39 protein-coding genes and 1 pseudogene (1 of these 40 running past the window's edge) are annotated in these 57,671 nt (G+C 42.9%); 2 read left to right on the top strand and 38 right to left on the bottom strand.

Annotation, left to right across the window (positions count from 1 at the left end):
- From tccC to EAE91_RS13725, 13 genes and pseudogenes are all read right to left on the bottom strand, one after another.
- Window positions 1-1,679, bottom strand: the 5' portion of a protein-coding gene (tccC, locus tag EAE91_RS13785; protein WP_214089001.1) for an insecticidal toxin complex protein TccC. It extends 1,453 nt beyond the left edge of the window; only the first 1,679 of its 3,132 coding nucleotides appear in the window; it begins with the start codon at window positions 1,677-1,679; its stop codon lies off the left edge, out of view.
- A gap of 133 nt (window positions 1,680-1,812) precedes the next feature.
- Window positions 1,813-6,543 (bottom strand): insecticidal toxin complex protein TccB, encoded by a 4,731-nt coding sequence (gene tccB, locus EAE91_RS13780; RefSeq protein WP_214089000.1) that lies wholly within the window; start codon window positions 6,541-6,543, stop codon window positions 1,813-1,815.
- Between the two features lie 96 nt (window positions 6,544-6,639).
- Window positions 6,640-9,540 carry an insecticidal toxin complex protein TccA gene (tccA, locus tag EAE91_RS13775; RefSeq protein WP_214088999.1) on the bottom strand — a complete coding sequence of 967 codons (2,901 nt, stop codon included), beginning with the start codon at window positions 9,538-9,540 and terminating at the stop codon, window positions 6,640-6,642.
- A gap of 437 nt (window positions 9,541-9,977) precedes the next feature.
- The gene (locus tag EAE91_RS13770; protein ID WP_214054841.1) at window positions 9,978-10,436 is read right to left on the bottom strand and encodes a DUF6392 family protein; all 459 of its coding nucleotides are present in this window, start codon (window positions 10,434-10,436) and stop codon (window positions 9,978-9,980) included.
- A 109-nt stretch (window positions 10,437-10,545) separates the two neighbouring features.
- Entirely contained in the window at window positions 10,546-11,010 is a 465-nt protein-coding gene (locus tag EAE91_RS13765; RefSeq protein WP_214088998.1) for a DUF6392 family protein, read from the bottom strand.
- 109 nt (window positions 11,011-11,119) lie between these two features.
- A complete protein-coding gene (locus EAE91_RS13760) occupies window positions 11,120-11,587 on the bottom strand; it encodes a DUF6392 family protein (protein ID WP_214088997.1) in 468 nt (155 codons plus the stop codon).
- Window positions 11,588-11,695: 108 nt separating this feature from the next.
- Window positions 11,696-12,154: pseudogene (locus tag EAE91_RS13755) on the bottom strand (DUF6392 family protein).
- Between the two features lie 91 nt (window positions 12,155-12,245).
- Entirely contained in the window at window positions 12,246-12,713 is a 468-nt protein-coding gene (locus EAE91_RS13750) for a DUF6392 family protein (RefSeq protein ID WP_214088996.1), read from the bottom strand.
- Entirely contained in the window at window positions 12,713-14,380 is a 1,668-nt protein-coding gene (locus tag EAE91_RS13745) for an S-type pyocin domain-containing protein (protein WP_214088995.1), read from the bottom strand. The genes EAE91_RS13750 and EAE91_RS13745 overlap by 1 nt, the downstream gene beginning before the upstream one ends.
- A 411-nt stretch (window positions 14,381-14,791) precedes the next feature.
- The gene (locus tag EAE91_RS13740) at window positions 14,792-15,715 is read right to left on the bottom strand and encodes a GNAT family N-acetyltransferase (RefSeq protein ID WP_214088994.1); all 924 of its coding nucleotides are present in this window, start codon (window positions 15,713-15,715) and stop codon (window positions 14,792-14,794) included.
- Window positions 15,712-16,983 (bottom strand): phenylacetate--CoA ligase family protein, encoded by a 1,272-nt coding sequence (locus EAE91_RS13735; RefSeq protein WP_214088993.1) that lies wholly within the window; start codon window positions 16,981-16,983, stop codon window positions 15,712-15,714. Before EAE91_RS13735 ends, EAE91_RS13740 begins: the two co-directional genes overlap by 4 nt.
- Before the next feature lie 20 nt (window positions 16,984-17,003).
- Window positions 17,004-19,418 carry an acyl-CoA reductase gene (locus tag EAE91_RS13730; RefSeq protein ID WP_214088992.1) on the bottom strand — a complete coding sequence of 805 codons (2,415 nt, stop codon included), beginning with the start codon at window positions 19,416-19,418 and terminating at the stop codon, window positions 17,004-17,006.
- Between the two features lies 1 nt (window position 19,419).
- Complete coding sequence (locus EAE91_RS13725; RefSeq protein WP_214088991.1) at window positions 19,420-20,550, bottom strand: LuxE/PaaK family acyltransferase; 1,131 nt, start codon at window positions 20,548-20,550, stop codon at window positions 19,420-19,422.
- Window positions 20,551-22,789: 2,239 nt separating this feature from the next.
- On the opposite strand from EAE91_RS13725, the gene EAE91_RS13720 reads away from it, so the two are divergent.
- Together EAE91_RS13720 and EAE91_RS13715 are read left to right on the top strand one after the other, a co-directional pair.
- Window positions 22,790-25,666 (top strand): RHS repeat-associated core domain-containing protein, encoded by a 2,877-nt coding sequence (locus EAE91_RS13720; protein WP_214088990.1) that lies wholly within the window; start codon window positions 22,790-22,792, stop codon window positions 25,664-25,666.
- Between the two features lie 678 nt (window positions 25,667-26,344).
- Window positions 26,345-26,689 (top strand): hypothetical protein, encoded by a 345-nt coding sequence (locus tag EAE91_RS13715; RefSeq protein ID WP_214088989.1) that lies wholly within the window; start codon window positions 26,345-26,347, stop codon window positions 26,687-26,689.
- A gap of 520 nt (window positions 26,690-27,209) precedes the next feature.
- On the opposite strand, the gene EAE91_RS13710 is transcribed toward EAE91_RS13715, so the two are convergent.
- The 25 genes from EAE91_RS13710 to EAE91_RS13590 all read right to left on the bottom strand — a co-directional run.
- Window positions 27,210-27,911 carry a helix-turn-helix transcriptional regulator gene (locus EAE91_RS13710; protein WP_214088988.1) on the bottom strand — a complete coding sequence of 234 codons (702 nt, stop codon included), beginning with the start codon at window positions 27,909-27,911 and terminating at the stop codon, window positions 27,210-27,212.
- A gap of 1,436 nt (window positions 27,912-29,347) precedes the next feature.
- Complete coding sequence (locus EAE91_RS13705) at window positions 29,348-30,502, bottom strand: alpha/beta hydrolase family protein (RefSeq protein ID WP_214088987.1); 1,155 nt, start codon at window positions 30,500-30,502, stop codon at window positions 29,348-29,350.
- A gap of 19 nt (window positions 30,503-30,521) precedes the next feature.
- Complete coding sequence (locus EAE91_RS13700) at window positions 30,522-31,964, bottom strand: SRPBCC family protein (protein ID WP_214088986.1); 1,443 nt, start codon at window positions 31,962-31,964, stop codon at window positions 30,522-30,524.
- A complete protein-coding gene (locus EAE91_RS13695) occupies window positions 31,964-33,511 on the bottom strand; it encodes a class I adenylate-forming enzyme family protein (protein ID WP_214088985.1) in 1,548 nt (515 codons plus the stop codon). The genes EAE91_RS13700 and EAE91_RS13695 overlap by 1 nt, the downstream gene beginning before the upstream one ends.
- A gap of 23 nt (window positions 33,512-33,534) precedes the next feature.
- Window positions 33,535-33,783 carry an acyl carrier protein gene (locus EAE91_RS13690; protein ID WP_214088984.1) on the bottom strand — a complete coding sequence of 83 codons (249 nt, stop codon included), beginning with the start codon at window positions 33,781-33,783 and terminating at the stop codon, window positions 33,535-33,537.
- Between the two features lie 34 nt (window positions 33,784-33,817).
- Complete coding sequence (locus tag EAE91_RS13685; protein ID WP_214088983.1) at window positions 33,818-34,933, bottom strand: beta-ketoacyl synthase N-terminal-like domain-containing protein; 1,116 nt, start codon at window positions 34,931-34,933, stop codon at window positions 33,818-33,820.
- On the bottom strand, window positions 34,926-36,212 hold the full coding sequence (locus tag EAE91_RS24600) for a beta-ketoacyl-[acyl-carrier-protein] synthase family protein (protein ID WP_214088982.1): 1,287 nt from the start codon (window positions 36,210-36,212) through the stop codon (window positions 34,926-34,928). Before EAE91_RS24600 ends, EAE91_RS13685 begins: the two co-directional genes overlap by 8 nt.
- Before the next feature lie 735 nt (window positions 36,213-36,947).
- Window positions 36,948-37,763, bottom strand: a complete 816-nt coding sequence (locus EAE91_RS13675) for a cyclase family protein (protein ID WP_214088981.1) — start codon at window positions 37,761-37,763, stop codon at window positions 36,948-36,950.
- On the bottom strand, window positions 37,756-38,469 hold the full coding sequence (locus EAE91_RS13670; RefSeq protein WP_214088980.1) for a 4'-phosphopantetheinyl transferase family protein: 714 nt from the start codon (window positions 38,467-38,469) through the stop codon (window positions 37,756-37,758). Before EAE91_RS13670 ends, EAE91_RS13675 begins: the two co-directional genes overlap by 8 nt.
- A 2-nt stretch (window positions 38,470-38,471) precedes the next feature.
- The gene (locus EAE91_RS13665) at window positions 38,472-39,248 is read right to left on the bottom strand and encodes an SDR family oxidoreductase (protein WP_214088979.1); all 777 of its coding nucleotides are present in this window, start codon (window positions 39,246-39,248) and stop codon (window positions 38,472-38,474) included.
- 993 nt (window positions 39,249-40,241) lie between these two features.
- Window positions 40,242-40,433 carry an XRE family transcriptional regulator gene (locus EAE91_RS13660; RefSeq protein ID WP_214088978.1) on the bottom strand — a complete coding sequence of 64 codons (192 nt, stop codon included), beginning with the start codon at window positions 40,431-40,433 and terminating at the stop codon, window positions 40,242-40,244.
- A 104-nt stretch (window positions 40,434-40,537) separates the two neighbouring features.
- Entirely contained in the window at window positions 40,538-41,485 is a 948-nt protein-coding gene (locus EAE91_RS13655) for a BsuBI/PstI family type II restriction endonuclease (protein WP_214088977.1), read from the bottom strand.
- The gene (locus EAE91_RS13650; RefSeq protein ID WP_214088976.1) at window positions 41,485-42,951 is read right to left on the bottom strand and encodes an Eco57I restriction-modification methylase domain-containing protein; all 1,467 of its coding nucleotides are present in this window, start codon (window positions 42,949-42,951) and stop codon (window positions 41,485-41,487) included. Before EAE91_RS13650 ends, EAE91_RS13655 begins: the two co-directional genes overlap by 1 nt.
- Before the next feature lie 186 nt (window positions 42,952-43,137).
- On the bottom strand, window positions 43,138-44,517 hold the full coding sequence (locus EAE91_RS13645) for a VasL domain-containing protein (protein ID WP_214088975.1): 1,380 nt from the start codon (window positions 44,515-44,517) through the stop codon (window positions 43,138-43,140).
- Between the two features lie 51 nt (window positions 44,518-44,568).
- Window positions 44,569-45,003, bottom strand: coding sequence for a type VI secretion system baseplate subunit TssE (tssE, locus tag EAE91_RS13640; protein WP_214088974.1), 435 nt, complete (start codon window positions 45,001-45,003; stop codon window positions 44,569-44,571).
- Window positions 45,004-45,006: 3 nt separating this feature from the next.
- The gene (gene tssJ, locus EAE91_RS13635) at window positions 45,007-45,543 is read right to left on the bottom strand and encodes a type VI secretion system lipoprotein TssJ (protein WP_214088973.1); all 537 of its coding nucleotides are present in this window, start codon (window positions 45,541-45,543) and stop codon (window positions 45,007-45,009) included.
- Window positions 45,524-46,600: a type VI secretion system baseplate subunit TssG gene (tssG, locus tag EAE91_RS13630; RefSeq protein WP_214088972.1), complete on the bottom strand. Its 1,077-nt coding sequence runs from the start codon at window positions 46,598-46,600 to the stop codon at window positions 45,524-45,526. Before tssG ends, tssJ begins: the two co-directional genes overlap by 20 nt.
- Window positions 46,564-48,330 (bottom strand): type VI secretion system baseplate subunit TssF, encoded by a 1,767-nt coding sequence (gene tssF, locus EAE91_RS13625; RefSeq protein ID WP_214088971.1) that lies wholly within the window; start codon window positions 48,328-48,330, stop codon window positions 46,564-46,566. Before tssF ends, tssG begins: the two co-directional genes overlap by 37 nt.
- Before the next feature lie 89 nt (window positions 48,331-48,419).
- Window positions 48,420-50,018: a type VI secretion system protein TssA gene (tssA, locus tag EAE91_RS13620; RefSeq protein ID WP_214088970.1), complete on the bottom strand. Its 1,599-nt coding sequence runs from the start codon at window positions 50,016-50,018 to the stop codon at window positions 48,420-48,422.
- Between the two features lie 165 nt (window positions 50,019-50,183).
- Complete coding sequence (locus EAE91_RS13615; RefSeq protein ID WP_247983011.1) at window positions 50,184-50,951, bottom strand: hypothetical protein; 768 nt, start codon at window positions 50,949-50,951, stop codon at window positions 50,184-50,186.
- 192 nt (window positions 50,952-51,143) lie between these two features.
- A complete protein-coding gene (locus tag EAE91_RS13610; RefSeq protein WP_214088969.1) occupies window positions 51,144-52,175 on the bottom strand; it encodes a putative type VI secretion system effector in 1,032 nt (343 codons plus the stop codon).
- Window positions 52,176-52,251: 76 nt separating this feature from the next.
- Window positions 52,252-53,253, bottom strand: coding sequence for a putative type VI secretion system effector (locus EAE91_RS13605; protein ID WP_214088968.1), 1,002 nt, complete (start codon window positions 53,251-53,253; stop codon window positions 52,252-52,254).
- Window positions 53,250-55,856, bottom strand: a complete 2,607-nt coding sequence (locus EAE91_RS13600) for a T6SS effector BTH_I2691 family protein (RefSeq protein ID WP_214088967.1) — start codon at window positions 55,854-55,856, stop codon at window positions 53,250-53,252. The genes EAE91_RS13605 and EAE91_RS13600 overlap by 4 nt, the downstream gene beginning before the upstream one ends.
- 105 nt (window positions 55,857-55,961) lie before the next feature.
- Entirely contained in the window at window positions 55,962-56,453 is a 492-nt protein-coding gene (locus EAE91_RS13595; RefSeq protein WP_049584517.1) for an Hcp family type VI secretion system effector, read from the bottom strand.
- Between the two features lie 816 nt (window positions 56,454-57,269).
- Window positions 57,270-57,671: type VI secretion IcmF C-terminal domain-containing protein (locus EAE91_RS13590; RefSeq protein WP_280520285.1), on the bottom strand; the 402-nt coding region annotated here is incomplete at its 5' end.

Here is a 57,671-nt window from a genome sequence, read left to right as displayed (position 1 = left end):
AATACCCTTACCTGTGCGCGGCCCGCTTCACCTACCGTCATCACCTGCAAACTTTCGGTTGTTTTATCTGCCACTCCAGTTGTACGCAGCTCTAATCCCGGCAGATAAGTCACCCGTTGTACTTGAGTACTGTTGCCCGTCTGCTGTTCACTCACTTTTAGCAGCCGCATTCCATCACTGCTATAACGATACCATTCACTGTCACTGCTATTTTCGCGGCTCACCGGTGTTACTCGTTGCAATTCACCACGAATATTCCAATCCAGATTTTGCCCCGGTATTAACGTCTTCTGATGACCGCCGGAATCAAATAGCGCATCCACTTGGGTTGGATCTGTCGTTAATATACTCAATACCGTCCGGTTACTGCGGTTTGAAACGGTGATATCTGTGGTGTAACTATGTTGAGTCGCGGGTGAACCGTGTCGGATTTGAACCAAATTACCGCCACGGTCATAACTATAAGTACGCAGGTAATTGGTATAAGTGTTGTCGTCGGCAGGAACAGGCATAGCGGGCGAGGGAAGTTGGTTGCTTTGCTGGCCAATATTAGCCATTTCACGCCCTGTTGCGCTAATAAGCTGATACAGAGAATCATAAACATAGCGATTTTCCGGCTCCACTTTCTGATTACGCCAAAAGCGGGTGGCTTCGGCATCATTATGGATACTGACGACATTCCCCACCGGATCATACTTATAGCGGAGATCCTGCAATACTCTCGCTCCTGATTGACTCTCTTCGGTACGGCGGGTAGTGATACCCATCAAACGTTGAGTTTCCGGTTCATAACTGTACTCGGTAATCACGCCGTTACCGTGCTCTTCACGCAATTTATGACCTGCGGCTGACCAACTCAGGGACTTAACAATCACCTGTTCACGCTGGCCTTTCACCGTCAACCAACTGCCTTTTAACTGACCGGCAATGTCATAAGCCAGACGCTGGATATTGCCTTTCGCATCGGTTTGGGTCAGTAAAGCCCCGATGGCATTGGTTGTACTGTGTGTCGTATAGATCTCACTCGCCAGCATCCCCTGCCAGACAGTTTCGTCGTCACCGCTCCAGTTAGCCTCCTGCCCCTCAGCCAGCAATTGGTGAGATTGGGATAACATGGCACCCGCCAGTGACTGACTCATCAACCGGGTAACGCCCGCCGTGTCATAGTGGCGGATACACAAACCGGAGAGGTTATACTCTTTCTCTGCGATTGTATTCTCAGCCCAGATAAAGCGCTCTGTCACTTGAGAAATCTCTTGGCCGGAAACTTGCTCACTCACAGATAACAAGCGACCAGGCAAGGTATTACCTTCATAGCGACGGGTCTGACGAACACCTGTCGCATTCATCGTCATTACCGGACGACCTTCAATATCATTCAATGCCACAGTACGACCAGCATCGACACTCTCTGTCCGCAAGGCATGACCGGCCAGATCATACTGCCAGACAAAATTAGGCTTCACCGAGTTATCAGCCTGCTTTGCATCATACAAGCGTGGGTCAATACTGTGGTTCAGGTGTCCACGGGCATCATACTGGTGACGAGTGACGCGGGTGTCAGCATCCCCCCCGATCACAACACGGTGAAAACCGATATCGCGAATGGACAGGCCGCGATTATCTAACACGCTGACTGTTGGGGTTTGAGTATAAAGAACAGTATCAGGCGTACTCATATCATATTCCTTTTATTTTGTTTTAAAGCTTCCCTTCCAATGAAATGGAGAAAGATCGCAAGATTGATTTTAGATATGACAGATCCTTTCCCACTCTGGCAACCAGAGTGGGAAGTCTTAGTTAAAAGTTAATTTAAAAGAGTGTCTTCTTGACTTGGTTTGCGAAGCTGGCACCGCCGTCGCAGGCGGTATAATGCACCTGCACCAGTACATCATCCATATTCGCCAACAGTGCGGCCTGCATCTCATCCGCCTTCAATGTGTTGCCATCAATATGCTCATCCACCGAACGCGGGAAGGTAAGCGTCCATTTGGAGACCGCACCCGTACCCTCAAACGATAGATAGCGCTCATCTTCCAAACGCAGCTCAAAGCTACCGGCATCATTAATGCCAGAAGAGAGCGCCACCTGCTGGCTGGCCCGCAGGTTAGTGACAATATGCGTCGCATCACCCTGTTTACCTGTCGGATCATTGAGACGTTTAACACCATTGATATCTGCTGCTAACAATGTACTGCTGCTAGTCTGAGTGAGCGTTGCTTTCACGTTTTGATACGGCCCGATCAACGTCGGCAACGTCACTGACACAGTTTTAATCTGGCGCAAATAGTGTCCCGGATAGTCGTTGTCAAACAGCTTTTCGCTTAATGTAAAGTCAACTTTGCCCTCAGTTTTTAACTTACCAAAACCATCATCACCCAATAGGCTTTTGAGCGACACAGTACGGATCACATTAAGACGGCGTTCGTGACGAGCCAAATAGGCCGCTTCCATCTGATGCAAATTGAGTTGCAGAGTTTCTCCCACTTGCAGACCACGATAATGGTCATTCCAAGTACCGGTCTGGATAAAAGTGGTAGCGTAATCACCCAATTCATACTGCCAGCAAGCTTGAGCAGAGAGGCAGAGAGCAACCACGGCATCATACGCCTGATAGTACAACGCGGATAATTGACCACTCAGCCACTGGTACAGAGTCGCCTGGGTGAAACGAGTCGTTAGGTAAGTCAGCATGGTCCGAATTTGCACCTGCTGCGCCTTAGCCTGTTGCAGGGAAGTCTGAGCCGCTTTCTCGCGCACCGCCAACGCATCCAACTGTTTCTGTAATGCATCGACCTCAGACTGTGCCTGTTGGTACTGGATTTGCCACTCTTCACGACGGCGGCGGTAATTCTCCGTGGTTGCCAGACGCTCGGCCACCACGCTGGTAGCTTGACCGGCAGCCATCAATCCGATAGCAATCGCTTCCGTTACCCCTTCATAGCGCGAGCCACCATCCGCAAAACCAAAGATATTCGGGAGCACTTTCAGTGCGCCACTAGCCGTTTGTACGCCAGTGGAGGAAGATATCAGGGATTGTGCTGACGTTTGGGTGTCCATCACCAGTTGTTCCGCACTGGAGATATTGTTTTGATACAAGGTGTAATAATGGTCATGACGCTGTTGCGCCGTCGCCTGACTAGCCAACAGCGCCAGACGATCCGCCACCAATCCATCCAACGCCTGTTGTTGCAACGTGATGGCATAGCTGGACATATCCAACAGTTGCTGTTGCGCCAACTCTTCTTGACCGGCCCGTTCGCTACGTTCCAACAAGCTAAGCAAGTTCTGACCAAAACCGGTCAACGTACCCACGGCGCTGTAAGCCCGCGGCAACATAGCACTGAAACGGTATGGCGGCACCGTCAATCTGGTGCCACTGACGCCATTCACCAAAGTGCCAGACTGAGCGCGCTGAGCCAACAATGCTACCGGATCAGCCGGCGCAGCATACAGCGGCAGAGAAAGCGGCTTGCCATCAACGGTCAGGTTATGACGTAAATTGTATAGCCGTGCATCCAACGTATCCCAGTGGGACAACATCAAGACATTGAGCGGTTCATTAAAGTAGCCATTATCTGCCAGTTTCAAGTAGCTAATGTTATTGCCCGGTAATGCGGGTAACGCAGTATTACTGTTAGCCAATTGGTGCTCAAAATCACGTAACGCTGTTTTTTGCCCGGCAGCCAAGGTATCGAGGGTTTGCGGTGTCCAGGTGCTGCTCAGCGACACATCCGGCCGAGGCCCTAACAATTCAGCGGCCAGATTGTAATAGACACGGGCCTGAGTCAGACCATCACGGGTCAACTGGCGATACCACATATCGCCCTGAGCAATCAGGTTGCTGACATAGGCGATAAACACCGCTTTCTGGTATATCACCGGATTGGCATAAGCCTGAGTATCGGGATCAATTGGATCGTCCAAATGACGTGACAACTCGCTGTTTACTTTAACCAATGGAACCAACGGACGTACATTCCAGTAAGCTGGAGCACTGTGTGGTTTGTTTTTCATCGCCGGGTCAAAGATGTAATGCAAACTTTTTTGTGCCGGCGAAAATTGCTGTTCGCTGGCAAAACGTGTAGCAACCAGAAACGGCAGGTGAAAGAATAATTCCCAGAAATAGAGACCATTTGAGCCATTAAAGTCCATTGGTTCACTCTTGCCATCAGTGACCAGATCGGCCTCCAGCGAAGGATCTGCCTGCAAGGTGTAATCCAGCAAACTATCCAGCCCCAAATTGGCTTTCTCAATTAAGGTACGTACAAAGGTGGTGTTAAGACGGGTTTTCGCAGGTAATGATGAGGTCCAGAAGTCTAAATATTGCACCAGACCACGCTTGCTATCGTAACGGGAAATCAATCGAGGAATGGCATCCGGAGCCTTACTATCCTGCAACGCGACATAGACATTGAACCACTTACTAACCCAAGAATAAGCTCCTTTTTTTCCTGATGGCCGGTCATAATGATCCCACACAACATTCAAACAAACCTGTAGGTAGTTTTTATCCGGATCAGTGGAAAAATCCGCTTCGGATAAAGTATAGGTTGTAGAATAGGTCGCACCGCTGGCAAGTTCGAAAGTTTGGCTACCATAATGTCTGAATAGGTTACGGTTATCCGCAGTATCAACATTGATTTCCTGATAGAATTTGCGGTTATCGGCGATCTTACTGAAGTTTTTGACATAAGATAGCGTAAAATAAGCCCCATTCGAATAGAATAATGGTATAAGCTTATCAGATCTAATGGCATAATTAGTTACATCAAAACCATCAGAAAGGCGCGTCCCATCGGGAATAATGAGTTCCCAACTTTGAGGAGTTTCCCCCTTCCAAGCGATATTATAACTACCATCTGTAGTAATATATTTACGATTATCATCCCAAGAGATAGCATATGAACTCCAAGAATCATTGACAGGAGCACACCACCAATACGTCCCCGCTGACAAATCCCCAGTTTTACCAAACCAATCCGGATTGTAATGAAGCTCCGCATTTTCAAAGGTATAATAATCTCCATCATGGTAATTGATATAAAAATGGCCTCCAGATGCCGTTTGATACGTTAGTCCATAACCAGTCCCAGAATTTCTCTCCTGATCATCATCTCCAAATGTATGACGATTAACAAAATCCCCATTGGTTGTGGTTTGGATATGAAGTGTCAGACCATCTTGGTCGATATATACATAAGCCCCGGTAGTACCCTGTTTCAAGTCATCAACTTTACCTACCCAACCCGTATTTTCAGGATCTTCTGTTGAACCTGCAATAACCTTAGTAATCACATATTTTTTATCGTATACCGCAAATTGTAGACAGTTCTGATCATTTGTTTCATCACGGTAAGTGCTGAACAAAAAGTTCTTACTTAACGGCTTGAGAATATGGCGATTAAAGGCTGAATCACAATACAAGTAGCCATACATAGTAGGGCGATTCTGATATGGGTTTCCCGTAAAATTGCGTACAAACACTCCCAACATCAAGCGGCCATACGGGTTACTGTCCGTTTCCTCCGTCGGGTCAATACTAAAATCAGTGGTAGCCAGCAAATTCACATCTCGTAGTGCAATGTCATTTTCATCAATCAACAAACTACTGCGTGATATATCCTGATCACCATCTTTATCTTTTTTTTGTCGCGTCATCAGCGTGGTAGTATTCGGCGCTGTCCAAGTATCATCATAGCGTTTATAACCAAACTTTATGCTGTAGGCATGGGTCTTACCGATATCTTTGCCGTCAGCCCCCTTTTGTACTGCCGGATCTCTTTCAACCCAAGCCACATATAGTCGATCGTTATAAAACACCGGACGTACTGTGTGCTCCAATACCGTATCACCAGACAGCGGCAAAGTAATTTCCTGCCAATCATTCCAACAATTCGGCGTCACTGGATTTCCCGCCGGATCTTGACGGTTTTTACTCAAATCCATCTGACGCCAGTAGTAGCGATATGGTTTAGTAGTAGTACGACCAATAAAGTAATAGATGGCTTGGTCAAATTTATCCTGATTAATATAACCACTGAGCACATACAGATTACTCACTGCCTCAAACTCATTGAGATACCCCAGAACCGCGTCCTGAACCCGATCCGGATCGAGCCGGTTCTGGTTTAACGTGGTCTCCAGCTCTGAGAAATAATGGCTTTTTTCCTGCCGGGTGATGGGGGAAATGTAGTTTTCGGCGTAATTTCGAACCTCTGCCCCCGCAGCCCAAATAGCATATTGGCTATCATTGTCACGCCATTCGTTAGCGGTAGAAGGCTCCATCGCTTGACGCCCCGGTTCAGAGCCGTTAACCAGACGAGTCATATATTGCTGTACGCTAGCAATCGCTTGAGCGACTCGACTGGTCTCAACTTCATCGGCCACTTCCGGGTCAATCAGCAAATATTCGTACAAATCTTCCACTGTCACCGGCTGACCACTGACGCCTTTCAGTGTTGGTGCCACAAAATTCATATAGCCGGTCACCAACGCATCACGCTGGGATTCATTCAGTTGCTTTTCCATTGTCGATAACATAATTACACCTGCCTTACTTAAATGGCGGTTTAGAAATAGCCTCATTGGGCCATACGGAAAAATCAAATCCACTCAGATAGTGAGCTTCTGCTATGCTCAGTGACTACCCTTGACATGGGATACGCCAGCCACCAGCGCCTGACCGGTGCTTTGCCAAAGGGGATAATCATTATCACGGCTCAGAGCGTAGCCTTGCTGTTGCTGTGTAACGCCAAGGCCAGTCTGGCTCTGTGCCTGTTGCAGACGCAGCAGCGTATCCAGTTGCGGTGTAGTTTTGGCAATTCCACCCAATACTGCCCAAGCGGCTTGCAACTCGTTAGCTTCCCAGCCCAATAGTGTTGCCAAAGTTTGAGCAGCATCCGCCTGACTCAACGATGCAGCAGTATTAGCTGTGCGTAAGTAGGCCAGTACATCATCCTCCGATCCACCACCGGCTTTACCCACCTGGAGCAGTAGATCGCTGTAACGGCTTAAGGTATAGAGCATCCACAAACTGATATCAGTCACTACTTCTACGGAAGCGCCAAAATAGGCTGGATAGTCCAACAAGGTTTGCACCATCACTGGACTCAATGTGAATTGTTGGGTTAACAAGGAACGGCGTACCACTTCACGTAATTGACGCAAATAGTCAGCGGGAATATCAGCCGCAGTCTTAACAGTATCCTTCAATGCCCAAGTCGCACTCAGCCACTGATAGGTTGTTTGCCCACTCCAGCGTAACAACAACGCAGGCAGTGACTGACTCACATTCAAAGTTTGCGCCAACAGACTGACGGCCACACCTTGCTGAGTTTGCTGCGCTTGATTCAGCGTATTCGTCAGAGTAGTGATTGCCCGCTTCTTATCTTCATCAGATAAGCTTTGTGTATTGACCACCGTTGCTATAACACTTTCTATGCCAGCATCGGTCACCAGACCAACCTTATCGATAAGCGGGCTATTACCTGCCGAGAGCAGAGCAAACCAGTCAATAGCGTGACCGTTGGTATCAACTAATGGCGCACCACTACGGGATAATAATGTTGCATCCACCAATGCACTGCCCAAGTTCTGCCACACCTGACGGATAAAATTCAATTGATCGTCAGTGCCTTGAGCGGTGAAGGTAGAACCACTACTCAACAGTAAAAGTAAGGTTTCAACGGGTAAATCGTGCTGTTGTTGCCATTGCGCAATCGCACTTAGCGCTTGCAGCAAACTCAGAATATCCGCCACCAGCGGGGAATCTTTTTGCGGTACCGTGATTGTCGGTTTTCCTGCCAATTGCTGCCAGACGATGCCTGTACCTGCATCTAATCGATCAGCCAAAGCACAGAAAGCTTCTGGGCTTATTTTCAATGTGCGCGCCAAATTAGCCAGACGGTAGAAAGCTGACACCACAAACAGATTACAGTTGAGTGTACTTTGTGTGACATTTCCCTGTTGACGGGCAATATTATCCGCCAATAACAGGAACTGACGATGATTGAGGCCCAGTGCCGTACTGATATGCTTAACACGCGCCCCATCTCCCCCGGTGGTTAATGTATAGACAAAATCCTGATTATCTATCACAAACGGTGTATCAAAAGTGCCGACGGAGTTAAACACTTGGTCTAAAAACGGCGTTGCCGGTGTAATGGCAAACGGGGTTACCACGCGCAGCCAGCCAGCAAATTGTTTGGCGCTAACACCGTACTTCGCTTGATAATGTTTGAACACGCCCAACATACGCAACGTATTGTCGTTCATCGACAGAGCAGTATTTCCTGCTTCCGCATCCATAGCAGAAGTCACCAACAGGTCAATATCCTCATAGGGCAGATTCAGCCATTTTTGCAGGCGCACAATGCGGTTAATACGGTCTAACTTGTCATCGGTCAGATTGTTAACTGTCAGAGCATAATGAGCCTCTTTTCCACTGCGACTCAGGGTAATCGCCTCCGGTTTACCGGCATGAATAAAGCGAGCGCCGTAAGCAAATGGCGTCGCTGTCGTGTCACTAGAACTCACATTATCAGACTTAACCACCGTAGAACCCCCAACCGTTGAACACAACATCAGTTCTACCTGGGGTACAGTCAAACTTGTTCGATCAGTCAGTATGGTCATGTCGCTGAAACTGTTCACCGTCAGCAAACTGTCACCATAATTTAGCTGATAGAAATCCTGACCGACGGTTTCCACCATGATTTTTTGCTGCTCTGGCGAAAACTGACTCGCCATGATTTGCAGTCGAGTCAAAGCACCGGCAGTCGCGTCGCTCAGTTTTCCTGCTGCTGTTGCCCAGAAGTTTTGCGGCAGATCCAGCGTCTGTGGCAAAGTGATATCTTGCAACGTGGTACCTAATACCGACTGAGCCGTCTGAATCTGCTGGTGACCATAATGATATGGCAAATTATTCGGGTAACGGGTGGTGGAGAGTTTGGCGTTTACCGCTTCCAGATCAGCCAAACTCAGTTTCTTCTGAATGGCTTTGGACAGAATTTCATTGACCAACTGTAATTGCGGTATCACCTCATTGATCGCTTTATCATTAATCAACAAAGCCCCGATATCAGGTCGGCGCTCCACCAGCGTATTCATAATGGCACTAGCACCACTCTTTTCCTGATCAAGGGCCAATTGATAAATATGAGTCAGATAAGCTACCGGCGCATCGTTGGCTTCTGGTGATCCACTAGGTGCTTTATCTTTCCAGCCAGTGTCTGCATCAAGAAACTGATTGGCGTAATCGGGACCTGACACAGAGAACGGGCTTCTCAAGCTAAACTGAACCGCTTCACTAAGAGAATTACGGCGAAAATGGTGTAATACCTGATGAGCATAGCCCACCGCCAGGTCATACATTTTTTCAGCACTGCGCCCCAGATCAGCACGATGCTCACGAATAAAACGCTCACGTGGCATACGTACCACATCAAACACTGAGGTATAACCAAGATCGGTCAATTTACCGGGCAAGTTGTGGATCTCTTCGGTGCGGGAAATCAGGGGACTGGCGAGTTGATTCATACGGACTCCTGAATTGAGGTTTATTATGAGAAACAGGTTTTTTCGCGCAAAAAAATAATCACCATCGTTATGTGTAAGAAAGGCACCAGAACAAACACACGCCTTTAGAACATCAGTTAGCCCGACCTTCCAAAGACGCCATACACAGTGATGATGTGTGATGAAAAATATAATAAATCACAAAACTTGCTTACATTAAAAAACAAAATACAGACAATAAAATAACTTTACCTTTATATAATTACTTATAATAAACATTTACTTATATTTATGATTTATTTACAAAATAATCAATACAATGGATATTCTTGGTCTATTTTTATTATTTTATTAACAATACAGTTTATTGAAAGGTAATGAGAAGTGAATTAAATCAAATTCCGCATATCCGAATAGCTAAAGCTCTAAATATAAAGTCTCTTTATTAATTACATTAATTACCAACGTACTTCTGAGGTAGGTAAAAAAGTCACTGAGTTAACCTGCTCACGTAAATCATAAGAGATCTGCATACTGATTTCGTCTGTAAAACGATATAAATCTTTCCAACCAAACTGCCTTTTCAAAATTTGCCTTGGCGGTATTGATTTAATCGGACTACCTAAGTTTTTTTTAATCCATTCCCTATCCATAGAATGCTTCAATGGTGATGGCAATTCATTTGGGAATATAAATGAAGCTTTATCGTCCCTAAGCAACCTTAAAGTAATTTCGTTTAATGTTTTACTACTCCGTTCAAACGATAAAAAAACTCCCTCTTTTACCATATCAATACCAATATTAAGTACCCCAAGGGGACCGCTTGGCTTACTTCTATAAGGAATTAGCCCTTCATCGAAGATTTCCTGATAGGTTTTCCCCAAACTATTAATTAGGGCTTCAACGTTGATAGTCATTATTTATATCACCTCCACTCTTGATTTAGCCAATTCACCTACGACTTTATTTTTCAAACTACCCGAAAATGAATTGGCTTTCAGAAAGAGCCTCTCATCTACATGTTGATTACCAACGAACTTCTGAAGTGGGTAAGAAAGTCAAAGATTCAACCTGTTCAGTAAGATCATAAGAAATCTGCATACTTGTAGGAATACGAAAATCAAGTAATGTATATAATTCTGTCCAACCAAACTGGCGCTTCATAACCATCTCGGGAGGATGAGATTTCTCAGGCTCACCAAACTGTTCATGAATCCATTTACGTGACATTTTAGGAATTAATGGTGATGGCAACTCACTAGGGAATAAATAAGCAGGTTTATTGTTAATTAAAGTTAATGTAATCTCCTTTAATTTTCTATCTTTTCTATAAAAAGACAAAAAAGCACCTTCTCTTACCATATCCAAGGATACCACTTCACAACCAGAGAAACCTGATGGCTTAGTTTTATAAGGAATTAGTCCCTCATTAAAAATTTCCTGATAAGTTTTACCTAAACGATTAATTAGAGCTTCAACGTTGATAGTCATTACTTATATAACCTCTGTTATTGGTTCAGCTAATTCATTGGAGATTTAACTTTTCAAACCATTCAAAAATGAATTAGCTTTTAAAAATAACCGCCCACCCTATTGTTGATTACCAACGTAATTCTGATGTGGATAAGAACGCAATTGACTCCACTTGTTCCAATAGATCGTAATCAATCTGCATACTGGTTGGTATCCGAAAATCCAGTAGCGTATACAGTTCCGTCCAACCAACATCTTTCTTGAGAAATTTTCTCGGCGGAAGAGCCTTTTCTGGCTTACCAAACTGCTCATGAACCCATCCCCTAGTCATTAAAGGCTTCAAGGGAGAAGGTAATTCATTAGGGAATTGGTATAAAGGTCTCTTCTGATCAAGCAGAAAAAGCTCTACAGCAAATAAAATCTTACCATCTCTTTTAAACGCTAAATGCATACCCTCTTTAGCCATATTCAGAGTAATATCTGGATCTCCAGGGTATCCTGTTGGTTTGGTTTTATAAGGGATTAGCCCTTCATCAAAAATTTCCTGATAGGTTTTCCCCAAGCTATTAATTAACGCTTCAACGTTGATAGTCATTATTCATATAACCTCTATTCTTGATTCAGCCAATTCATCTACGACTTTATTTTTCAAACTACCCGCAAATGAACTGGCCTTTAAAAATAATCTCCCATCTATTGTTGATTACCAACGCACTTCTGAGGTAGGTAAAAACGTTACCGATTTTACTCGTTCCATCATGTCATAAGAAATCTGCATACTGATTTCGTCTGTGAAACGATATAAATCTTTCTAACCAAATTGGTTTCTTAAAATTTGCCTTGGTGGTATTGACTTAATCGGATCACCTAAATTTTCTTTAACCCATACCCTATCCATAGAGTGCTTCAATGGTGATGGCAATTCATTTGGGAATATAAATGAAGCTTTATCGTCCCTAAGCAACCTTAAAGTAATTTCGTTTAATATTTTACTACTCTGTTCAAACGATAAAAAAATCCCCTCTTTCACCATATCAGTGCCAATACTAAGTACCCCAAGGGGACCGCTTGGTTTACTTCTATAAGGAATTAGCCCGTCATCAAAAATTTCCTGATAAGATTTTCCTAAGCTATTTATGAGTGCATCTATGTTGACTGTCATTATTCATACTCATGATCTATTATCTGGGATAAATTGTTTTTCAACCAACATATCGGTTGTCTGTCCTAAACTATTTATGATTGCAAGAACATCAATCATTATTTACCGACTGTTCAAATAACAGTGCATCCACACGAAGATCAGTTTGATAAAGGAAGCGAATTTCTGTATTTGGATACTGATCATTTAGTTTACGAGTATAGGCATCAAATCCGCCTATTAAGCCAATTACCGGAATTTTCTCCGGTCCACTACTGGAATCGGGTTCTCCCATAAATGCTCTGACTGTAACCTTATCCATTTGGTGAAGGAATGGAGCAGGCATATCACCACTATATGTACCAGTATCATCAAAAGTGTTGATTAATGTGAATTGAACAGAAATCAACACTTTTGATATAGCATCGAAAACTAAAGTAAGACCCGCCTCTGGTTCAACACTAAATCTGGAAGAGCCTTCGAAAGTAAACTCAAACTTTCCCGCTGGAATAAGTTTATTTTCAACTAACATATCTGCGGTTTTCCCCAAACTATTAATAATTGCAATAATATCCGTCATTATTCATACCACCCTTGCATTTTGTTAAGACGATGTAACTCTTCGTGTGCCTTATTCAGTTGCTCATCTGTATAACCCTCTTCCCGTAAGCCTGGAATCTGGGCGTCAAAATTACTGTCTACAGCAGCTTTCAGATCCATCGCATCTTTTATCTTTTTCTCTGGAGTATTCCGCCCACCATAGGTTTCGCTGTATTTTTGGTGGATTCGTTTCGGAATAGCTATAGCTACTCCTTTATCTAAGATAGCTTTGATCTTTTTCTCAACAATTTTACCTTGATATTTTTTAAGCAAATATTGTTCTAATGCCGTCTTAGACGGAATATGATCAATATCCATCCCATCCTTATAGCTGCGTCCAGCCAGATCACGATATTCTCCCACTTCCAGCGGTTTCACCGGCGGTTTACTCAGATACACATACACCGGCGGCATATTCGGAATGGGGAATACCAGAATATAATCGCGGAAATCCTTCTCTTCCGGCATTGGCAACGATTCAATATCGCTGCCCACTTTATCCGGGATCGGCAACACGGTTATTTGCGACGGAATAAACGGCTGTTCTTCATTCCCGGTATGGGCTGGAGCCTTGAATTCCTGTTCATTCGGCGTCCATAAAATCGTCGGCCGGGTTTCTCCCGGTTCCCAGAACTCGTAATTACCGGTGGTCCGATTCAGCGTCATCATGCGAACCGGCACTTTATCCAAACCGCCTTCCGGGCTGACGTGATACCCCTGAACCGTCATCCTGCCGCTTTTTTCATCTCTGATCCAGCGAAAACGTACACGAGTTGGTGCTTTTCCATACTGTTCCGCTATCTGTCTCAGGCGATACGGATCTAAGTAATCCTCCTCCCCCTGATTCAACGACGGTGAATAAAACAGCCCCATTAATCCAACCGTTACCGGATTCGGTGCCGCCAGCCAACGTCCAGCACTGATAGCGCCGCCACCAATGTAACGCATTACCAGCGTTTCCCCTTCCGCTACCGCGCTGCGGGCAGTGGCGGCCACGGCGGTAGCAGCCGCTTCGGCATTATCTTTTCCACTACGAAACCACCGCTTATACCACGGTAATTTTTTATCCCGCGGCTTATCCGGTTCTGGCGGCTGTTTCTCACCTTGCGGAGGCGGTTCAGGCTTTTGTGCCGTGGCTGGCGCAGGAGATGACGGCACCTGATATATCGCCATTCTGCCAAAGTTATTTGCCGATTCAGGCTCAGTTCCAGCGTCAGTACACCCTTTACCCCGCTGGCAGGACTTCGTAAACACCGGTATCGGCGGCGGAGGTGCCTGTGTTGCAGGCGGGCTTCCCACATCCTTTACCGGAGAAGAGAAATGCTGTTGCGCCATATTCGTGGGAGCGACAACCCGGTCAGCAGTCTTATCTTGCTTCTCATAGCTGTCCATCTCCGAATTGATAAACCGAGCGCGACAGGGGCAAGTACTCACACTATCCAATGTGCCAGCCAGCTTGCGCCCCATGTCAAACACATCGGATACACCACCGGCAATGATGTAAGTACCGGGATGTTTGCCACAGGTAACCTTATCCCCTTCACGAGCGGTCGCTCGCCCATTAAATGTCATGGTGTGGTCACCGGTAATAATCTGACCACCACAGGTTGTTTTATCACCAACGAGCAGGAAATACCCTATTGCCATTTATTCACTTCTCCAATGATTTACAACATGAAGAGTGAATCTAACTGAAATCATCACCATGCTTTTGCCACTTATGGATTAATAAATGAACAATGATGCAATGAATTTCACTTAGAAATATATAGGAATATTCTGAAAATTAGAGAAATAATGTCGATCAATGCTTGTAATTCACCATGTTTTTTAACAATATTGATACAATATTTAAACAAAATTTCGTTTCATGAATAAATTCAAGCAGCGGCGACGAGTTGGCAGAAGTACACAACAGATTTTTTCAAATCACGAGCAGATTATTAACCACTATCCGTTCAAAGTGCTGACCAAAAGACCAACACTTTGTCAATAATCTGCAAAACTATTCAAACTTTGACGGGCTTTACCAGATTACCTCTGACACTTGCAGGAAGGCTATGCGCTTGCACAAGCAAACATGCTTTGCTGGTGCAAACGACGAGCAAACTGACAATTTAAGGCTAACTCTTTCCTACTATGTCCCCGAACCAGCAAAGCTTCCCAATGGTGATGATGCCCGGGCACAAACCCGGTACAGGCAAATCCTGCTTGCTGCAAAATTTCCATTGCCTGGAGCGTCCCTTCCCCTACCGGCAATCTCACATATATCAGCTTGTGTGCCGGTAACTCCGCCACCTCTTTTACCCGCTCGGTTGTCTGCTTTTCTATCCACACTTCCAACCGACATCCATGATTGGTTATACGGATATCCGAATCAGCCAACGCCTCCGGTTGCAGAGGCTCTTGACCAAACACTTGAGTCACCGATGTCAACCACCTTTGCCAACCGGAGGGCCAGTGTACCTCTGGAAATGGCCAGCTTTGTAAAGGTAAACAACCCAGTACTATGCTTTCCGGGCGCGCCTGATCAAACGGTGATGTTACATAGTCCGGCAGTAACCCCGTGGTGTGAAACCCCAGATTTTGGGCCAGACGCTGACTATGGTTATGCGACGACACCTGTTTAATCGTGAGGATGCTTAACCCTATTTTCTTGGCCTGATCACACAAATATCGCCCTAGCGCGGTAGCGATACCCTGCCCACGCGCTTGTGGATGTACTGCGATCAACGCCAGTTCAGCGCTTAATGAACAGTGTTCATCCCGCCACAGTGCCGCATGCCCCAACACGTGTCCATCCTGTACCGCAACAGCGGAATACCACTGTTTTGCCGCGTTATAGCGGCCAAGCATGGTAGGTAAATAGACTTCCGGGTAAACATAATCTTCGCCGTAAACAACCCGAAATAACGCACTAATACCGGTAGAATCCTCTTCCCGGAATAATCGAACTAATGGTATTCCTGGATTCATGCTCATGCTGCCTTCTCTTCGGCACCATAACCGCGATGATCAACCACCCGCATCAATTTACCGGAACGTGGATGAGTAACCATATTTTCCAAAGTGCAGTAAGTGACTTCCACATGCAAAAATCCCTGATCACATAACTTTGCCATAGCGGGTTGTGCCGCCAACAATGCCTGATGCACTGATGTTGTCGATGACGCCAGTGATGAATCGCCCGCTAACAAGAGTTCTATCTTATCCATGCCACCTTGACGGCTCAGCAATAACTGCCAAGCCAGTATGCCCTCTTGCTGTTGCAGTAAACGCGCAATATGGTCAGGAAAAATGGACAGTGAAAAAACTCGCACTCGGTGAGCGCTGCCCGCTCGCCCCTGCAAAGCGAATTTGCGACGCGGCTGCCCTGGCGCTTCACACCAACAGGCCATGTCACCGGTAGGATAGCGGATAACCGGCATCAGACGCCGTTGCAAGTTGGTCACAACCAATAGGCCATTTTGGCCGGGCATCGTAATCGGCTGACCATTGGATTCGTCAATAATTTCAACAATAGTATCCGTATCAAAAACCCGATGTTCACCGTAGCAACAATCGGGAGACGCAGCGCCAATGAGACCCGCATCAACGCTGGCACAACCAACTGAACCAATACGCGCATTAGGAAATACCTGACTCAATAGTGTCAATTGCTCTGGAAACAGGCTCTCTCCGCCATACAACAGACGATCAATGCCGGGCATAAACTGGCCGCACTGCTGCAAGGTACTGGCAAAACGTAATAGCTGTGCCGTCACCCCAGCCAGAACATTAATCCCCAAGCTGACAATCGCATCGGCCAGCGCCCGATCATCAACTGACCAGGTAAACGGATACTCCACTACCGGCACTGGTGAATAGGACAAGGCACCGTGAATAAACAATAAACTGGTATACAAATCACCAGCCACAAACAGATTAGCAACGCGGTCACCGGGCTGTAATTGCTGCGCAAGCCCTTGACCAAATGCGCGTACAAAAGCACGCCATTCGCTACAACTGAATACCGACAATCGACCATCACTGGTAGAACCACCAGTTTTAAAAACATGACCGCCGTTAACAGGACCGGTTAATACCGGCCAGTTTTCCAGCGATTGCGATTGCTGCCAATAGTCATCAGGATTGATCAATGGCAGATCAGTTAGCGCCCAACCGGATCGAGGCAGATCACGATAAAGATCTTTAAAAAAAGGCGCATGATTGCGGGCGTATTCAACCAGATCGTGTAATGATAGTGTCATGATTTACCCAAAAAGTCGTATTATTGGTCTCGGAATCGGCTATCCAGCACCAGCGGCGTTTTGCCGCTTTGCGGGTGACGATGGAACTGTCCAACAGGTGTCGGGATAACTTCCAATTGCAGCAATCCACCACTGACAACCTGATTCAGCATCCTATGTTGCAACAAATGCATACGTACCTGCTCAGCATCCCCGTCGGCTAATATATGGATATAATCACAACCACTGGAGTTGTTCCCTACCAACCACTGCACCGGAAACGGCAGCCCGGCTGATAATTCGGTTGGGTTCAGAAAAATAGAACCCACCCTTATCAACACGCCATGACGGCCTCCCAGTTTAAACCGCGGCGTTGGTAATCCGCAGTCGCAGAGATCAGGCAGCCAATAACCTAAGTCACCTACATCATAACGCTGGACCACCTGCCCTTCCCTTGCCAAAGAGGTAAACACCAATCGACCGCTTTCCCCTGTCGGAACAGGCTGATCACTATCAAGAGCCAAGATTTCCAGCCATTGAATATCAGATAACAGATGGAACTCTCCCTCTTGGCAACAAGCACAAGCATGACCTAACGGACCGGCATCCACGGAACCGTAAATCGCCGAGCGAATTATCTGTACACCAAAACTGGACAGAAACCGACACCGCTCTTCGCCAATATGCTCACCGCCAGTAAAAATTTTGCGTATCCCACCATAGGCGCGCAACGCAGCCTCTTCACATTCAAACAATCGGTGTATCGTGCTTGACATTCCCGCCAGCGTATTGATTCCCTGAGTGACAATAAAGTGCCTGATTTGGCTAAAATCATCATCTATCGGGCCGCCCATCGGATAATGTGGCACGGATAATTTATCCAGCACAGTGAAGAAACTCATCAAACCGCCATACAAGTTACTGCCATAAAACAGATTCATTACCCGGTCTTGGGATGGGTCCAGACCAGCAGCGAACAAACCATCCGCCGCGGCTTGCATTTGACGGTGATAATCTCGATGGCTGAAACCCGCCAGCTTTGGCTCGCCGCTACTGCCGCCGCTACGGAAAAACACCTGTGCTTTTGCCGTCACGCCGCCGTTCTGAAACTTTGCTTTATCCATTACTGGAATCCCTGCCAGTTCCGGCGGATTGGCCGACCATTTATCTAATGCGACATGGCCCGGTAGTTGCTCAGGTTTTAAGCTGATGGAGACACGTCGCGCCAACCGAGTCAATGCATAAACACCATCATGGGGTTCACCCTCATAGCCATCATGCATCGTACCTGCCTGACATATCCGGCTAACACCGGCGGCTAACAGCTGACGACTCAACACCGGCAGCTCTTTTTCTTTAGCTATCAAAGCACAACTTTGCAAATAGGTGCGCCACGGCAACAAAATCTCGACCAATTGTGCACGTGGTGCCGGACGGACTTGTAAAGTACGGAACAGAGGTGATGGAGCAAGTTCTTGACGCTGTATCCAGGCTACTCGCCAACCATTGCCCTTTTCTACTGAGCCGCGGAGATCAGCAAAAGTGTGATCCAACTGTAAGAATGCCATCTGGCTGCTAATTTCCGCCGCTTCCTGTATGTCTGGCTGTAAGGCTGGCCATACTGACGCACGCCGTTCCAGCGCGGCGGCCACTGTACTAACCACCTGTCGTAAGACGGTCTCGTCAGTGCTATCTACCAACAAACACTGTGGACTGGAACACGCTTGTTGGTCAAAACGGCAAACATCATCAGCTAATGCATCGTAATCAGCATCACTGGCAACCATCGGGTCCAAATAAGCAAAACTGATACGATGTCCCCAATCTATCCAACGGCAACCGGGCCGTAATTGGCTACGAATAGCGGTCAGGGCGCTATTGCTACCCCAGGCGGATACGGCATCAGCACATGACAATAATTCTGATAATTGATCAGACGGCAAAGGCAATACAGAGATATAAGGTGCCAACGTGCCGCTCTGGTCATAACGCAGGAATTCAGCCAGTATCCGCGCATTAAGCCCGCGATCACTGCTACTAGGGCGTAACCAGTTGACATTACCCACTAACAAGCTCTCTAACGCGGCCATAAATGGCAGCAAAGGCGCGTTGGCTGGCGTAATATGCACCACTAATCCCAACGGCTGCCAAGTTTCAAAACGGGGTTGTGTATAGTCAAAACGACGCAGAGAAAAGGGTTGCTCTCCCAATTCGTGCCGCAATTTTGCCTCTAAAGAGTCGCGATGACAGAAGTGACGTAACGCGGCGATGGCGGCTGTATCCAGCTCAAGCCTGGCGGCAACCGTATCGAGATCATCAACAAAGCGCTCAGCACACGCCAATATCTGTTGTACACTTGGGGGACAAGCCAACGTCTCAGCTAAATTACTTTTCAGTTCCGCCAATACGGTAGCGGGTTCCAAGTCAGAGATAACCTTACCATTCACTAAATACATTTCAGGACTCCTTTATCAACTCAGAAGCGGCTATCGCACAACTGCGGCTTTTACTGGTACCAGCACGACCCAGTAACTCAAACCAATCGGTAGCTAATTCACAACCACATTCAGCGGCCGGATGCAGCACCGCTAAATCGCTCACCACAATACTGTGTGCCGGGCTGGAAGTGATGTAGGGTGATACCAGATGCAGAAAACCTGGCTTACCATAGGGTTGAACCGCCATGTTAGCCGTATCGCGGATATAGGTTCGGGCATAACTCGGCACATGAAAATGGTGATTTCGGCACTCAACATAAGGCACCGGATGTTCAACCGAGCCGTAACCATCCCGGCACCGCTCGTCAGGAATACCCAGTTGTTCCCCCAAACGCCGATACAGCAAGGATTTTGGAATAGCTTTATCAGCTTGGGTTTTCCAACCTCCACCTAAAAATACCAGTGACTCAGGATGCAACTGTACCGGCGGTAACCCCATTTCCTGCATCCGTTCCAATGTGAACCACAAGAATGCCGGAAAGCCCAAGATGCGCACTGGCAGCCCTTGTGCTGCAAACTCTTGTAAGGATCGGATCACGCCAAAAGGATCAAACTCATTGCTTTTTCCATTGTGGCGCAGTGCATAATAAGCTTGATTTACCGGTGCATACTGACACAGATATTGATCGGTATACGCGGTTCCCAAAGTAATCGTGCCGGCAGGTTCATAGCTTAGCAGCAAGTAATTGCAAGGCTGCTGTGGCGTATTCCAACCGTAATACTCGAAAATCCGCTCAACCATATATTGAGCGGCACCCATACTACGTGCATCGTAACGCATACGGCTCTTTTGGCCGGTTGTCCCAGAGGAGGTCAACTCCAATGCATTCCTACCAGTGGTACTGAGCAACAACTGGCGTTTAAAATAATTAGCGAAAATAGGCGGCAAACGCGACCAATCATCCAGCTTCTCTAGTCGTTCTATTTCCAGACCATTAGCCTTCAACCATAGAGAATAACCGGGAGTATTTTCACAGTGGTACAGCGTTAACTCACGCATGGCAGCATCAAATAGTTGGTCGCAAACACTATCGGCCCGATAAGGATGATCAAGCGCACAAAGGGCGTCAACATAAGCAAGAGAGGTCAAAAGTCATCTCCAAAAATTAAAGAAAAGGGTATGTACTCCCTTAAAATAATAGGCACGTTGTTTCAACCTTCGGCAAATAAAACCCGAAGAAAAAATAACGACATGTTGAATACAACTCCTTAACCAAATAAAAACAAGTCACAATTTTGTGAAAACTAACATTTAGTTTTGTTAATTCCTTGTAAATAAAAAATAAAAATATAAAAACTATGATTTAACAAAGGCTAATATAATAACCAACTTATATTCAACAACCTTATCAACGAGTTTAGTTATCACTATTTATGCATCAATAACCCAATAATAATTGGGAATTATTCATAAAATATGAATATATAATCAACATTCAACCTTTTAAAAACAAATAGAATACTAAGATCTCCACGATATTTATATAATTAGCATGGTAATCAATAATGCCACCTATTTATTTCCGTCAATTTTTTTAATTGATAAAGTTTACAATCCCGAAATAAAACCATTAAATTCAAAAAAATAGCCTTATTATTTTCAGCAAGTAAACTATTTCAGGCAAAACATTATATGGTCTATTTATATTCAATGATGAGAAATTTTCAGAATTATTCACAATATAATAAGAGACACAGATTGATGATCTAAATTTATATTATCGATATTTACAATACCTAAAAACAAGCAATTTCTGATATTACTAATACTCATCAATTTTTTTATCAACATAAAAACCCACTAAAAAATTAAAATAAAAAAACATATTTCTATACACACGATAGAAATTTGCTTTCATATAATTACTTTACTCATATTACTAATGATTCATGTTAATATTTCTTTATCAACCATTATATCCGTTATCTTTCAAGTTTGTTGGCTACACTCGCTCATCCCGGTCACATAGTTCTCTCTGCACCCAGGAATTCACTCCCTTGTCGTCGCGATGCATCTTGAAATCCATAGGGTATATAACTCCCGGTAAGAATAAAATATTTCAATAACAACTAAAATAAGAATTGCCAATAATCAATATTATATATAATGATATTCCAATAAAAAACTAAAAGTTTTTACTTTTACAAAATCAAAAATAAATGAAACATAAAACTATAATTTATATACTTACCCTGTTAATAATCCATAAAATATAACATTTATATTTATAATCACCATATTGGCTGATTTACTTTACAATTTCACCAAGAATTACAATAAAATATTATTTACATTGTAAAAATAACGATTGCAAATTAATTCCTTGTTTTAATTAATAATGCATTTCATGACTTTATATTAACTCATGCAATAATTTACATTATTTACTAAATTTGGTATTTTATATCACTGTAATAGATTAAATATAAATTCCATATAAACTAAAATCTGGACGACTCATTTTTATTAATTTCCTATTTAATAAATTCAAAAGAAAACAGATAACAATCACGGTAATTTATTTTATGCATAATAATATCTCAATGACAAATCACACTGTAAAAAAACATCAAAAATAATATAAAACACACAATCCAGATATTATCAAGTTTAATTCATATAATTTAATTAGAATTAAAGCCATATATTTATTTAAAGCATACAACAAAATCATTTTCCATGAAAAATATTATCAGTGAATTTAAGAATTTAATTAAGAATGCATCTTACGGTACCATAACAGGCACAATAGCTTTATTCCACCATAATACACAAGATGAAATTTAAGCCAGTGATTGTTGTTGGAATATGTGCCTGACACAATAATCTGATACATCCGATTAATCTGGTGCCATTATTGACGCCAGACTAACCACACCAAATTTCGTATATGGACGAACATCAAAAATTCTTTAGCCAATAAAATAACTCACACTTATAACAGATAACTTTACTTCCCGTTAACACTCTGCCAATACATAACTGTATGTTAAATAAGGATAGGTTACTTCTCCTTTATTGACAACTTCACCTATTGACAGAAAAAATAGCCATGATCGACAGCAAAAGATGCTGACACTGTTTTCTACAATACTTGTACTCCTCTACCTATACTTGTTACTGTTATCCGGTTGCAGCAGCACCTTTGAGCAATATGCTTCTGGATGAGGTCACTCCTGCTTATCTCCTGAAATCTCGCATACCACTGGTATATCAATTAGAAAGATTATCCTCGTTATGGAGAAGCTGAACTTAGCATTCGCTCGCTGCGATGCAGACAAAAAATTATTCAACGCCACAATTATTCAACGCCACAAAGAGGTAAATTATGAATAACTTTGCCCCCAAAACTTATCAACATACTCCCACTATCACTGTTCACGATAACCGAGGGCTGGATGTCCGTGAAATCCGTTATCACCGTACTACCACAGAAGAAAATAGTGACATCCGTATCACCCGTCATCAATATGATGCTCTTGGGTACCTGAACCAAAGCATTGATCCGCGCCTGTATGACGCCTGGCAGCAAGACCATACGGTGAAACCCAATTTTCGCTGGCAATATGATTTAACGGGCAACGTCTTGCGTACAGAGAGTGTCGATGCGGGCAATACTGTCACTCTTCATGATATTGAACACCGTCTTGTCCTGACTATAACTGCAACGGGTGTCAAGCAAACCCGGCAATATGAAGACAACGCCCTACCCGGTCGGCTATTATCCGTAACCGAACAAGAACCAAAGCTAGAGGCATACCATATCACCGAACGCCTCATCTGGGCTGGAAACACACCGGCAGAAAAAGACCAAAATCTTGCTGGCCAGTGTGTGCATCACTACGATACCGCAGGAGTGACCCAACTGAATCGTCTTTCCCTGACCGGAGCGGCTTTATCACAATCCCGTCAGTTACTGGCTGATGATCAAGAAGCGGATTGGTTCGGGGATGATAAAGAGATCTGGGATAAGAGATTAAGTAGTGATGTGTACACCACCGAAAGCAAAACGGATGCCACTGGCACTATGTTGACGCAAACCGATGCCAAAGGAAATATCCAGCGCCTTGCTTATGATGTGGCCGGACAATTGAAAGGGAGTTGGCTGACCGTGAAAGGCCAAAGTGAGCAGGTGATTATCAAATCTCTAACCTATTCAGCCGCAGGACAAAAACTACGCGAAGAGCACGGTAACGGTGTCATCACCGAATACACTTACGAGCCGGAAACTCAGCGACTAATTGGCATCACTACCCGTCGTTCAAACAATAGCAAGGCTTTACAAGACTTACGTTATGAATATGATCCGGTTGGTAACATAATCAGCCTTCGTAACGATGCAGAAGCAACCCGCTTCTGGCGCAATCAGAAAATAATGCCAGAGAATATCTATACCTACGATTCCCTGTATCAGCTTATTAGCGCAACAGGGCGCGAAATGGCGAATATCAGCCAGCAGAATCAAAAGCTCCCCTCTCCAGCACTTCCTTCCGATAACAACACTTACACTAGCTACACCCGTACTTATACCTATGACCGTAGTGGCAACCTGACCCAAATCCGGCACAGCTCGCCTGCGAGTCAAAACAATTACACCACAGACATAACTGTTTCTAACCGCAGCAACCGTGCGGTACTGAGTACCTTGACCATTGATCCAACCAAAGTGGATGCGTTGTTTCAGGCAGGCGGTCATCAGGAGATATTACTACCGGGACAAAACTTAAACTGGAATGCTCGCGGTGAACTACAACAGATGACGCCGGTAAAACGGGATAACCGCACCGACAGTGACAGCGACATAGAGTGGTATCGCTATGGCAACGATGGGATGCGGCTATTAAAAGTCAGTGAACAGCAAATGCAGAATATCCTTGAGCAACGACGAGTCGTTTACCTGTCAGGATTAGAACTACGTACAACACAAAACGGTGATACCACGAAGGAAGAGTTGGAGATCATTACCGTGGGTGAAGCCGGTCGCGCTCAAGTACGAATTCTGCATTGGGAAAGCGGCAAACCGGAAAATATCAACAATAATCAGGTACGTTACAGTTACGACAATCTTATTGGTTCCAGTCAACTTGAGCTGGATAGCGACGGGAAAATTATCAGTCAAGAAGAGTACTATCCATTTGGCGGCACAGCGCTATGGGCTGCAACAAACCAGACAGAAGCCAGTTACAAAACGATCCGGTATTCCGGTAAAGAGCGGGATGCCACCGGACTGTACTATTACGGCTATCGGTATTATCAGCCGTGGGTGGGAAGATGGCTAAGTGCGGACCCGGCCGGTACTATCGATGGCTTAAATCTCTACTGTATGGTGATGAATAACCCAATTACGCTTGCGGATAATATGGGGCTATCAAGTTTGGACTGGCTTGATCTAGCCATTCCGCAAAACAAACCTGATATTTCTCCACTTTTATATAAACAAAATCCAAGAGTTGAGCAGAGATATACATATTTCACCAGAAGCACCGATGAAATATTACAAGAAACAAAGAAAAATGAGGAAACGCTCAAACCTATGAAACCAAAAGATAGAGAAAAAAAATCCAGAGATATGAAGTATACAAATGCAAAATTAAAAGGATACGCCGCCCATGCCGGTATTATGGGTCATGGTACCAACAGAGAGCACGATACCTATAAAGATAAATTTTTAAACCTGAGTGGTAGCTTAAGTGCAAAAAACACCTTCCCTGGGGTGCAGCTTATCAGCGAAAAAGCGAAGCCCGGTTTCGAACAGTACCACCCCGATACACTTCAAACATCCAAACATTGGAGGCCAAATATCGATCTTGGCATCTATCGTGTTGCTAATGAAGGAGAATTTATTGCGGGTATACAAAAAGCGTATCAAGAATCAGGCACTGCATTACATCCACTGATTGAACAAAGGATCAAAGCACACATTAAGGAAAACAAGAACATTTTACCGAAAATGGCGGGTATTCCGGGCTTGCATGCGGAAGTACAAGCCTTAAATTATATGGTCACGGAACTTGCTAAAAGGGGAGAAAATATATCGAGTCATTTGAGTCAAGCCTACATATTCACACAACGACTCGTTGGTGCAACAAATCAAGACTTCCCGGCTTGTCATAACTGTTCTGGAATATTATCCGGCATAGAAAATGTCATGACAGGAAGAGTAGAAAATTACAGAAGAATGACACGCAGAAACTCCGTGGCGTAATAACTTGTACTAGAACTCAAACCTGATCTGACAACTGTCGAGAATGGATGTCAGATCAAGTTTCGACTCATACATATTAGTTCTTTAGTTATTAATTCGTTATATACCCGTTATCTTTCAAGTTGCCTCTTTGTTGGCTGTACTCACTCACCCCGGTCACATAATTCTCTATGCTCCCGGGGATTCGTTCCCTTGCCGTCGCGATGCATCTTGAAATCCATAGGATATATATCAGATTCTGATGATTTTTTTCAGATACTTATCTCCATTTTAATCAAACTTACCGAGAATAACGATTTGCATTAATTTAATATTCATGCAAAACATTCATGATGATATACTTTACATTCTGTATTTTTACACTACTATAAAAACATATGATATATAATTTCCGATTAATTCGGACAAATACAATTAATTTACAGACAATAAATTATCAAGAAATAAATTATCAAGAAATAAATTATCTAGAATAGTAATGAAATACTGTGATAATCAGATTAAAAAAGTCATTCAAACCTAAATAATATCAAATAAAAATATATTTATCGTGGTTCTATTCCTAGCGTAATTATTAATTAGGCTATTGCATTTATAGCAATAAAAATAGAAATATCAGAGAAACTATTGTTATTTATATAATAATCACCCATTTTATCCACTAATCAGGAGTTAGAGATGAAAGAGATTGAGGAAAAAGAAAAGGGTGAAATGCTTGAAATCAATAACCATTATTTTTTCGTTGTTAATCTTACCAATGAAAATTTAATCGGTGATGTGATTTGGAGCAGCTCAGGGAATACAAGTACCCTCAATGTTGATGGGTTACATCCAGCGACCGCTTCACTTATCCAAGAATTCTATCCAGAAAGTCGGAAAGGTGATTATTGGCAATGGACAGCGAAAGGAAGGAGATATCAATTAAATTGTTATGGTAACGATATCTATGTCGCTGTTGTCATTAGCAATTTTGGCATTAGTGTATTACCCACTAGCACCAGCCCGGATGCATGGAAATGGTAGCTTTTCTTCTACTTCATTATTTATGTAAGAAAAATGCATCATGTGGAAAATATCGATAGCACTCTTACATAAAGACACGCTCACAAGTCGATAAAACAAAGATCGTGATGGCATCACGATCTTTGTTCAATCGATTTAAAATCTTACCTCTAAAGAATTCTTGAACTTTATTATCCACAATCTCAAGCCCGCTCTATGTTGTTCATTGCCCCAGATTACCAAATTAAGTGATTTATCCTACCATTCACAATTGGCACTCTAGGGCGGCTTTTCCTAATAATCGCTCTTGTCTACTCGATCCTTTAAGGGTTCTCATCCCTAATTTTGAGCAAACAAAACCGAATTTTAGCAAACCTAATAAAATCACTAAACTTTTTAAGCCCTCAGTATAAATGAAAGCAGAAAGTTCAGATAATCATCAGAATCTACTCTATATTTGCAACTATATACTTAGTAGAAAGAACAATTAAACATGTATAGGATAAACACCCGTATAAATTACTCATCCGTAATCATTTATTTAGGATAAATTATTATCAGACAATCCTTCTTTCTCACTCCATTTTTTTAGTAATAATATTCTATCTTGTATATATCTTTCAGACAATACTTCCAGTTTTTCTATTTTTCCTACTTGTAATTTAAGAAAACTATTAGTGAACTCACACCAAGAAACTAACAAGAATTCATTATTGAAAAAGATCGACAGTGGACAGGCCGTCTTGACAGTATGTGTATTATTTAAATCAAGAAAAGTTATCACTATTTTTGATTTATGGTATATCGCTTTTCTGATATCAGATAACATTAAGTTATTATCTGTAACTTTGCTATAACCTTCTGTTTTTACAAACATTGGTGAATAATATAGCTGATCACGCTGTTCTTCTGGCAATACTGCGGCGATCTTAGATATAAAGCTATGGGCAGACTTAGCCAAAACAACATCATTCTGTTCAATAACCCATTTATTGCCCAAAACTAAAGCATCAATCTCATCCATCGTAAACATTAAAGGAGGCAACATGAAACCCGGTCGTAATATATAACCCAAACCTGGCTCACCTTCTATATTTGCCCCTTGACTGTTTAGTAAAGCAATATCTCGATAAAGCGTACGTAAGCTCACATTTAAATCACTAGCGAGTAATTTACCACTGACAGGGTACCTTCTCTGTCTCAAGTATTGCAATAATACTATAAGTCTTTCGGTTCTTGACATTTCCGAACTCCTCATTTTCAATAAAAATCAAATAGGATAAGGCTTTACTGAATAAATAATATTGAGTTACTAATCAGTTACCCAATATACCCGTCATCTTTCAAGTTGCCTCTTTGTTGGTTGCGCTCGCTCACCCTGGTCACATAGTTACCTATGCCCCTAGGGATTCGCTCCTTTGCCGTCGCGATACATCTTGAAATCCATAGGGTATAACTATTTATTCTTAATTATCTATCATGGAACAATGTCGAGATTTCTCTATAAAACCATCAATTCGAAATCCTATATTTAATATAGACCTCAATTGTCTGGATTGACGAAAATACTATTGCCGTCTTACATAATTACCAAACTCTGTCAAGAGTAAATGTTCGATGCATTACGCCGAAACAAAGTTGAAGTAAGTGTCGGGCATCGAACATAGAGCAAATATTTAAAAGTTTAATATACAGCTAATTAATACAAAAAAATAAAATTCACATTCAATAAGATAACTTATCATAAGTAAACTTACTATGTATTAATGATATAAGAAAACATAAATATTAAAGTCAATTTTCACACTGCCTATTAATGCCTCAGCAGGGAAAGTATGGTCTTATTTTATCCGAACATATCTCTTCGTAATGCCTGGGAAGATGTTTTGATTTTATTACTCATAGTAAAAGAGCAGTGGAGTTAAAAGACATACCCCAAATAGGTTTATACCCGTTGTCTTTCAAGTTGTCTCTTTGTTGGCTGCACTCGCTCACCCCGGTCACATAGTTATCTATGCTCCCAGGGATTCGTTCCCTTGCCGTCGCGATACATCTTGAAATCCATAGGGTATAACCTTAACTTCTGTTGAAAAAAATAAAACTTTTTAACGAAGATAATAATAAATCATTTATCTTCAATTTATTTCTAGTATCAGATTATTAATATCAAAGGGTAATATTACGCAAATACACTATTACACTTACTAAAAAAGTAAAATCAATACTGATATTCCCATTGACTAATAACCTTATGATTTAAGTTTTGATAATTATTTTACCGCCAGTGACAATAACCTTTGGTAATTTGATAAATCTGTATAAAATATTACAAACATGCCTAAAAACACCATAAAAATAGTTATTAATAAAAATGATTTTTAATAAAATAGCTACTCACAACCTAATGTAAACATTTAAACCCTAATTATTAACGCCTATCCCATTAAACTATTTTATTTACCATTCTTTATAAAAAGAGCGAAATCAAGACAATATTTAGACAAAATCGCTAATTTCTAAACTCAGTTAGCACATTACGAATGAGGGGAAATACAACTCATACTCATATACTATATATACGCAGCGACTCCTGCACACTATCTGTATTCACTATTAACTTACAAAATAATAGCCAAAAATAATAATATCTAATGGAATAGGCAGTTAATATAAAATAAGTTAGCCTTTTTTATAGCCATTAAGCCAAAATTGTTCACTAACCCAATCTGAAACTTGTATCATATATTCGTTTATTTTATTTAAGCAAACATGAGCCTCTGATTCATAACATAATAACTGATGATCATCGCCCCATAATTGATCTAACTTTTTCACTTTATCGATCGGAAATATATCATCTAATTCACCATGAACAGTAAAAACCTTGGTTTTACAAGGTAAAGAGACATCCAATTTAATTTCATCAAAAAGAGACTGCATACGACTATTATCTTGCATAAATGCAAACTGGAAATCTTCTTTAAGCCTTCTTGGCAACTTATCAAACTCTGCTATTTCAGGCCCACCGGATAAATTGACGATACAGCAAAATTTATCGCCAATTTTCTGCGCGACGCGGAGAGCAAAATAGCCACCAAAACTAATTCCTAAGAAACAGAGAAGATCACTATTAATTCTAGCATCATCCTCTAATAATTTAACTATTGATTCAACATATAACTCCATATCGATGGCTATTGGCGAGTTTCCAAGATTTATTCCCTGTCCTGGCCCATCAAATATAGCTACCGCCATATTTTTCATTAAGAAAAACTCGGCCAAAGATAATATTTCAATTTCAGTCATTGAATCCAATCCATTGGATAAAATAACACAAGGTAAAGGATGATTCTCTTCTTCTTTATACCCTTTAGGGAATATAAGGAAAAATGGCATATGAAATTTATCAACGACAATATATTGATGCTCAACTAGTAAGTCACTATATTTTATACTAGATAAAAAACATGAACGAATATACTCTCTGAGCTGTATCTTTCTGCTCCTATCACTGAAATACATAAATTCTGCCCAATGATAACAGGCAGCGGCACTCCTCAAAGCACGAACATGGCTGACTTCACTTTTAGCCGAGTTAGCGATACTAATATAGCTATCACCCACTTTTGACCAATTAATCATCCATTCATACCAAAATTCTTCTGAGGATAAGTCTAAGTTCTCCGGCTGAAAATGACTCAATGCCGCAACAACATCTCCCCAATGAACCTGGGGAGCATATTGAGAATTTAAGAAAAATAGTCTTGGCATAAAATAACCACAAGTAGCAAGAAGTTCTGGTGAAATTCTATTGGGTTTATTTTTATTATTCATCTTATTTTCCTTTAAGTTACTAAATACGAGCGTCTAACCACTCTTTGCAAGCAAAAACCATTTTCTTGCTATTTTCTGAAATAGCATTTTTTACTATCTCTCGTTGTTTTACTTTATCTTCCGTACCAAATTTAACTGCACATAACTCATGATTTAACTCAACATCATGACTAGAAACAATGTACGAACCACTCCCTTTACTCAATATCTTCCATGAGCCACTATGAGACTTTAATACTAAAGGAGGCTCTGGTTGGAAATATTCAATCAATAAATTATCCGCATCACAGAATCGTATACTACGGAAAGTCTCATTTCCATTTGGTGTTGATACTTCCATATTAAATTCTTGATGTTTATTATCATTATAAATAACTTTGACTGAATCACAATGCGGCAATATCTTGCTCCAGTCATCGATATTTAGAAATATATTGTAAACATCATCAAATTGGTGAGGGATATAATATCCTGCGGTGAAAGTCAATAAATTTGATTTTTTATGACTCTCTACCTGGCTCTTGATACTATCCATCTCCATTCGAGTATTATCATTGATAAATGAGAGAATAAAGGAATTAGCTTGGTCATGATTATCAATACCATCAACAATACCACTGACATCTTCCAATAAAGACCAGTTCCTTTGTACCGTTAGAATACAACGTTGATCATTGATAGGAATAATTTGCCATCTGCCATCCATTGTTTTCAATAATGGCATCGGTGTAGGCATAACATAATCAATCCGGTAAATAGCATCAAAATAATAGCGCTGCGTTTGCCAACTTACTGCTTTATTATTTTGTTTTGCTTTTATTTCAACCAATTCTTCATTACCTGATCTCTCTAAAACTTCTGCACCATCACAGAATGAAAAAATATCTGTCCAACAAGAGACATCTTTCACCAAATTATAAACCTGCTGTGCTGGTGCTTCACATATAACCGAGTGAGTACGATGTCCTGCTAATAATTTTTCCGATCCTTCTGCTGATTCGACGATATTTTTTATATTATTCAATTCTTTAACTGAATTGGTATCAATAGCTTTACTGATAAATTGATGCGCCTGCTCTATTGTTTCAACACCATCAATTAACCCGGCTATTTCAGACTCAAGATCATATAAATGCTCTAACAGCAGCACACATTGCTGAGAATTGATTTTAATCACGCGCCATGATGTTTCCATTTCTTTAACTAATGTCATTGGCGGATTCAATTTTGATTTTATACTGTATGTTTCTGGATAAAATTTACGATTTGATTCCCATTGCATTAATATACCGTTAATTAAAGCTTTAACTTCTATTTTTTCACCTTCTTTATCCCTAAAGAGAATTTTTACTTCCTGGCAAGGTTCAAACATTCCTGGCCATTTATCAGAATTAATAATAATTTGATATACATCTTCTATCTGAGCATTACAAATAACTGAATGTGATTCTACATAATTCATTATTGATTCCTCAATGTAAATAGTTTTTTAGGATCGATTGACTTAATTAACTCTGCTTTCAATATTTTATCATTATGGCTTTTTGGAAAAGATTCGTCAGTCACATAGAACCAATCCGGCCATTTTTCTCGACTGAGTTTACTACTTAAAAATGATGAAATAATATCTTCAATTTCAGGTAATGATTTCTTCGATATCTCGCCACTCATGCAGGCAACAGGTTGATCAATAGCAACACCATTTTCATGGAAAGAAAAACCAACAACCGTAGCGACATTCACATTGGGTATTCGGGATAAAATAGATTCAACTTCTTCAGGATAAATTCTATGTCCGTTAGCACTCATAAAAGTATTTTGCTTACGTCCTTTTAAGACTAAATAACCCTCTTCATCTATATAACCGAGATCACCGGTAACAAACCACTCATCAGGAGGCGTTATTTCTCCAGAAAGGACATCATAATATCCTTCCATAATACTTTCACCTCTTAATATAATTTCTCCGATATTATCAGACGAGCCAATAATAGGTTTAACCGCCACTTCCAATGTATTATCAATCTTACCAACACAATAAATTGAATTGAGATATCTTTTATCACGATGATCTTGCTCATCTACCCAACAGAAAGGACCATAAGTTTCACTTAACCCATATCCCTGCACCCATTCACAACTAATTAATTGACGCCCTTTTTCAAGTACGCTAGGGGGCATAGCCGCAGCACCATAAGCAACAACCTGTAAACAAGAGAGATCGATATTACGTTCCGCTGTCGATTTAACGAATAATTTCATTGATTCCGGGCGTAACATAATATGAGTGATTTTATTGCGAGAAAGATAATCAGGCCATCTCTCTACATTTCTATCTTCCGGTATAAAAAGTGTTGATTGATGTAATAATGAGCCGAAAGAAAAAATCACTCCCGTTGTATTATTCAACAAACCCGACATGAATATTTTAGCATCTTGAGTGAACTTTAATTTCTCTGTCACCGAATAAATTCGACGACATACTAACGATTCTGAAATACTAATGGCTTTCGGTTTACCTGTACTTCCACTGGTGAACAGGACAATAAAGTTAGCAATAGATTGTGGAGAATAAGTTATCATTGGGATTTCAGCGATATCATCACCCCCCCTGATCTTATGATCTGCAATATCAATCACATTAATATTGTTTTCTTTTAACTTCCCAACAAAATGTTTATCTTTTTTGAGATAAACAACAAAATCGTATTGCACTTCATTGGTAAAATTAATCCACTCATCGATTGTTGCCGATGATAAATTATAGGGCATTAATAAATGCAACCCCATAGCACTAGCCGCAGCCAAAAAGAAAATACCTAACTCATCATGTTCAAATATAACAATGACTTTATTACCTTTTTGAACTCCTCGACTAAGTAAATCATCAATTAAATGGGAAACAGAAGATATTACCTCTTTTCTTGTATAATGATAATCCTTAGTGACAATACAATCATGATGTAAGTTATCATGCTCTGAATGTAATAACATAGAGATGAGTTTCATTTCTGTTTCCCTTTAATTAGCAATTAATTTTTATCGTTTAAACTTGATGAGACGAAATCAAGAACGGCTCTTCCTGTTTCCCAATGACTGAATTGACTTTTCGTCGCGGAAATACCGAACTCTTTCTGAATCTCTTTTGCCAAGTCAGCTAATTCCGTGGAATCCATATCATAGGCATCAGCAAGGTTTGCATCCATATTGAAATCATCAATATTAACGTTAAGAAAAAGAGACAAAATTGTTTTTATTTTTACTTCTGGATTATTATTCATATATTTTTCCTCGCGTAATTAAATATTTTAGGAATTAAATAGCTGAAAAGCTCAACGCACATACATGACCTTGGTTACTGAGGCGCTGAATTATTATTTGGTTAGTGTTTGAAAACTCATTGATTTTATTAGATTGTTGTTCTCCATCCCCGCTATTTTCCGACAAGAATGATGATGCCAGGACTGAATCAATCACGCCACTGACTGAAAATTGATTATTCAAATAAGGCCTCAGATTTATAAATGATGTTTTTATCTCTTTATTTGAGAAAGCCTTACTCGTTATCTCTTTTTCATCATCATATATTCCATCCATAATAAATACAGCATTCTCATTATGGTTGAATAGTTCAGCAGTATATTCTAAGGTGTTATTTCTGGTATTTTTATCCGGTGCGAAATAATCAACAAAACCGGTTAATTCACACAATATCGAAGCGCCGCGTTCTAAAGCATGTTGTCTCTCTTCCAGCACCAGAAATGCAGCGCCTTCGGAAAAATCTTCTAGTCGTTTTTCGCCAAAAACCTCAGAGTGTTTCTGACTTGACGTTTTCTCCAGTAAATTTTTAACTAACGGGCTGGAAAGATGTTCTGACGCACCACATAACATCACTTCCGCAACACCATTAGAAATCGCTTCCGCTGCATAGCCTATTGCTTGCATCCCTGCCACATCGGAGGTAGAAAACGTTTTAGATTGCGCGCTAAAACCATAAAGCAGCGACAATTGCCCTTGAAGTGCCGCAGGGAACCATGCCGTGGCAACATAAGGCCCCATTCCCTTTATGCCTTCAACATGGAGCGCTTTAACTTCATCCTCAATATGTTGCCATCCACCAAAACAGTTTCCGACATATATTCCAACGCGATTAGGATCAAGCTTATCTACATCCAATCTACTCGCTCTTAATGCCATTTCAACGGCGACGATACCATAAGCCGAAAATTCATCAATTTTGCGTCTTAAACGGTTATTGATATATTTCGCGCCATCGAAATCACTCAATGTTCTTATTACAGAACTTGCGGTGGTATTATTTTTCGATTCTTGGCCCAATAATTTCTGAATGACTTTTGATTTTATGGCAGTGACATCATTGCCATCAGGATGTATTGCACCAACACCGGTAACGACAACTTTTCTACGCATTGTCTACTGCCCTCATAACAATAACACTGTGAATACCAGAAAAACCACTTGATAATTTTAACGCGGTCTTAATTGGATATGCGCAACCTTGATTAGGAATATAATCTAAATCACAATCAGGATCTGGCGTTTGATAATTAATTGTTGGGTGAACATACTGCTTTTCTATTTCCAGACATAACGCGACAGACTCGATCGCATTAGCGGCAGCTAAAGCATGACCTGTCATTGACTTTAATGAATTAATTGGAATACCGAATGCATTTTCTCCCAAAACAAACTTAATCGCATTTGATTCGTTAATATCATTTTGCGCTGTAGAACTACCATGAGCACTAATATAATTTACCGTTGATGGCGATACCTGGGCATCCTTCAATGCCATATCAATGCATCGTGCCATTGCCATTCCATCCGCAGGCAAGTCAGTCATATGATAAGCGTTATTGACGGATGCATACCCTGCTAATTCAGCATAGATATGAGCTCCACGCTGCTTAGCGTGTTCATAAGACTCTAAAATTAATATTCCACACCCTTCAGCAATCACAAATCCATCCCGCTCAAGGGAAAAAGGACAGGTTGCCGCTTGCTGATTTTCCAACTCTCTTGATGACAGCGCCCCTAAAGCTTCAAAAGAGCCGATAGAGAGTGGACAAAGTGGCGCTTCACTTGCACCAGCCAGCATAATATCCGCTCTGCCATAACGGATATGCTCCATCGCAATGCCTAATGCATCAAGTCCTGCCGCACATCCGGTTGATATATTACTGACGGACATGGATGCACCATATTTTTTCGCAACAGAAGTTGCCGCAGAGCTGAAATCAAAGCTGTCATAATCTTCTGATTTAATTAAATCAGGGTGAATATTCTCTTTGCCCCCGTTGGTGATTCTGAGTAAACACTCTTCCATTCCCGCAGCATCAGCAATCGCTGTTGCTATCGCAACACCAAAACGTCGGCCATCAATGTCTGAAGGTTTTAAATTTGCATCTTGCATCGCCATCTCAGAGGCATCTAACGCAAACTGGAGATATTTACGTTCACTTTTCAGAACAAACTCTTTGTTATTGCTATCGTTACCGTAAACTTTTCCTATTGCTCCGCTTTTAAAACCAAATTTTTCTCTTCCCCATTCATATTTACTCACTCCTGATTTACCATTATGAATATTGCTCCAAAATTCATTAACGCCAACACCTGTCGGTGCAACAACACCTAGCCCTGTCACCACAACTCTACGCGGTTGAGATTCATTTCTGTTATTTATTATCACAATAATTATCTCGATAGAAATAGAATAAACATTTACTCAGGTAAGCTTTATTAATATAAAAGCCACCCATTTTCATTTAAGAAAATCATTATCTGCAAGTAGTGATATTAAACTACTTTATTTATCTTTAAATTTACATTTACCATATATATATTTGATTTTTATCTCCTAGCCAAAATTCTTGAAAATAAGCACCAAACCATAATTCCATTTTAATATCCATTTGGTTATTTTACTGATTTTTCATCTATTTAAACTGCAAGAATAATATGAATATTTCAGGTTAAACCAAACTAAGTTAACTCCCTTCGATCTACATATGGATAGAGTAACTAAGTTTTTTCTTAATGACTCAATTTACTCTTAAAAAATCATCCAGAAAGTAGATGACAAATTTATTATTATAGAGCTGATATATTCACTCACAGTTCAATATAGCCAAAAAACATAGCAAAGATAATATATATTTTGCTAACTTATATATCGCTTTAATCATTGATACTTCTGATTAAATCGATGTATCTACTCTACCTCTAGTCATTAATTTATACTGAGCTATATCTTTGCGGATTCGATACAAGTAAATCATGCAATATACCATTCATACCTTAAGCACCTTTTTCTAAATATCTAAGGCATATTCAGGCATATTGGATATTAGATTTAATTGTATGATCTTGAAGTCTCTTTTCTGCTCATATTTCCCCCGTCTTACCATATAATTATATATTATTATTATAATATTGCGACCACTCGACTCCATGAAGCATCTGCTTTCTCTAGTTTTATTGGAAAACAGCACACTTTAAATCCATAAGGTTTAGGAATACTAGTTAAATTACAAAGCCGTTCTATCTGTAAATAAGGATGATCCCGTCCGATAAAATGAGATGGCCATAAGCAATCTTTATTCCCAGTTTTTTTATAATCGTTAATCATCTCGATGAATGGCCGATCAAAGCTAAATGCATCTGTCCCAATAATCTTTACCCCTTGCTCTACTAACCATTGAACAGCACTACTTTCAATCGCTCTATAGTGAGTAAAATAGGATTTTGCTCCCAGGAGTTTATCAGCTCCAGTATTGATAAGGACAATATCATTTTCTTTTATTTTATAATTAATTTTCTTTAATTGGTTTTCTACCGCCTGTTTATCAATTGACTGATTATCATGACTAAAATCAAGTAATACACCATGACTATAAAACCAATCCAAAGGAATATCAGTAATTGTTGCTGGTTGGTCTTGCCCTTCATGCCACCCATAGTGGTAGGGAGCATCAATATGCGTTCCGGTATGCGTGGTCAATTGATAATACATCAGTGATAATCCCATACCATCGGGAAAATCATTGTGATCAATGATCCACTTTTTACGTTTAAACCGTTTTACAAAGGCTCTTTTCCACCATGAATTGGTATGGAAATACAAATAACTCTCACCTAATTTATTGGCACCCTCTTTATGATCAACGACTCCCCTAGTTACTTTCTCAGGTTCCCAGAAATCACAATCTATAGGAACACTTAAGTCAATAATATTACTCATCTTTGTTCCTTATAATTTCGGAATAGTTTATTTCCTTGATATTTGGTGTATAAATCACCTTCTTTTGAGATAAAGCACAAACAAATTGCTGATGATGAATCAATAATGTGCTCGCCTCTAACTCTTTCATATCTTTAACAGAATCGGGATTATTAGCTAATAATTTCTCATGTAAAGTCGAAGCAAATAATTTAATATATGCTTCAAGTCTAACCCAATAATATAATAACATTAAATGATAATAATTCTGAAATCCGGGACTCACTCCTGATCGTTGTTTTAACATTACACCTTGCATATATTCCAGCTCTTTATCCTTAACAAAACATTCAATAATTTCTGAAAATTTTATCTTAGAAGGAGTGACTTCAATATCAACACCTATTTCCCTTGAACTAAAACCAATGGCACAATAGTTTCCTGACGCACTCAGTGAAAAATAATATTTGAAGTCTTGCTCCGTGGATATATAAGGTTTTCCGTTATCACTCGTTATGATTTCATAATCAGATAAATATTGACTTAAAACATAACGTAATGCAGCCCGTCTAAATATAAATCTTTTTCTTCTATCCGCTAAACAAATTTGGTTATGGCGAACTATATCAGAACGGTGAATTAACTGTTCAATAGACACTAAATCCATATCGTCGATTTTTATAATCCAAAGATCAAAAAAATCAGATGATAAAGAAATGCCGTCCATAATTAGTAATTACCTAATCCACCACACACATTAAGTGCTTGAGCGGTTACAGCCCCGGCGAGAGGAGATGCAAGATAAGCAACCATTTCCGCCACTTCATTAGGCTCAACATATCTTCCGATAGGAACACGCTCTTCTACTCTTCTTTTCGCCTCAGCGACATCAGTGCCCCAAATTTTGGCGTAATGTTCTCTGACACGCTCCGCCATCTCACTCTCAACAAACCCAGGACAAACTGCGTTAACCGTAACACCTGAACCATTACGTGCTAATTCAAGCCCCAAGGATTTAGTCAGGCCAACAACACCATGCTTAGAAGCAGAATAAGGCGTACCATGAATAACACCTTGTTTCCCACCGGTGGAGGCAATATTGATAATTCTGCCGCCGGATGACATTAATTTTCTTGTCAAAACTTCATGTATAACAAAATAAGTGCCATTTAAATTAACGTTTATGACATTTTGCCAGGTTTGTGGACTTATTTCGGCAGTAATACCGCCACCAGCAATACCAGCACAATTCACAAGTACCGTCAGTTTATTATCTTCAAGCTCCAGTTGGTCAAATGCTTTTTTAACATCTTCATGATTAGAGACATCACAAACTATTTTCTTGGCAAATTGACTACCATATTTATTGCGTAACTTGCCAATTGCGCTATCAAGACGCTCAGGAGTACGCGATAATAATATTGGTTCAAAGCCATCCTCAGATAATCTTTCTGTAATTGCGAAACCAATATCTCCTGTCGCGCCGGTAATAAAGGCATATTTCATCTGAACTATTCCTATTGTTATTTATACCCGTCATATTTCAAGTTGCCTCTTTGTTGGCTGCACTCGCTCACCCCAGTCACATAGTTACCTATGCTCCCGGAGATTCGCTCCCTTGCCGTCGAAATACATCTTGAAATCTATAGGGCATATATTATTGCTATTCACGAAAAAACTCGATTACCCCTAACAAGCATTATTCACAAATTAGTGACAGTTTTTGTCAGCATTTACGAAAAATATTAACCTTTTTACGTAAAAATCAATAATATATCGGTGTTATATTTACAATAACTTATAATACCAAAACTCTTTATCATGTCACTATACAAATTCATATTTTCTGACTAATCAGAGAGTAAAATAAATGATCAGCAATAATCATCTAATTAAAAAATGCTATAAAACAGCATGTTAAAAATTAAGCGTCGGGTTATTTTTTCATGGAGTAACAATCGATAGATGAGACAAAATACAATATAGGAAAACCTGAAAGCTTCTATTACCTATTTCTTAAACAGGCTGATACGCTCAATTAATCCTATTGTTGGCACAGTTTGATGACAGGACATATTCCAAGCACACACTCTTACCACCAGTATGTCAGACCGTTTAAAACTGGCGATATACCAACATTAATCACCGGCTGGCTTATGTGACAGTTTAATGTATGCCTGATTCTTCTATAGAATAGAACTTTTAGTTATATTAAATATAATCAATAAATATATTACATCAACGTTATTAAAAGGCATCAAATATAAAAATCATGACTTACAACTATCCTCTATTAGAATAGTTTAGATCTTAATTTTATAATAAATAATCTGCTTATTAATAATAAGTCTTACCAGATATTTATTATAGTATTTACGCGACTTTTATTATTTTATCTACCGCGACAGCCACCATACCGTCGTGATAACTAAATTCAAAATTCCAACCGAGCCGATTTAGCATATTGAATAATTTATCAACAGTGTGGTTTTCCAGCTTTCAATTAATGATCTCGCTAATTCTCGCTTGAGTCGTTCCCAAAAGCTCCGCCGCTTTTACCTGACTTAAACCGCGCTCCTGAATCATCTTACGGATGATCACCATTAATTGAGCGCGAATATGTTTATCATTTGCTTCGTTAGGATTATTGCAGGATGAAACATAAGGGTTTTTCGTTACTATAAATTCCATCATCTCTACCTTAATCAGTACCAGAGCCGAATAAGCAAGCTATATCAAGCAAGAATCCATATCAAATTTGATATAAACGCGATATCTATCCAAACACGGTACACTCATTCGTAAGGGCCAAGGAAACGCACCCCATTAAAGTGAATAAGATGGGACGGCGCATCTGCAACCCACACCTCACTCTCCCATGCAATTTCGCCAAGGTAGCGGCTCATAATACTTCGATTCGGAAAGGCAGTAACGTAGACCAAACCGGCGGTCGATCCGGCAAATAATTTGGCAAGCTCAGCGTGCCGCTTGCCATCAACTGGGCCATGACTAGTGACAGACTCAACCAACAACAACCAATTTTTCGCAGTGTAATGCAGTACCACGTCTGGCATCTTACCATGTGAATCTACATCAACACCCAACCCAGATAGCAGTACAGAGTCGAAGTAACCCCACTTGTCGCCAGTATCACCAGCGTAGACCAACACACTACCCGGCGCAAAGCGTGGGGCAAAATCCTCGATAATCGCCCGGATCAGCGTGCTATGCTCCCCGGGGCTGAGAGCAATTTTCCTCCCCGGAGCGATCTCAACAGGAATACGATTATGTTCACGCTCTTTGGCATAACGGGCGCTCAACGTTTCCCGCTCGGCCAAATAGGCTGTTAGATTGTCATACCACTCAGGCATACCAAAAGTTCGCAACAAAGCTAAAGTAGCAGGTTCAATCTGGTAAACCGCCTTGGGGCTGTTCACCGCTCGGGCGGGTTTATCTGGATTGTAAAGGGCAATACTCGCATGACAAAACTGATGCATAGTCTGACGGCGAAATGTCTCGCGGGTATTCGGCGCATATTCTTTGTTGTAGAACTCTCGCACCCAGTTCATGATGGGTGTGATGCCCAAAAGCGGGTTTTCCGCAGCAGCCCACGCCTTACCCGGCGTAAGGTTCAATAGGGCCAACAAACACAAAGCAGAACGTTCATTCTGCTGTGCACGCGGCAGCCCCAAGGAAGTGATGATCTGGCACGCAGCTTCGATATAGTCGTTTTTGTCGTTCATTAGATTAAGCTCTCTAATTTGGCATCAATCATAGTTTGCGTAAGTTCTCCTTGCTGAATGGCCCACTCGCCAAGTTCAATCAAAGTGTCGCGGCTCGGGTACTTCATCATCTTGAGGTCAGTTGCATTAACCTGAGTATGGCCGTTGAAACGTCGAAAATTTTCATCAACAGCCGTCGTGTTCAAGAACACGGCCAAACCACGGGCCAATCGTTCGGGTAAACCGTGCTTGTTCTCATGGAATAGGTTTAAGTGGTTCTCGAAGCCCAGTACGGGCGCGTCACCAAATGTATCCGGTTCAACCACATTCGCCATGATTCGACGCTTTTCCTCTTTGGACGAAAAACGCCGTACCACACAGTAAAAACCACTTGGGTAAAGCCATTTTTCAGTATCAGTGTTGCGTTCAATAGCGTTGGGCTTTTTCATACCTTCGATGGGCCATCGAGTAACGTTGCTACTGAAATGGCCGGGGTAGAGTAAAGGCACAGTCCCCGGCCCCGGCATGCTGTGCAGGTGCGCTTTCAGCCGGAAATCAACCACAGGCCCAGTAGATACCTTGATACCAAGGTCAGCCAGTGTGTAACGGATCGCCGAAGATAGCTCAAGGATGCTTTTCTCCGGCGACGTAGGCACATGGATAAATTGCCCGGGGTCATCCGGGAATATAATCCGATCAAATGGATACTCATGGGTAACAAGATCGGTGAAAGTGTCATCAGTCGAAGTTGATACCGTCACTGGCCCTGGCTGACCACCACACTCAAACCGGATGATGATGTTCTCTTGCAAAACCTCATCATCTTTGAATGCCTTGTTGCGCGATCCAAATAGGTGCATATGTCGGATAGCCGCACGCTCTAAAATGAAATGACGGAACGGGCGGTAATAGAGTCCATTACAGAAGCTGCGCGGGATGATCGCCACGATCTGCCCACCTTGCACCGTCTCAGACACAGCAAGCGCCACAAAGGCCGAATACAGGTTTACTGTCTCGATACCAACACGGCGCAAAGCCAGTCGATGCGCTGAATTACTGTTAATCTTTTTGTAAGGCGGATTGAGGATCGCATGTGTATAACCTTGCTCCTGTTGACCTTCGGTCGTTGCCAGTTCGATATAATCACCCACGATAATACGCGGCGTCACACAACTGTATCCCGCCAAGTGCTGCGCTAGATAGCCACACAAATTGCCATCAATCTCGTAAGCCGTCACCTCTGCGGACTCAAAATCAAAACCGCCCGTCACCCATCGTTCAAGGAAAGCGCACGATAATGTCCCCACCCCTGCGCCCGCATCTAACAGGCGGCAGGTACGCAGAGTGCTAGATGGAAAAAGGGATGCCATAAAACGGGCTACGTTAGCAGGAGTCATGAATTGACCAAGCTCAGCCTTGCGTTTCTTAGTAATCCGGGGAGCAATCTTACGGCGCACACGGTCTGCTGTGTCGAGTTGTTGGAGCATTATCGTATCTGGATAGTGAATTTCGTTCAGTGTAAATGATACGTCACTGAGCAACAATGAAATCTGATTTTACCTCATGTCCTCTGCACTGACTGTTTTAACAGCCATAAAAATAGATAAAACATCCCCTCTCCTTCATGAGCAGCATGTTAACCCGATTTTATTAATTTCTTACTTTCCACAAAGTTACCCTCCTACTTTCAGCAACAAATAATAGCGATTCAGCAATTGATTAAAACGGGTGTTAATTTGCATCAGTAATGCCAGCGATACGGTACCGCTCTTTTTTTGTTCCGCCAGTTGACGCAGCAACTCCTCTAATGGCGGAGTATTCGCCAACGGCTGCCGAATGCCAAACACCATAGACTTCAATTCAGAACCGGTGAGATAACGACCGCGTTTTTCATCCAATGCGTCAAGTCGTTCTGTCAGATGTTGCAGGCGTAATTGGGCTAGATGGTAATTTTCCAACTCCTGCATAGGCAGTGCCGCCGCCTCACGCTGGTGTAACCACTGATTTTGCATCTCCTGTACTGCCTCGCTGGCCGGCCACAATGTACGTAGCTGTTGTAATAGCTGAGAGCCATAATTCAAAGGCCAAAAGGCTGGCAAAGTGGTTAAATTTGTCAGTTGCGCACGACTCGCATCCAACGTTTTATCCTGTAACCGGCTCAATAGCGTCGCATTGTCCGATTGGTGTAATTCGGCTAGTTGAGCTGGCAGCAGTGTCTGCGGTAACGGGTAGGTCGTCGCCAGCAAAGCCTCAACCAACGGGGACGGTTGTCGCATCCTGTCCACCAGCCAACCGCCTGTCACCACCAACGCACAAAATGCAACCCCCGCCACAAAACCGTGCCAAGCTTTCCAGCGCGAAGCAGGCACAACCTGAGCGACTTTGACTTGCGGTTGCACCGATGAGATTGTCTCCTGTACCACATAAATCAGTTGCGGCGAAGAGGGTTCTTCGGGCAGCAAAATAGCCTTGCCCTCAACAGGCTGCGCAGAGGCAAGAGATACCGGTACCGCGCCCTTTTCCTGCTCCAGACACTCTAATCGCCGGGCGCTGTTGTGAAGCTGTACACGCAAGCTGTCAAGTTTACTGACATGTTTCAGCTCCAGACGTTGGAGCACTTCGCACAGTTGCTCAAGCACCTTTTCCACCCGGTAAATGAGCGGCAAGTCAATATAAGAGAAGACGCAAGTACGCAATATCTGCTGTAAACGCGCAACCAGCCAGGCGAAAATTTCAATCCGCGCATGCGTTGGTTGAGGCCAGAACTGCGCCCATTGATGGCTCACTAATCCATCAATCAATGCTAATCCTTCATCAATACCGGCTAATCCGGCGCGTTGAGCGCGGGCCAATGTGTACCAGGCGGCACTTTGTAGCTCTACGCCATTTAATCGAAACAACACCAGACAAAGTTGTTCAACTCTAGCCCAATCAACATCAGGTCGAGCCGGATGGTTCAATTTACCGATTTCTTCTTTCAGTGCGCTGAATTCCGGCAGTGCGCGTGGGTCATCCCCGGTATGTATCGTGTTACCGGACGATATTGTAGTCATAACAGTTATCCTTATCAGGCTATTTCAGCGTTAGCCTGATGAAACAGAGAGTTACTCTATATGGCCTTGTTGACGTAAATGGCGGATTAATACCTTCCCTTCCGGTACAAATTCCGTACTAAAACGCACTAATCCTATGTCTTTCAGCTCAGCGTTGATGTCATAACGCAGATGCCCCGGTTCAATTTGCGGTAGTAACGTGATATAGACTCGTTTCAAACGCGGCTCATAGGTCAACAACGTGTGTTCGATTGTGGCAATCAGATTCTGTGACGACGCAGGCAGCCCTTGCAAAATGACGTTGAAATCAGGCAGACCATAATCCGGCAAATGAGCCAGCGAGCCCGCACGACTGCTAAGGATACGCTGCATATTATCCATCACGGATAAAATCACTTGATTTCGTTCATCGATCTGCTTGAGATCCAGCCCACCGTTAAAGTTAAACATCAACATTTCGTAAAGCGAAGGTCTTAGATGTTTCATTGCTCACCCCTTCATCGCATTCAATGTCAGAGTGCCGCTACCCAACTCGATCGTGCGCGGTTTATCAGCATCCAATTCGTCACGTCTGATCACCAACCGCCAACCCTTATTGGCGGCATCCGGTGTGTGAAACAGCCCCACAATCCCAACAAATCGTGCCATTTTCTCCATCGGCATGTTCAATGACACACTCCCCTTCGGTGCCACTCTGATATCCCGCTGCGCCAGCCAATCCGCCTTAAGCGCTTCACTGTCGTCCTTCAACAGTTCCCCATAACTGGCGTGCTCAAATGCTTTATTGTCTTTAAGCTGATAAACACGTACTACCGTGCTCAATGGGATTTGCGCGTCGGTGGTGTTCAGCGCACTGCGTGCACTGAAATCTAAACGCAACGTTTTCACCTGCTTATGAAAAATGGATTGCGTAACGGCTGCCGTGCCATCAGTTACGGTCTGTGTCAGACCACATCCGACTAACCCTTGCGCCATCAGGCAGACTATGCCGCCCATCATGGCTGATTTAAAATTGATAGCTGCCATTCTCGGCCTCCCTATATTGATAACTCGGTAAAAGCCCTTGATAGCGCCCCAGATTAATTTTCACCATGCCAGAAACCGTTTGTGATCCCGGTTTCAATCCCAATACGCCTGTACGGCCTAACCGAACACGCTGTTTCCCTAACTGTGCTGACGGCAATACCCATTTGGGTAAGGTGAGCTGTAATCGCACGTTACAACGCCAGCCCAGATAAACACGTAGCAACACCAGCAGGTCGGTATGCAGTTCCCCTTGCGGTAACCACCCTTGAGCTTCATCGGTATCTTCGGTATAGAGATCAATCACCATTTGGCTGTTAACATCCGTCCCAACGTTGCCCAATACTGAACGTTGAGAAAGTTGAACCGGATGGTGACGACTTAAGCGAACCGGCTGGGTTAACCGCACTCGTCTGCGATCATGGGGAACCACCTGTACCTGCGTGAGAGGAGCCAACAGCTTGACCAGCGCCATCACGCCTTCCGCTATCCGGGTTGGCAACCGCATGATGCTGAGCAGTGCCAGAAAGCGAGAAGCTGGCGTGGCAATATGTTGCTGACTGCCGGCGATCCCCAAACCAATCAGCCCAAGCAAGCATTGTGATGTTTGATCTTGACCACTCGGTTCATAAGTCGCGGGATAGGAATATTTACGCCAGATACGGTAATACTGGGTCATCATTCGATGATTAAAAATATCCAGAAAGTCTGCGACGCCTTCATAGCCTTCACTCTGCTGGACAACATCATTCAGATAAGCCGTCGGCAGTGGCGAATCGACACCATACAAGCCGAGAAACGTCGTGCGTACTGTCGGTGGCAACTCCGGCTGTTGCTCATCCCACTCCACATTTTTCAGTTCACCGGCGGGAAAACCCATACCGGGATCAGGCCGGAAACGGATCGGATCATCACCGGGCGACATCGTACTGCCCAACGGCGGACGGCCATCCCGCATACTTTCCAGCAACTGACAAAAGCGATAAAAGTTAAAATCGTAAATATTCGGTGCCAGTTGCTGCATCAACCGGGAATACGCTGATTGTGATTTTCTTGCCATCGCAAACATCTCCCAGAAGGTTGAAGGATTAGTGTCAATTGGTTAAACAGATGAATATCGGTATATAGCGAGAAGAAACGGTTAAGCAGCTCACCGAACAAGAAAATATCGCCTTCGCCGGAAAAGCCATTGCTATTCAGCGTAATCTCAATATCAACGCCCCGGAGTAAGAAACCCTTTTCAAAACGTTCGATCAAAGCGTGTTTCACCCCAACAATGGCATCCAGACAGCGGCAGTTCATCTCATCATTTGTCCAGTTATAAAGCCCTAACGTGCCGCGCAGCACCTCTGGGTTATCCATCATGCTAAGAAAGCTAGAGCCGAGATGACTCAATATCCGCCAGTGGAAACGGTCGTTCGCCGGGGGATAACAGGGCAACGTTGGCGAACAGAGGTTGCTTACGCGCAGCGTGCCCGCGGCGGAGTGTAGTGTCTGTTCAAGTTGTGTATTACGTAATGCCTGACGAGGTAACTGGCCGTTGGTACCGGTAATACGCAGTGAAAGGGTTTCATCATCAATCTCTGGGTCAGTTTCAAACGATTCTCCACCGAGGATCAGCCAGGTATCGTGCAACCCCGAAGGACCTCGACATACACGAGTATGGAAATAACGCTCCGGTGCGGAACTTCGCATGATGCCGCCCCGATGGCGAAAGCTGCTAAACGGTACAAAACGCTGAGCATCACCTCGTCGGGAAGAGGAGACTTCATCCACCGAATAGATTTCGGTATGACCATCCTGAATACGCATCGGGCACAGTAGATACTCATTTTGCAGCCGCGAAATGTGCATCGGATCAGCTTCAACACGGAACAAATTGATTACCGGCACACAATGCAATCGGATATTTTCCGCTGAAAACTTCAATTCATAGGGCCACAGTTCACTGAGTACGATATCCAACTCAAACCAAGGCGTACCGGTCGGAATCTCTAACGAGTCCAAGCCATTGAGTGCCACAAACATAAATTTTTCACGGAAAGTAAAATATTCCAGTAACAACTGATAGCCACTGAACGCACTCTCCTGTTTCGGCCACAGAACATCATCATTATCGAATCCCATTGGGGAAAAAGAGCCATTCTCAAGATGAGAACGCTCTTCCTGACTAGGTAAACGCGTGTAAATGTGTTGAGTCTGTCGAGTCAACGCCAGATGTAAGGCAGAACTCACCGGACGGCCCGCTTTGAGATACAGAGGCAGCCGCGCTAAATCCACTTTATCCCATTCGGTCAACTGACCGCAGTCAAAACGCAAACGGATTACTGAACGGCCGTCGGCTTCATTTTGCAACGTCGCAGAGGTGATATGCAGCGGTGTAATCTGCACATCGCGGGTAGTCCGGTAATAGCAGCGGGTCTGGCTTGGTCCTACGGGCTGAGATATCACTTCAAACCCTTTAGCGATCACTTCACTTTTTGGCAACGTCTGATAATCAGGTGCCAATTCAACAATGGAAAGTGAAGGAATAGTGCGCAGATAATGCGGCCACAGCAGACTCACCAGCCCTTCCGTCAGTTCCGGTAAATCATCATCAAGTTTCTGACGCATCCGCCCCATCAGGAAAGCAAAGCCTTCAAGCAATCGCTCGACATAAGGATCAAGATCCCGATCGTCACTCAGATTCAGCATGGCGGCCCGATCCGGGTGAGCCTGCGCAAACTCTTTGCCAGCTTCACGCAGATAGTGCATTTCCGCCTCGTAATAGCGGAGAATTAAATCATCCATATCATCACTCTTAATGGTTGTTATAAAACGAAAAATAAAACACGTTGAGAAGGCGTACAGTTGCGCCTCCACCTGATAAGCAGAGTCAATTAGCCGCAAAGCACCGAAGCTCTGACCGGATCAATCGCCACCAATCCAGCCAGCAGAGCCTCCATCCGTTGCGCCATCCTCGCTTTATCATGTTCACTACGTTGGGCTTTCATGCGCAGCAACTTAAGCAGACACGCTTTCACCTCAAACATCAGTTCCGGCTCCCATTCGCCAAGATTGAATTGCTCATCGGCGTCAAGCTCAGTCAACAAATGCAGCGCCATTTCATTTTTGCCGTATTGCTCAGCCACCCGCGCCATCAGCAAGCGCTGTAACCAGCGGTGACGGGCCCCATTAATGCCGGGCAATTGCCCCAGCCAGCGCAACGCCGCATCAATGCCCTCGCTGTCCGCCAGTTGCAGCGCCTCCGCTTCCAGCGCCAAAACATCATCATCATGCCGAGGTTGCACCGGCAAATGCTCAAACTGCCAATCGGCCTGATTGTCATGAACCTGTTGGGCTATCCAACCGGTTGTCACCTCATCCGCAAAGGGCGTCCCATCGTTATAGGCCATACTCTCCAGCCCCGGCAGCCGCTCAAGCAGTATTCTCAGATCGTGTTTCATGATGTCCGCCCAACCTTCGTAAGGGCAGCCCAATCGGCTTAATGCCTGACAGAGATACCATTGCAAATCCAGCCAAAAATGATTCACCCCTTCCGCAAACATGCGCTCGGCCTGTTCCAATAACTCATGCCAGTTCTGTTGCCGGTAGAGCCGCTTTAACTGAGCGCGATATTCAGTGCGGGGAGGTACCAGGCGGGTACGCTCATCGGCATCCTGTGGTGGTAGCTGATGTACGGTATCCCAACGGACACTACGTATCAGCCGGGCAGAAGAGAGCCAGCCCTGAGGTTGATCACACAGATAACGAACCAGTTCACGCGCCTGATTCAGCAGATCACGCCCAGATTGCACCTGACGCCACGCGGGTGGCTTACCCGGCGCAGACGCCTTGCTCTGCCCCGCCGATGGCGGTACCGGAGCGGCGGTTTGTGGCACCACCGCACTCACGCCACCGGACTGAGCTAATCGGTTTTCCAGTGTTCTTGCCAGCCCGACGAAGCTTGGACGAGATTCTTCATCCCAAGAGGAAAATGATTGTTCCAGTAACACCAACGCGGCCAGAATGTGGTCAAAATCAGTCCGATTTACTTCTGGATAGCGTGATAAACTGTCCCGCATTTTTGCGCCTGTCAGCCACTCCAGCGCAGCTTTACGGCTGCCAGCCCGACTGGGCAACAGGGCTTCGCCAAAACGATCCGCCATTCCGGCCAATAGCGCCAACCCTTCCGCCAGACCGCGTTCCCCCTCACAATGCAGCCTGGCCCACACATAGTAGGTCGCCACGCGGACATCTTTGCATTTGGTGGTCAACAACTTTTCCGCCAGTTGACAAATCAGGGCGGTATCAATACCACTGAGTTTATTGACCTCCTCCCGCATACACTGAAAATCGTCTTCATAAACCGGATCATTACCTGTGGGCGCATCAGTACTAATGGGTAATAACCAGCTTTCCCACCGCGCCGCATTCTGCCGAGCTTCGGCAAGGGCATCACGTCCAACAAAACAACTCTCAATTAGCTGTTGCAGCATCTTTATATTCTCCTTTGACGCTGAATATCTCTGTCAGCCTCTGGAATTCTGCTCATGAATAAAGAGACAGAAATAACTTCACCATCGCTATTGAGCTGATTGCTCAAGCGAATAACACCTTTAAACATCATGATCCCTATATTATTAAGGATAAATTTTTCACATTTAGAACGTGATAATATTATGGTTCGGATTATCCAATGCGGCCTGTGAAAGCCGCTTGATGACTTTTATCAGATCGTCTCTTTCAACAAACTTCTTTGAAAATACAATATCGATTTTTTTATTTAAATTAACAGCAAGCAGCACACGATTTTCACGCTCTTCCACCCTATTAATACAGCCATAAGGCAAGAAAATCGTTTTACTCAACGCGGTTGGCGTTAATAAAAAGCCCCCTTCTGTCTCGGCAAAGAAATAACGACCCTCTGTTTTCCGATATGAGAGACAATGCATAGCCGTCATCATCACACAAATATTACTCGCACCCTTAATTGACATAATCAGCGTTATGCCACCCAAAATACACATCCTTTTCCAATACCTATCCCGAAAAAAATAGACCGTGGAATCAGGAGTGATATTACCTGCCTGATATTGATATTCATAGAATGGGGATAGTGCAACTCTTTGAATTGACAACAAACATCCAATGAAATAAACCGCGCCAAAGGGGAAAAAACAAGATGCAATAAACGAACTGATTTTCGCATACTTTGGCGCTTTGAGAATAACAAACAGATTAACCACCTCCAGCAAAATAATAATCAACATCAAGGCATTGAATATTGGTGATTTAGCAATAAGATATTGCTCTCTATAAGAAAATTCAAAATAACCAGCACTCACTACCTTTATAGCAACCAGTAAGACTAAATAGGTTAATACATTAATAGCCAAACCTATCCAAACCATTTTATAGATCTGATTCACAAAAAAACCTTAATTTACACAAAATTACATATCAATCGCATAAAAATAGATAAAACTTTACATTGGATAATTCGTTACTGAATTTTCCGAAAATAAGCAATCTCTTAATATCGCCACAACTCTTTATCGATAATCTTGGGAACTCACCATACATGCTCTCTTTAATTGTTTTTCACTGCTTTATTACTTGAATCAGTAATAGTAGTAATAGCTGGAGTAACAGCTCTTATCTGGCAAAATCCTCTGACTCTCCCTATTCAACTTTCCATCCGGGGAATTAGCTTTGATCTTCCTCAGCCTCTTTTTTGTGAATTTCTCAAGATTAATTTCCGTGGGATTAGGAAACCCCAATACAGTAAAAATTTCCTCAGCCAGCCTGAGTGTTGGTTTAGGATTCCTCATGCAATAAAAATAAACTAATGATGAAAGGATAATGGCTATCACACCAAAAGACAAAGACATATATTTTACACAATTCACCATATATTCAACAAAGTATTCCACCACATATTTTATAATGAACTCCCCATTTTCAAAAATCGCATCGATCGTGAATATAGGAAAAATAACCACAGAACCATACCAGACGACACGTATATTATATTTAGCATTTGAATGAATACCCTGTTTACAACGTGGCGTCATAGAAACCACTCTTAATGCGGGATGAGCAATCGCATAAACCATATAATGCCCCTCCTGCTCGGTTACCGCTAATTCAACATAATCCCCCACCTTTGCAGAGGTAAACCCAAGCCAGCCGTGGAAGGGAACGCCATTGATTTTTCCCCGGACAAAATCACAGACATCACTTATCCTAACGGTGGTTTGTGAATCAGTACCCGAGGTATTTCCCGCTATCGACACCCCTACTCCCCGATACAATTTCCGTTCATTCTGACAAGCAAAGGCGGCTGGAGCATATTCACGATCAGTAAAATAACCAATCACACACAGGGCCTCGAATTCTTCCAATACACCACTCACTTTGATTAACGGCTTACCCGGCGGCAATTCCGGTGGCGGCGGCTCTTTTGCTAATATCGCATCCAGCTCAGGGATTTTAGCTTGAAGATTCACTATTTCCTGTTCTGCTCTTTTTTTGCTATCGGGAAAATTGATGGCATGTTTTCGGTTTACATCAATATCAATATCAATGCCCTTTCTCTGCCTTTTGATTTCATCAAAATCAATAGCCTCTTTATAAGGACGATAGGTACTCATATGCCGTCCTTAATTGCTTCAACAAAACTTTTACTTTGTTCTTCATACAGTTGCTTCCTATTTTTAATTACTTAAATCAGTAATAGTAATAATAACTTATAAAACAATCTTTATCGGGTAAAACTCTTTCACCCTCTTTACCAGATTGCCCGTCCGGGGAATTAACCTTGATCTCCTTCAACCTCTTTTTTGTGAATTTCTCAAGATTAATTTCCGTAGGATTAGGGAAACCCAATACCGTGAAAATCTCCTCAGCCAGCCTAAATGTCGGTTTAGGTTTTCTCATACAAGAAAAATAGATTAACGGTGAAAGGACAATCGCCATCAAACCACAGAGTGAAGCGATACATTTTATATAACCAAGAATATCTTCTCCGTTTTGTTCATCAAAAAGGCTCGGTATCATAAATATAAAAAATAGCAGTAAAGCAAAATACCAAGTAGCGCGTATCTGATATTTGGCATTTGAATGAATCCCCTGCTTACAACGCGGCGTCATAGAAACAATCCTTAATCCGGGATGAGCAATGGCATAAACCACATAATGCCCTTCTTTCTCTGTTACCGCTAATTCAACATAATCACCCGCTTTGGCTACAGTAAACCCTAACCAGCCGTGGAATGGGATACCATTGATTTTCCCCCGCACAAAATCACAGACATCACGCTTCCGAACGTTAGTTGACGCATTAGACCCCGAAGTATTTCCCGCCAACGACATTAATAGCCCGCCATACAACTCCAATTCTTCCTGACGGGCAAAGGCAACCGGATCATATTCACGATCGGTAAAATAACCAATCACACACAGGGTTTCGAACTCTTCCAATACGCCGCTCACTTTAATTAATGGCTTACCCGGCGGTAATTCCGGTGATGGCGGCTTTTTTGCTAATATTGCATCCAGTTCAGGGATTTTGGCTTGAAGACTCACTATTTCTCGTTCCACTCTTTCTTTGCTATCGGGGAACTTGATAACGAGCTTTCGGTTTACATTAATATCAATATCAATGCCTTTTCTCCGACTTTTTATTTCATCAAAGTTAATAGCCTCTTTATAAGGACGATAGGTACTCATATGCCGTCCTTAATTGCATTAGCAAAACTGTTACGTTGTTCTTCACACAACTTATCTTTCTGTGATTCAGGGTAAATCCATTGCGTGGATTGCAAATTTTTCGCTGGCTCCAAACCAAAAACACAACTTCTGCACCATTTTTGTAAGTCATTATCAGAAAAATAGGTCACTAATGCTTCAACCACAAAAATTAACAGCATCGCCTCCCAAGTGCACAACCAAGCAAGAGTCTCCCACACTAAAAGCTTTGCTACCCCCTCAACAAATAAATTTTTAGAAGAAAGTAATGCTCTATCAATTAAAACTTCTAATAAACCATTTAATGCTTTTACTAATTGCATAAAATCATAAGCACTTTTAAGACAGTAAAGGCCAATAAACTGCCAGCGCCCTCTGCCATGCCATTCAGAATAAAGGTCACTGGCATCTACCCCCAGATTTAATGCAGAAGAGAGTGTTCCCGCACTCGCTCCAATAAACTTAATAGTATCGGTAGCAACCAAATCCTTTATTCCGTGCTTAACTATCGGTTCCACAATCTCCATCGCTGTATTCAGTGTGCTTAAAAACGCTGAGGTCACCTGCGCTTGACTCTTAACATCCCCTTTACTCTCTTGCAACTGATTGGAAAGCTCCAGAATATTGGAAGCCAAAACTAACCATTTAATCCGAGATTTTTTTAATACTGGCTCTCCTTCGGCGCTGTCTGCAAATACTTTAAATCGATCCTGATATTTATTACTTTTTTCTAACCGTGCCTCAGAACCCGGCTTCTTAAGCTGCTCCAACACCTGCTGCCGAAACGCATTACCGTCCTTAAGTTGTGATACCGACAGTTCAACCATCTGATCAAGCGGCACACCTGAAATCACCGATAACAGCGCTTTACTCAGCATTTCATTCATGCTGTCCAGCACTTTTCCTAAGCGAGTAAAATTCAAGAACCGATCCCCCAGCGTGACCAGTCGCCGGTCACAATGCAGCATGGCACGAGCAAAAGTACTGTTGGATTTTGGCGGCTTTTCCAGTGCTTCATTCGCTTTATCGTAGGCTTCAATCAGTTTCCCACTCAGATCTGACACCACTTTCATAAAATCAGAGGGTGCCGCCGGTTGATGGTTATCCTTATTCAGATTCATCTTCTGTAAAAACCCGTCCATCTCTTTCATCACTTCCGGGTTATTCAGCAATAACGAGCGCCAGACAATATTTTCCGGCGACAACGCGGAATATTCGTCAATTAAAGCATCTAAATAGGCACAACCGGTTTCGGTCACATTAAGCGAAGCGATGGCATAATCCACTGCCTCACGATAATTGAGATTGTCCTCCAGTTGGGTGGTATGAAAATCCTGACAACTGGTGATAAATCCGCTCTGTTTCAGCCAACTCACCCTTAACTGGGCCAGTTGTTCCAGCTCCTTCGCCACATCGGTGCAAAGATCGGCATAACATTGGTTAAATGCCTGTCGTTTAGCCAGATTCAGCTCCGCGGTATATTTCTTCCAATCACGGGCAACACCTTTCTTACCCGCTTTCTCCATGTCACGAGTAACATACTCTTTGAGCTGAGCCTTCTGCTGATCGGAAAAAGCCTTGAACTCTTCCTGCTTAGTGACTTCAAGCGCTTTATCAACCTGCCCTTGCACATCCGCGGCTTTCAATTTATACAGTTGATTTTCCACACCATTCAATGAACTGTCAGTCATAAACTCAATCGACAATTCATCCAGAAAGGTTTTATGCGCCCCGGCGATATCATCACTCCAGCCCGCTAATTCATGCGCTATTCCTATCGGATCATGCAACGCGATTAACACCGGCGATACCGGCGTGCCATCCGCAGCCCGCCCGCGTTTTTGCATCGCTCTGACCGTAATGTCCGCACATCCCGCTCGCTTGCTACTCCACGGATACAAGGTGCTCTTTGGCCTCAACGCACCGTGATAAACTTCGTAGTAGGGCGCTTCTTCTAATGTCCGGCTGATACGCAGCACTTTCCGGTTACAAGACAGAACATATTTGCCGGAATCATTGTCGCCCAGACAGTAATCGATGACCCCATTCAGGTTTTCTATCGTTGCCTGAGCAATCCCGACCCCTTCCGGCACCCCGCGCCACTGCCACGGTTTCACGCACTGCATCCGCTTTTCCCGCGCTTCGCGGTTGTTGTGATAATACTCGATGGTCTCCCTGCTCCACATTGAGGGAGAGAAAGCCAGCCAGGTCTCCTGACGCAAAGCAATATCCCTTAGCGTAATAAATTCCATATTAGCGCTCTGATGGGTCGGCGCATGACAATCTGCGGTTTTCTTGGGGAAAATACCAAAAGGGGCATTCAGATTTCTCCACAGTGCGCCATCCTCGCTGACGCTCCAGGTATCCCAGCTCTCCCGTTCACCTAATCCGGCATTCGCATAATAGACATACAAAAATCCCTGCCGTAAGGCACGCAGCGCATAATGGTAACCCGGCGCAGAAGGTTCTGGCGTTTCCGCCCACGCAGGCAAGGTTTCCGAAACATCATCCGGCACCACGGTATAACGCACCGGCAACAGCGCCGGTCCGGTGGACTCACACATCCAACATAATGATTGATTCATCACAAAATCTCCTGTTCTCCCGAGGGGAGGGAAGACAGGCACCGCAATCATACCGGTACCTGTTAGATTTAAAGTGGCTGACATAACCGCCAGCCCGTCAACCTATTACGCCTGATTGCGCTCATTCCACGCATCAGAGTGAATGATGTTGCCGTCTTTGTACGTCCAGGTGATTTTTTCGTAACGAAGCTCGACACGTTCCAGATGGTTGTGCTTCTCTTTGGTCGGATCTTTGATGTCATGCATCAACGGTGCTACTTTCACCACCTTCACGTTGTTCAGATGAGTGATGAAATAGACCTTCTCCTGACCGGCATCATCAATTTGGTACCATTTGAATTCCGCCGATTTCAGGGTCTGACCAGACGTCACCGCTTTATACAGATACGGGCTAGACGCATCGACCTCTTTAGTAAACACCAGCGGCGCATGCACGCGGGTGCCCGTCAGCTTGCCGGTATTGTTATCCGTCGGGATATGTAGCGCATGTTCCAGCGCCACCACCTCGATACTGCCCTCCCGGTTGTGTACATCCACCGAGCCTTTAATGTCGGCACCGCCGTCATCTTTCAACCATAAATACGCAGGGATTGCCATACCCATGACTCCTCTATTATTGAATGGGTAATGCCACCAATATCGGTGACGTGATTAAAACCCTAACCGAATACATTTTCGGTTTTCATCCCCGGTAAATTCGGGGAACAGTCAATAGATGCCGGTATTTCCTGACTCGGCAGTTAACCGGGAGAAGAATAATCATATAGCCTGACACATGCGTTCAAATTAATAGATCCAATAACGGCATAGACAGTTATTGAATAATTCATATCCTCCATGCGGGTGCATATTAAAATCAAGTCTTTTTTTATCAAATAGCACAAAATGTTTAATGATAACGGTAAAATTCATTATATCTAAACCAAACATAAACAGAATGTCATTTATTTGGATAAAAAGATCGCATTGATTAAAATAATATGATAGTGACTCACTATACAGATATTTACATTTCTCATCACCCTAACGTAAAAATACACTTTTACTTTATTTTCAATATGTTAATTAATTCGAAAAATACAACACCGGCATTATTTCATCCTCATCATGACTCAGATTCATTATCATCAATACGTTACCGACACGTAAAAAAGAATAATTCTCAGTTATATTATGCGAATGAGAATAGATTTCATTATTGAGAATAATGTCATCGACAATAGCTTCCCTGTTATTCAGGGCGACGATGGCCCTGCCTCATAATAAAGCATTAAATATAAATAAGAATATCATGATGATATGCTTATAAAGTATTGACTATCAGATGAATCATCAGACTCAGTGACATATTCCGGGGATAACCGGCAATATCACGCCATTGATCATCCCCGGTTTATGCCATCAAATAAGCACTTATTCTTCTTCGTTGTTATTTATCCCCGGCACACTGAGGCTATTTGCCTTATTCTCCACAAAAATCGTTTTCGGCAATCTAAACCCCCGCAGTTTCAATAACGCCAGCGGCCCTTTCCCGACTTCGGTCCGCAGTACCCAGGTCAGCGGCAACCCTTCCGGCGTGGTAAATGTCAGCCGGTAACGGCTTTCATCCAGCATCTTCACCTGAGCCGCCTCCAGCCAGCGCATCAATCCCCACGTCCCCGGATAGTCGCCATACAGCCGCGCCCCGCTATTCACCCCGGTCCAGGTCAGCGCCACCCCGGGATTATCCTCGTCCCCCGGCCAGCGTAAACGCTGCCAGCTCTCCCTCTGGTTAAAGTAACGCAACCGCTGACCGTCTATCGTCAGGTCCGTTTC

The organism is Photorhabdus noenieputensis (assembly GCF_018448935.1).
GTDB lineage: Bacteria > Pseudomonadota > Gammaproteobacteria > Enterobacterales > Enterobacteriaceae > Photorhabdus > Photorhabdus noenieputensis.
Note: the sequence above shows the minus strand (reverse complement) of the source record. Positions and strands in the feature narration are given on the sequence as shown.

Excerpts from the sequence above, each read along its gene's own strand:
- EAE91_RS13770 (WP_214054841.1), bottom strand. The coding sequence starts at position 10,436 with ATGACTATCAACGTTGAAGCCCTAATTAATAGTTTGGGGAAAACCTAT.
- tssE (WP_214088974.1), bottom strand. The coding sequence starts at position 45,003 with ATGAAACATCTAAGACCTTCGCTTTACGAAATGTTGATGTTTAACTTT.
- EAE91_RS13695 (WP_214088985.1), bottom strand. The coding sequence starts at position 33,511 with ATGAAACTCATCTCTATGTTATTACATTCAGAGCATGATAACTTACAT.
- tssJ (WP_214088973.1), bottom strand. The coding sequence starts at position 45,543 with ATGGCAGCTATCAATTTTAAATCAGCCATGATGGGCGGCATAGTCTGC.
- EAE91_RS13750 (WP_214088996.1), bottom strand. The coding sequence starts at position 12,713 with ATGACGGATATTATTGCAATTATTAATAGTTTGGGGAAAACCGCAGAT.
- EAE91_RS13610 (WP_214088969.1), bottom strand. The coding sequence starts at position 52,175 with ATGAGTACCTATCGTCCTTATAAAGAGGCTATTGATTTTGATGAAATC.
- EAE91_RS13685 (WP_214088983.1), bottom strand. The coding sequence starts at position 34,933 with ATGCGTAGAAAAGTTGTCGTTACCGGTGTTGGTGCAATACATCCTGAT.
- EAE91_RS13745 (WP_214088995.1), bottom strand. The coding sequence starts at position 14,380 with ATGGCAATAGGGTATTTCCTGCTCGTTGGTGATAAAACAACCTGTGGT.
- EAE91_RS13715 (WP_214088989.1), top strand. The coding sequence starts at position 26,345 with ATGAAAGAGATTGAGGAAAAAGAAAAGGGTGAAATGCTTGAAATCAAT.
- EAE91_RS13665 (WP_214088979.1), bottom strand. The coding sequence starts at position 39,248 with ATGAAATATGCCTTTATTACCGGCGCGACAGGAGATATTGGTTTCGCA.
- tssF (WP_214088971.1), bottom strand. The coding sequence starts at position 48,330 with ATGGATGATTTAATTCTCCGCTATTACGAGGCGGAAATGCACTATCTG.
- EAE91_RS13705 (WP_214088987.1), bottom strand. The coding sequence starts at position 30,502 with ATGAATAATAAAAATAAACCCAATAGAATTTCACCAGAACTTCTTGCT.
- EAE91_RS13765 (WP_214088998.1), bottom strand. The coding sequence starts at position 11,010 with ATGACTATCAACGTTGAAGCTCTAATTAATCGTTTAGGTAAAACTTAT.
- EAE91_RS13740 (WP_214088994.1), bottom strand. The coding sequence starts at position 15,715 with ATGAGCATGAATCCAGGAATACCATTAGTTCGATTATTCCGGGAAGAG.
- tssG (WP_214088972.1), bottom strand. The coding sequence starts at position 46,600 with ATGGCAAGAAAATCACAATCAGCGTATTCCCGGTTGATGCAGCAACTG.
- EAE91_RS13670 (WP_214088980.1), bottom strand. The coding sequence starts at position 38,469 with ATGGACGGCATTTCTTTATCATCTGATTTTTTTGATCTTTGGATTATA.
- EAE91_RS13730 (WP_214088992.1), bottom strand. The coding sequence starts at position 19,418 with ATGTATTTAGTGAATGGTAAGGTTATCTCTGACTTGGAACCCGCTACC.
- EAE91_RS13760 (WP_214088997.1), bottom strand. The coding sequence starts at position 11,587 with ATGACTATCAACGTTGAAGCGTTAATTAATAGCTTGGGGAAAACCTAT.
- EAE91_RS13650 (WP_214088976.1), bottom strand. The coding sequence starts at position 42,951 with ATGCTCCAACAACTCGACACAGCAGACCGTGTGCGCCGTAAGATTGCT.
- EAE91_RS13645 (WP_214088975.1), bottom strand. The coding sequence starts at position 44,517 with ATGACTACAATATCGTCCGGTAACACGATACATACCGGGGATGACCCA.
- EAE91_RS13735 (WP_214088993.1), bottom strand. The coding sequence starts at position 16,983 with ATGACACTATCATTACACGATCTGGTTGAATACGCCCGCAATCATGCG.
- tccB (WP_214089000.1), bottom strand. The coding sequence starts at position 6,543 with ATGTTATCGACAATGGAAAAGCAACTGAATGAATCCCAGCGTGATGCG.
- EAE91_RS13690 (WP_214088984.1), bottom strand. The coding sequence starts at position 33,783 with ATGAATAATAATCCAGAAGTAAAAATAAAAACAATTTTGTCTCTTTTT.
- EAE91_RS13720 (WP_214088990.1), top strand. The coding sequence starts at position 22,790 with ATGAATAACTTTGCCCCCAAAACTTATCAACATACTCCCACTATCACT.
- EAE91_RS13595 (WP_049584517.1), bottom strand. The coding sequence starts at position 56,453 with ATGGCAATCCCTGCGTATTTATGGTTGAAAGATGACGGCGGTGCCGAC.
- EAE91_RS13600 (WP_214088967.1), bottom strand. The coding sequence starts at position 55,856 with ATGAATCAATCATTATGTTGGATGTGTGAGTCCACCGGACCGGCGCTG.
- EAE91_RS13655 (WP_214088977.1), bottom strand. The coding sequence starts at position 41,485 with ATGAACGACAAAAACGACTATATCGAAGCTGCGTGCCAGATCATCACT.
- EAE91_RS13710 (WP_214088988.1), bottom strand. The coding sequence starts at position 27,911 with ATGTCAAGAACCGAAAGACTTATAGTATTATTGCAATACTTGAGACAG.
- EAE91_RS13675 (WP_214088981.1), bottom strand. The coding sequence starts at position 37,763 with ATGAGTAATATTATTGACTTAAGTGTTCCTATAGATTGTGATTTCTGG.
- EAE91_RS13660 (WP_214088978.1), bottom strand. The coding sequence starts at position 40,433 with ATGGAATTTATAGTAACGAAAAACCCTTATGTTTCATCCTGCAATAAT.
- tccA (WP_214088999.1), bottom strand. The coding sequence starts at position 9,540 with ATGAATCAACTCGCCAGTCCCCTGATTTCCCGCACCGAAGAGATCCAC.
- EAE91_RS13605 (WP_214088968.1), bottom strand. The coding sequence starts at position 53,253 with ATGAGTACCTATCGTCCTTATAAAGAGGCTATTAACTTTGATGAAATA.
- tssA (WP_214088970.1), bottom strand. The coding sequence starts at position 50,018 with ATGCTGCAACAGCTAATTGAGAGTTGTTTTGTTGGACGTGATGCCCTT.
- EAE91_RS13700 (WP_214088986.1), bottom strand. The coding sequence starts at position 31,964 with ATGAATTATGTAGAATCACATTCAGTTATTTGTAATGCTCAGATAGAA.